This window comes from Nonomuraea insulae (assembly GCF_042656245.1).
The window spans coordinates 59627-116746 of sequence record NZ_JBHSPA010000025.1 but is presented as its reverse complement, the minus strand read 5'-3'; the positions used below and the strand labels follow the sequence as shown (position 1 = coordinate 116746).

49 protein-coding genes (1 of these 49 running past the window's edge) are annotated in these 57120 nt (G+C 71.3%); 21 read left to right on the top strand and 28 right to left on the bottom strand.

The genetic code is table 11. The features are described 5' to 3' along the window. Nucleotides 1–1830: the 3' portion of a DUF4118 domain-containing protein gene (locus ACFPZ3_RS21560; protein WP_379515977.1), read on the top strand. Its footprint begins 717 nt before the window's first position; only the last 1830 of its 2547 coding nucleotides appear in the window; the start codon falls outside the window, past its left edge; the stop codon is at nt 1828–1830. After that, a complete protein-coding gene (locus tag ACFPZ3_RS21555) occupies nt 1827–2495 on the top strand; it encodes a response regulator (RefSeq protein ID WP_379515976.1) in 669 nt (222 codons plus the stop codon). Before ACFPZ3_RS21560 ends, ACFPZ3_RS21555 begins: the two co-directional genes overlap by 4 nt. On the opposite strand, the gene ACFPZ3_RS21550 is transcribed toward ACFPZ3_RS21555, so the two are convergent. The 9 genes from ACFPZ3_RS21550 to ACFPZ3_RS21510 form a co-directional block, all read right to left on the bottom strand. Beyond that, nucleotides 2496–3509, bottom strand: coding sequence for a DUF2804 domain-containing protein (locus ACFPZ3_RS21550; protein ID WP_379515975.1), 1014 nt, complete (start codon nt 3507–3509; stop codon nt 2496–2498). It lies immediately after the preceding gene. An 11-nt stretch (nt 3510–3520) separates the two neighbouring features. Further along, on the bottom strand, nt 3521–4939 hold the full coding sequence (locus ACFPZ3_RS21545) for an NAD-dependent succinate-semialdehyde dehydrogenase (RefSeq protein WP_379515974.1): 1419 nt from the start codon (nt 4937–4939) through the stop codon (nt 3521–3523). Further along, the gene (locus ACFPZ3_RS21540) at nt 4926–5597 is read right to left on the bottom strand and encodes a GntR family transcriptional regulator (protein ID WP_379515973.1); all 672 of its coding nucleotides are present in this window, start codon (nt 5595–5597) and stop codon (nt 4926–4928) included. Before ACFPZ3_RS21540 ends, ACFPZ3_RS21545 begins: the two co-directional genes overlap by 14 nt. A 14-nt stretch (nt 5598–5611) precedes the next feature. After that, complete coding sequence (locus ACFPZ3_RS21535; RefSeq protein ID WP_379515972.1) at nt 5612–6772, bottom strand: mandelate racemase/muconate lactonizing enzyme family protein; 1161 nt, start codon at nt 6770–6772, stop codon at nt 5612–5614. Between the two features lie 7 nt (nt 6773–6779). Next, entirely contained in the window at nt 6780–7610 is an 831-nt protein-coding gene (locus ACFPZ3_RS21530) for a carbohydrate ABC transporter permease (protein WP_379515971.1), read from the bottom strand. Next, nucleotides 7604–8488, bottom strand: coding sequence for a carbohydrate ABC transporter permease (locus tag ACFPZ3_RS21525; protein WP_379515970.1), 885 nt, complete (start codon nt 8486–8488; stop codon nt 7604–7606). Before ACFPZ3_RS21525 ends, ACFPZ3_RS21530 begins: the two co-directional genes overlap by 7 nt. After that, on the bottom strand, nt 8485–9846 hold the full coding sequence (locus ACFPZ3_RS21520; protein WP_379515969.1) for an ABC transporter substrate-binding protein: 1362 nt from the start codon (nt 9844–9846) through the stop codon (nt 8485–8487). The genes ACFPZ3_RS21525 and ACFPZ3_RS21520 overlap by 4 nt, the downstream gene beginning before the upstream one ends. 35 nt (nt 9847–9881) lie before the next feature. Then, nucleotides 9882–11051, bottom strand: a complete 1170-nt coding sequence (locus ACFPZ3_RS21515) for a zinc-binding dehydrogenase (RefSeq protein WP_379515968.1) — start codon at nt 11049–11051, stop codon at nt 9882–9884. 99 nt (nt 11052–11150) lie between these two features. Beyond that, nucleotides 11151–12002 (bottom strand): helix-turn-helix transcriptional regulator, encoded by an 852-nt coding sequence (locus ACFPZ3_RS21510; protein ID WP_379515967.1) that lies wholly within the window; start codon nt 12000–12002, stop codon nt 11151–11153. Between the two features lie 238 nt (nt 12003–12240). Here ACFPZ3_RS21510 and ACFPZ3_RS21505 point away from each other — a divergent pair, with 238 nt between their 5' ends. From ACFPZ3_RS21505 to ACFPZ3_RS21490, 4 genes are all read left to right on the top strand, one after another. After that, nucleotides 12241–12831, top strand: a complete 591-nt coding sequence (locus ACFPZ3_RS21505) for an RNA polymerase sigma factor (RefSeq protein ID WP_379515966.1) — start codon at nt 12241–12243, stop codon at nt 12829–12831. Further along, the gene (locus tag ACFPZ3_RS21500) at nt 12824–13804 is read left to right on the top strand and encodes a CU044_5270 family protein (protein WP_379515965.1); all 981 of its coding nucleotides are present in this window, start codon (nt 12824–12826) and stop codon (nt 13802–13804) included. The genes ACFPZ3_RS21505 and ACFPZ3_RS21500 overlap by 8 nt, the downstream gene beginning before the upstream one ends. Before the next feature lie 463 nt (nt 13805–14267). Continuing rightward, nucleotides 14268–16550: an FdhF/YdeP family oxidoreductase gene (locus tag ACFPZ3_RS21495; protein WP_379515964.1), complete on the top strand. Its 2283-nt coding sequence runs from the start codon at nt 14268–14270 to the stop codon at nt 16548–16550. A gap of 81 nt (nt 16551–16631) precedes the next feature. Next, complete coding sequence (locus tag ACFPZ3_RS21490; RefSeq protein ID WP_379515963.1) at nt 16632–17264, top strand: GntR family transcriptional regulator; 633 nt, start codon at nt 16632–16634, stop codon at nt 17262–17264. 116 nt (nt 17265–17380) lie between these two features. Here ACFPZ3_RS21490 and ACFPZ3_RS21485 read toward each other — a convergent pair whose 3' ends face one another. The 6 genes from ACFPZ3_RS21485 to ACFPZ3_RS21460 are packed head-to-tail and all read right to left on the bottom strand — an operon-like array spanning nt 17381 to nt 27463. Beyond that, nucleotides 17381–20881, bottom strand: coding sequence for a LamG-like jellyroll fold domain-containing protein (locus ACFPZ3_RS21485; protein WP_379515962.1), 3501 nt, complete (start codon nt 20879–20881; stop codon nt 17381–17383). 2 nt (nt 20882–20883) lie between these two features. Beyond that, entirely contained in the window at nt 20884–21690 is an 807-nt protein-coding gene (locus tag ACFPZ3_RS21480) for a carbohydrate ABC transporter permease (protein ID WP_379515961.1), read from the bottom strand. After that, nucleotides 21687–22628, bottom strand: a complete 942-nt coding sequence (locus tag ACFPZ3_RS21475) for a carbohydrate ABC transporter permease (protein WP_379515960.1) — start codon at nt 22626–22628, stop codon at nt 21687–21689. Before ACFPZ3_RS21475 ends, ACFPZ3_RS21480 begins: the two co-directional genes overlap by 4 nt. Next, nucleotides 22625–23869: a sugar ABC transporter substrate-binding protein gene (locus ACFPZ3_RS21470; protein ID WP_379515959.1), complete on the bottom strand. Its 1245-nt coding sequence runs from the start codon at nt 23867–23869 to the stop codon at nt 22625–22627. Before ACFPZ3_RS21470 ends, ACFPZ3_RS21475 begins: the two co-directional genes overlap by 4 nt. A 23-nt stretch (nt 23870–23892) precedes the next feature. Then, nucleotides 23893–25587 (bottom strand): hypothetical protein, encoded by a 1695-nt coding sequence (locus ACFPZ3_RS21465; RefSeq protein ID WP_379515958.1) that lies wholly within the window; start codon nt 25585–25587, stop codon nt 23893–23895. A 28-nt stretch (nt 25588–25615) separates the two neighbouring features. Continuing rightward, nucleotides 25616–27463 (bottom strand): glycoside hydrolase family 127 protein, encoded by a 1848-nt coding sequence (locus ACFPZ3_RS21460; RefSeq protein WP_379515957.1) that lies wholly within the window; start codon nt 27461–27463, stop codon nt 25616–25618. A gap of 158 nt (nt 27464–27621) precedes the next feature. Between ACFPZ3_RS21460 and ACFPZ3_RS21455 the strand changes: the two genes are divergently transcribed. Next, nucleotides 27622–28647: a LacI family DNA-binding transcriptional regulator gene (locus tag ACFPZ3_RS21455; protein ID WP_379515956.1), complete on the top strand. Its 1026-nt coding sequence runs from the start codon at nt 27622–27624 to the stop codon at nt 28645–28647. A gap of 16 nt (nt 28648–28663) precedes the next feature. On the opposite strand, the gene ACFPZ3_RS21450 is transcribed toward ACFPZ3_RS21455, so the two are convergent. After that, the gene (locus ACFPZ3_RS21450) at nt 28664–29734 is read right to left on the bottom strand and encodes a PP2C family protein-serine/threonine phosphatase (RefSeq protein ID WP_379515955.1); all 1071 of its coding nucleotides are present in this window, start codon (nt 29732–29734) and stop codon (nt 28664–28666) included. A 256-nt stretch (nt 29735–29990) separates the two neighbouring features. On the opposite strand from ACFPZ3_RS21450, the gene ACFPZ3_RS21445 reads away from it, so the two are divergent. From ACFPZ3_RS21445 to ACFPZ3_RS21420, 6 genes are all read left to right on the top strand, one after another. Then, a complete protein-coding gene (locus ACFPZ3_RS21445; RefSeq protein WP_379515954.1) occupies nt 29991–31211 on the top strand; it encodes a hypothetical protein in 1221 nt (406 codons plus the stop codon). Further along, nucleotides 31208–32773 carry a hypothetical protein gene (locus ACFPZ3_RS21440; protein WP_379515953.1) on the top strand — a complete coding sequence of 522 codons (1566 nt, stop codon included), beginning with the start codon at nt 31208–31210 and terminating at the stop codon, nt 32771–32773. The genes ACFPZ3_RS21445 and ACFPZ3_RS21440 overlap by 4 nt, the downstream gene beginning before the upstream one ends. Further along, entirely contained in the window at nt 32770–33165 is a 396-nt protein-coding gene (locus ACFPZ3_RS21435; RefSeq protein WP_379515952.1) for a hypothetical protein, read from the top strand. The genes ACFPZ3_RS21440 and ACFPZ3_RS21435 overlap by 4 nt, the downstream gene beginning before the upstream one ends. A gap of 484 nt (nt 33166–33649) precedes the next feature. Further along, nucleotides 33650–34591, top strand: coding sequence for a sulfite exporter TauE/SafE family protein (locus ACFPZ3_RS21430; protein WP_379515951.1), 942 nt, complete (start codon nt 33650–33652; stop codon nt 34589–34591). A gap of 8 nt (nt 34592–34599) precedes the next feature. Beyond that, a complete protein-coding gene (locus tag ACFPZ3_RS21425; RefSeq protein ID WP_379515950.1) occupies nt 34600–34998 on the top strand; it encodes an RrF2 family transcriptional regulator in 399 nt (132 codons plus the stop codon). A 15-nt stretch (nt 34999–35013) separates the two neighbouring features. Further along, the gene (locus ACFPZ3_RS21420; protein ID WP_379515949.1) at nt 35014–35574 is read left to right on the top strand and encodes a hypothetical protein; all 561 of its coding nucleotides are present in this window, start codon (nt 35014–35016) and stop codon (nt 35572–35574) included. Here the strand turns inward: ACFPZ3_RS21420 and ACFPZ3_RS21415 are convergent. From ACFPZ3_RS21415 to ACFPZ3_RS21395, 5 genes are all read right to left on the bottom strand, one after another. Next, nucleotides 35540–36283 (bottom strand): thioesterase II family protein, encoded by a 744-nt coding sequence (locus tag ACFPZ3_RS21415; RefSeq protein ID WP_379515948.1) that lies wholly within the window; start codon nt 36281–36283, stop codon nt 35540–35542. The genes ACFPZ3_RS21420 and ACFPZ3_RS21415 overlap by 35 nt on opposite strands. Nucleotides 36284–36473: 190 nt before the next feature. Further along, nucleotides 36474–37514, bottom strand: a complete 1041-nt coding sequence (locus tag ACFPZ3_RS21410; protein WP_379515947.1) for an endo-1,4-beta-xylanase — start codon at nt 37512–37514, stop codon at nt 36474–36476. Between the two features lie 144 nt (nt 37515–37658). Further along, nucleotides 37659–38228 (bottom strand): hypothetical protein, encoded by a 570-nt coding sequence (locus tag ACFPZ3_RS21405; RefSeq protein ID WP_379515946.1) that lies wholly within the window; start codon nt 38226–38228, stop codon nt 37659–37661. Between the two features lie 120 nt (nt 38229–38348). Further along, on the bottom strand, nt 38349–39404 hold the full coding sequence (locus ACFPZ3_RS21400) for a hypothetical protein (protein ID WP_379515945.1): 1056 nt from the start codon (nt 39402–39404) through the stop codon (nt 38349–38351). 96 nt (nt 39405–39500) lie between these two features. Next, entirely contained in the window at nt 39501–40331 is an 831-nt protein-coding gene (locus ACFPZ3_RS21395) for an NAD(P)H-binding protein (RefSeq protein ID WP_379515944.1), read from the bottom strand. Nucleotides 40332–40497: 166 nt separating this feature from the next. On the opposite strand from ACFPZ3_RS21395, the gene ACFPZ3_RS21390 reads away from it, so the two are divergent. Then, entirely contained in the window at nt 40498–41304 is an 807-nt protein-coding gene (locus ACFPZ3_RS21390; protein WP_379515943.1) for a helix-turn-helix transcriptional regulator, read from the top strand. Nucleotides 41305–41377: 73 nt separating this feature from the next. Here the strand turns inward: ACFPZ3_RS21390 and ACFPZ3_RS21385 are convergent, their stop codons facing one another. The 6 genes from ACFPZ3_RS21385 to ACFPZ3_RS21360 form a co-directional block, all read right to left on the bottom strand. Continuing rightward, on the bottom strand, nt 41378–42340 hold the full coding sequence (locus ACFPZ3_RS21385) for a TauD/TfdA dioxygenase family protein (protein ID WP_379515942.1): 963 nt from the start codon (nt 42338–42340) through the stop codon (nt 41378–41380). Nucleotides 42341–42402: 62 nt separating this feature from the next. Then, nucleotides 42403–42483 (bottom strand): putative leader peptide, encoded by an 81-nt coding sequence (locus ACFPZ3_RS21380; protein ID WP_379516058.1) that lies wholly within the window; start codon nt 42481–42483, stop codon nt 42403–42405. Between the two features lie 152 nt (nt 42484–42635). Further along, the gene (locus ACFPZ3_RS21375; protein ID WP_379515941.1) at nt 42636–42977 is read right to left on the bottom strand and encodes a hypothetical protein; all 342 of its coding nucleotides are present in this window, start codon (nt 42975–42977) and stop codon (nt 42636–42638) included. A 197-nt stretch (nt 42978–43174) separates the two neighbouring features. After that, nucleotides 43175–44326: an acyl-CoA dehydrogenase family protein gene (locus ACFPZ3_RS21370; RefSeq protein ID WP_379515940.1), complete on the bottom strand. Its 1152-nt coding sequence runs from the start codon at nt 44324–44326 to the stop codon at nt 43175–43177. Next, nucleotides 44323–45477, bottom strand: coding sequence for an LLM class flavin-dependent oxidoreductase (locus ACFPZ3_RS21365; RefSeq protein WP_379515939.1), 1155 nt, complete (start codon nt 45475–45477; stop codon nt 44323–44325). Before ACFPZ3_RS21365 ends, ACFPZ3_RS21370 begins: the two co-directional genes overlap by 4 nt. Nucleotides 45478–45488: 11 nt before the next feature. Further along, nucleotides 45489–46682 (bottom strand): SfnB family sulfur acquisition oxidoreductase, encoded by a 1194-nt coding sequence (locus tag ACFPZ3_RS21360; RefSeq protein WP_379515938.1) that lies wholly within the window; start codon nt 46680–46682, stop codon nt 45489–45491. An 83-nt stretch (nt 46683–46765) separates the two neighbouring features. On the opposite strand from ACFPZ3_RS21360, the gene ACFPZ3_RS21355 reads away from it, so the two are divergent. Genes ACFPZ3_RS21355 through ACFPZ3_RS21325 form a run of 7 tightly spaced genes read left to right on the top strand, consistent with a single transcriptional unit; the run spans nt 46766 to nt 55871 of the window. Next, nucleotides 46766–48388, top strand: coding sequence for an ABC transporter substrate-binding protein (locus ACFPZ3_RS21355; protein WP_379515937.1), 1623 nt, complete (start codon nt 46766–46768; stop codon nt 48386–48388). Between the two features lies 1 nt (nt 48389). Then, nucleotides 48390–50027: an ABC transporter substrate-binding protein gene (locus ACFPZ3_RS21350; RefSeq protein ID WP_379515936.1), complete on the top strand. Its 1638-nt coding sequence runs from the start codon at nt 48390–48392 to the stop codon at nt 50025–50027. Next, nucleotides 50024–50959 (top strand): ABC transporter permease, encoded by a 936-nt coding sequence (locus ACFPZ3_RS21345; RefSeq protein ID WP_379515935.1) that lies wholly within the window; start codon nt 50024–50026, stop codon nt 50957–50959. Before ACFPZ3_RS21350 ends, ACFPZ3_RS21345 begins: the two co-directional genes overlap by 4 nt. Further along, entirely contained in the window at nt 50956–51759 is an 804-nt protein-coding gene (locus ACFPZ3_RS21340) for an ABC transporter permease (RefSeq protein ID WP_379515934.1), read from the top strand. Before ACFPZ3_RS21345 ends, ACFPZ3_RS21340 begins: the two co-directional genes overlap by 4 nt. After that, the gene (locus ACFPZ3_RS21335) at nt 51756–53324 is read left to right on the top strand and encodes a dipeptide ABC transporter ATP-binding protein (protein WP_379515933.1); all 1569 of its coding nucleotides are present in this window, start codon (nt 51756–51758) and stop codon (nt 53322–53324) included. Before ACFPZ3_RS21340 ends, ACFPZ3_RS21335 begins: the two co-directional genes overlap by 4 nt. Before the next feature lies 1 nt (nt 53325). Further along, nucleotides 53326–54513 (top strand): SfnB family sulfur acquisition oxidoreductase, encoded by a 1188-nt coding sequence (locus ACFPZ3_RS21330; protein ID WP_379515932.1) that lies wholly within the window; start codon nt 53326–53328, stop codon nt 54511–54513. Then, nucleotides 54510–55871, top strand: coding sequence for an LLM class flavin-dependent oxidoreductase (locus ACFPZ3_RS21325; RefSeq protein WP_379515931.1), 1362 nt, complete (start codon nt 54510–54512; stop codon nt 55869–55871). The genes ACFPZ3_RS21330 and ACFPZ3_RS21325 overlap by 4 nt, the downstream gene beginning before the upstream one ends. On the opposite strand, the gene ACFPZ3_RS21320 is transcribed toward ACFPZ3_RS21325, so the two are convergent. Continuing rightward, nucleotides 55856–57010, bottom strand: a complete 1155-nt coding sequence (locus ACFPZ3_RS21320) for a DUF418 domain-containing protein (RefSeq protein WP_379515930.1) — start codon at nt 57008–57010, stop codon at nt 55856–55858. The two genes, ACFPZ3_RS21325 and ACFPZ3_RS21320, sit on opposite strands and share 16 nt — an antisense overlap. Nucleotides 57011–57120: the final 110 nt, after the last annotated feature.

Here is a 57120-nt window from a genome sequence, read left to right as displayed (position 1 = left end):
GGCGGCCCGGAGGGCGACACCCTGGTGCGCAGGGCCGCCCGCATCGCCGCCCGAACCAAGGGCGCCGACCTGCTGGCCGTCCACGTGACCAGCGCGGACGGGCTGGCCGGAGCCGACCCCGCCAGCTTGACCCGTCAGCGCACGCTGGTCGAGGACATGGGCGGCACCTACCACCAGGTCGTCGGCGACGACATTCCGCGCGCGCTGCTGGACTTCGCGCGCGGGGTCAACGCCACCCAGCTCGTCCTCGGCGCCTCACGCAGAGGCCGCTTCGCGCAGGTCTTCTCGCGCGGCGTCGGAGTGGAGACCACGGCCCGATCGGGCTCCATCGACGTGCACATGATCACGCACGAGGAGGCCAAGAAGGGCCGCGGCAGGCCGGGGCGGTCGCGGGCCGCGCTCACCCGCACGCGCCGGCTGAGCGGCTGGGCGCTGGCGGTGGCCGGGATGCCGCTGCTGACCGCCGTGCTGACGCCGTTCAGGGATCTGCTGTCGCTGCCCAGCGAGATCCTGTTCTTCCTCTGCCTGACCGTCGGCGTCGCGCTGGCGGGCGGCATGTGGCCGGCCATCACGGCCGCGGTCGGCGGGTCGCTGCTGCTCAACTGGTACTTCACGCCGCCGATCGGCGAGTTCACCATCAGCGACCCGGAGAACCTGTTCGCGCTGCTGGTGTTCGTGCTGGTGGCGGCGGCGGTGAGCACGATCGTGGACATCGCCGCCCGGCGGACGAGGGAGGCCGCCCGCGCGAGCGCGGACGCCGAACTGCTGTCCACCCTGGCCGGGCACGTGCTGCGCGGCCAGGCCGCCGTGCCCTCCCTGCTGGAACGCATGCGCGAGACGTTCGGCCTGAGCTCGGTCACCCTGCTGGAACGGCGGCCCGAGGCCGCCCGCACCCCCGACGACCAGTCGGACCCGGACGTCTGGCGGATCGTGGCCACCTCGGGCGGCGCCCCGTCCACCTGCCCCGGCCAGTCCGACACCGACGTGGTCATCGACGAGGACATGATGCTGGCCGCCAAGGGAGGGCCGCTGGAGGCCGCCGACCGTACGGTGCTGGAGGCGTTCGCCGCCGAGGCCGCCGTCGCGCTGCGCCAGGAACGCCTGCAGGAGGCGGCCGAGCAGGCCCGCCCGCTGGCCGAGGCCGACAAGATGCGCACCGCGCTGCTCGCCGCCGTCAGCCACGACCTGCGCACCCCGCTCGCCTCCGCCAAGGCCGCCGTCGAGAGCCTGGCCGGCACCGAGATCGCCTGGTCGCGCGAGGATCGGGACGAACTGCTGGCCACCGCCGATGAGTCCCTGGACAAACTGGCCCGGCTGGTGGCCAACCTGCTCGACATGAGCCGCCTGCAGGCCGGCGTGCTCGGCGCGAACCCGCAGCCGATCGCCCTGGAGGAGATCATCCCGCGCGCCATCGACGACCTTGGCCCGCTACGCGACCGGATCGAGGGCGACGTCTCCATCGAGCTGCCCGAGATCCTCGCCGACCCCGCCCTGCTGGAACGCGTCCTGGTCAACCTCATGTCCAACGCGGTGCGCTACAGCCCGCCGGACAAGACGGTGCTCATCACCGCGAGCTGGCACGGCGAGCACGTCGAGATCCGCGTGATGGATCGCGGACCGGGCATCCCGCCGGAGGCGCACGACCGGGTCTTCCAGCCGTTCCAGCGGCTCGGCGACCGTGACAACCACTCGGGTGTCGGGCTCGGCCTGGCCCTGTCTCGCGGCCTGACCGAGGCGATGGGCGGGACCCTCGTACCAGAAGAGACCCCAGGGGGAGGCCTCACCATGATTCTCACGCTGCCCATCTCCAGCCGGGCGGTGACGCCGTGACCCGCATCCTCGTCGTCGACGACGAGCCGCAGATCCTGCGCGCCCTGCGCATCAACCTGGCCGCCCGGCACTACGAGGTCACGGTCGCCGCCGACGGGGCCTCGGCCCTGCGCGCGGCCGTGGACGGTACGCCCGACCTGGTCATCCTCGACCTCGGGCTGCCCGACATCGACGGAGTGGACGTCATCCACGGCCTGCGCGGCTGGACCACCATCCCGATCATCGTGCTGTCCGGCCGGGCCGGCAACCAGGACAAGATCGAGGCCCTGGACGCCGGCGCCGACGACTACGTCACCAAGCCGTTCGGCATCGACGAGCTGCTCGCCCGGGTGCGGGCCGTCGCCCGGCGCACCGCCATCCAGGAGGCCGAGCTGGCCAGCATCCAGCTCGGCGACCACGTCATCGACCTGGCCGGCAAGACCGTCTCCGGCGAGATCCGGCTGACGCCGACCGAGTGGCACATCCTGGAGCTGCTGCTGCGCCACCCGGGCAAGCTGATCAGCCAGCGGCAGATCCTGACCGAGGTGTGGGGTTCCCGTTTCGTCAAGGAGACCCACTACCTGCGGCAGTACATGGCCCAGCTGCGCCGCAAGCTCGAACGCGACCCGGCCCACCCCGCGCACCTGATCACCGAACCCGGCATGGGCTACCGCTTCACGCCGTGATCACCAGCGGCGGTAGACCTCCTCGGCCCAGCCGTACAGGCCGTCGATCTCCACCGCCTCCCCGTCGTCGGCCACGACCGTGCCCCGGTAGTGGCCGAACGCCTGGGCCTCCCTGCTGCGCATGTACAGCGCCCGGCGCACGTCGCCCAGCCTGACGTGCTCGGGGACGAACTCCAGGTCCACCCGCTCGCCGGTGATCCGCCAGGGGGCGTGCCAGTCGGAGGTGTCGTACCGCCAGACCAGCTCCTCGCTGATCTTGTGCAGGCGGCCGTCCAGGAGGAGCGCGTTCTCGACGCTGCCGGTGCCGTCGGTCCACTTGCCGCCGACCTGCACGGCCACGTCCCGGCCGCCGGGGCGGCCGGCCGCGGCGCCCCAGTTCCACAGGATGGGGGAGCGCCAGCGGCCCCGGCCGAGGTCGAGCGTGGCCAGCGCGTCATCGGCGGTGAACGTCCGCGTCCTGCCGTTGACGCGTACGGTGCCCTCGGCGGGCCGCCCGACATCCTTGAGCGTGTACTGGAAACGCCGCGAGGACCACGGCACCACCAGCGACAGGCTCTCCCTGCCCGGCACCCGGCGCACGAGCAGGTCCGCCTCCAGTTCGGCCGACCTCACCCGCAACCGGGAGCCCTCGGCAGTCTCGTCCACGCTGATCCGCAGCTCGCCCGCGCCGATCCGCACGCTGCCCTCGCCGCCGCGCTCGGAGAAGGACACGTGCCGGGCGGGCACGAGCAGCCCCCGGCTCGACACCTGCTCGCCGGTGCGCCGGTCCAGGAACCAGGCCGACTCGCCCGCCAGGTAGTCGAGGCTGCTCGCGCTGAACGCGAACACCATCTCCTGGCTGGTCACACACCAGTAGTCCCAGCGCATCGTGCGGCCCCAGCCGCGGATGTTGGCCCGCTGCAACGGGACCCGGCTCCAGCCGACGGCCGCGGGGTTGAGCCGCCCGTCGGGCAGGCACAGGTCCACCCTCGCGGTGATCTCCCGTTCTCGTACGGCGTGCGGACTGCTCTGCATGGCGCTCCCCGTCATCGCCCCAGCCCCACGCTGAGGTACTTGTACTCCAGGTAGTCGGACACGCCGAGGCTCCCGCCCTCCCGGCCGTACCCGCTGTGCTTGATCCCGCCGAAGGGCGCCTGCGGCGGCGCCAGCGGCCCGCCGTTCACGGTGACCATGCCGAACTCCAGCTCCTCCGCCACCCGCAGGGTCCTGGTCAGGTCGGAGGTCCACACGTACGCGGTCAGCCCGTAAGGGGTCGCGTTGGCCCTGGCCACCACGCCCTCCACGTCGTCGAACTCGATCACCGGCGCGACCGGCCCGAACGTCTCCTCCCGGCAGACCAGCATGTCCTCGGTGACCCCGGCCAGCACGGTCGGCGGGTAGAAGGTGCCGGGGCCGTCGAGCCGCGCGCCGCCGGTGAGTGCCGTGGCGCCGCCCTTGAGCGCGTCCTCGACGTGCCGCTCCACCTTGGCCAGCGCGGCGGCGTCGATCAGCGGCCCCATGTCCACGCCGGGCGTGATCGCCTGGGCGTGCCCTGCCAGCGCGGCGGTGAAGCGGGCGGCCACGTCGCGGTGCGCGAAGATGCGGTTGGGTGACGTGCACGCCTGGCCGGCGTTGAGGAACTTGCTCCTGGCCACGGCCGCCGCGGCGGCCTCAGGGTCGGCGTCGGGGAAGACGAGCACGGGCGCGTGGCCGCCGAGCTCCACGCTCAGCCGCTTGACGTCCTGGGCGCTCTGCCTGATCAGCTCCCTGCCGACCTCGGTCGAGCCGGTGAAGGACACCTTGCGCACGCGCCTGTCGGCCATCACCACCTCGGCGAACCGCTCCGGCCGCGAGGTGGGCACAAGGTTGAACACCCCGGGCGGCAGGCCGGCCGCGGTGAACGCCTCGGCCACGGCGATCGCCGACAGCGGGGTCTGCTCGGCGGGCTTGAGCACCACCGTGCAACCGGCGGCCAGCGCGGGGCCGAGCTTGCGGGTGATCATCGAGACCGGGAAGTTCCACGGCGTGATGCCCGCCACCACCCCCACGGGCTCGGGCAACATCCAGATCCGGTTGTCCGCGGTGGCGCCCGGCGCCGTCTGCCCGTACAGGCGCCGGGTCTCCTCCGCGGCCCAGAGCAGGTGGTCGGCGCCCGAGACCACCTCGGCGGTGGCCTCGGCGAGCGGTTTGCCCTGCTCTGAGGTCATCGTCGCGCCGATCGAGGCGGCCCGCTCGACGAGCTCGGCCGCGGCGCGGCGCATGAGGCCGGCCCGCTCGTGCGCGGGCATCGCGCGCCAGCTGGGCAACGCTCGCGCCGCGGCGTCGATCGCCCGTCCCGTCAGCTCGGCGCCGCAGTCGGCGACCTCGGCGACGGCCGCGCCCGTGGCCGGATCGTACACGGCGAACGTGCGCCCGCCCGGCTCCTGGTGCCACTCGCCGCCGATCAGCGCTTCAGCCTTGTCCATCGTTCTCCCGGATCCCGTCGATCAGTGCGTGCATGGCGGCCATCTCGTGCGCGTGTTGCAACTCGCCGGCCCGCGCGATGTCGCCCGCCACCAGTGCGTCCCTTATGGCGATGTGCTCGGCGTGCGACTCGGGCAGCCGCCAGGGCACCAGGCGGAAGCCGCGCTGCGCGGTCTCCGTGCGCGCCCACAACGCCTGCAACATGCGGTGGGTCATCCTGCTGTGCTCGGTGTCGCACAGCAGCGAGTGGAAACGCCGGTTGAGCGTGGCGAACGCCGCCACGTCGCCGTCGCGTACCGCGACCTCGCTGCGGGCCAGCACCTCGTCCACCGCCGCCAGCCGTTCGCCGGTCAGCGGCTCGCCGCCCAGGTGCAGCGCGAGTGACGTCAGCGCGGCCCGCACGCTGTACAGCTCGCGCACGTTCGACACCGTGAACGCCGCCACCACCGCGCCCACGTGCGGGCGCTCGACCAGCCACTCCTCCGAGCAGAGTTGCTTGATGGCCTCGCGTACCGGCGTCTCGCTGATGCCGACGGCCTCGGCCACCACCCGAGTGATGATCTTCGTGCCGGGAGGGGCCTCACCCGTCATGATCAGATGCTTGATGTGCTCCGCGGCCAGATCGGCCTTGGTGCGGAATGGGGGGCGCGGTTCGGCCATGGTTGGGCAGCCCTTCAGACCTGCTGGACGGTGAGCGACTCGATCGTCGCGTAGTCCAGCTCTACACCGAGTCCCGGACCCTCCGGAACGCCTACCATTCCGGAGGAATCGGGCAGCAGCGGCTTGGTCAGCATGGAGTGGAAAACCTCCGGGACGATCACCGGGGGATCGTAGGGATATTCCAGCCAGTCGCAGTTCGGCAACGACGCGCAGAGCTGCAGGTTGCCCGCCACGCCCAGCCCGGTGGCCCAGGCGTGCGGGATCACCCGGCGCTGCCTGGCCGCGGCCATCGCGCCGAAGTCGCGCAGCGCGCCGATCTCCTCGCTCTCGTTGGCGTCCGGCTGGAAGATGTCGAAGCAGCCGTCCTCCAGCATCCGTACGAGCTGGCCGATGCCCCGGTTGTGCTCGCATCCCGCGATCGGGATCGGCGAGGCGGTGGTCAGCTCGCACAACGCCCGGTAGTCGTGCCGGGGCAGCGGCTCCTCCAGCCAGGCCACGCCGAGCCCGGCCAGTTCCCTGGCCGTGGCGAGCGCCCGGTCGTAGTCCCAGATCAGCCGGCTGCCGTCAGGGGCGTAGCGCCAGCGGGCGGCGGCCTGGTTGGCGTCCACCATGATCGCCACGCCGGGGCCGACCGCCTCGCGCACGGCCGCGACCTGCGCCACGTCCTCGTCGATGGTGGCGGAGTGCACGCGCAGCTTGATGCCCTGGAAGCCCTCCTCGACCACCCGCAGGCTGTCCTCGGCCCGCTGCGCCGGGCTGCGGACCTCGCCGAAGCTGGCGTAGGCGCGCACCGATCCCGCGTGCCCGCCCCACAGCTTGTACAAGGGCCGGCCGCACGCCTTGCCGACCGCGTCCCACACGGCCACGCCGACCACCCAGGGACGGGGGAAGACGTACTCGGCGACGTAGCGCAGCCGGTTGGCCACGTGCGTGGTCGCGAAGGCGTCGAGCCCGACGAGCTGCGGCCTGATCCAGTCCTTGACGGCCGCCAGCAACATCGGCCCCGTGCCGTGGCCCATGTCGCCGCCGGCCACGCCGACGACGCCCTCGTCGGTCTCGACCTCGACGATGACCGCCGACATCGCGCGATGCGCGCCCTCCGGCGCCCAGGAGGGGACGAACGGCCTCGGGTAGGGCATCTCGATGACCCGCCCGCGCACGTCTGTGATCCTCATCTGCCTCTCACCCCTTGGTCGCGCCGTCGGCGAGACCCTTGATCAGATACTTCTGCACGCCCAGCGCGAAGATCACCACGGGCAGCACGGTGAGCACGCCCACCGCCGCCAGCGGTCCCCACAGCCCGCCCTTCTCCGTGTCGGCGGCGATGCCCGCGATCGCGACCGGGATGGTCACCGCCTTGTCGTTGGTGAGGATCAGCGCAAACAGCAGCTCCTCCCAGGCCAGGATGATGCAGAAGATCAACGTCGAGATCAGCCCGGTCATGCTCGTGGGCACGATGATCCGGAAGAACGCGCCGAACCGGGTGCAGCCGTCGAGCATCGCCGCCTCCTCCAGCTCCGGCGGCAGGCTGCGGAAGAACGCCCGCATCAGCCACACCACGTACGGCACCAGGAAGGTCACGTACGCCAGGATCACGGTGATGTACTGGTCGGTCAGCCCCAGCTTCCGTGCCACCAGGAACAACGGCACCACCAGCGCGATCGGCGGGACCGCGCGGGAGGCCAGGATCAGCCCGCCCACCACGCCCGCGCCGCGCATCTTCATCCGCGACAACGCGTACCCGGCCATGGACCCGGCCACCATCGAGATGGCCGACGCGCCGACCGCCACGATCACCGTGTTGACCATGCGGGGCAGGATGCGGGCCTGCTCGAAGTAGCTGGTGTAGTTGTCGAAGGTCAGCTCGCTCAGCCAGCGCGGCGGGACGGTGAAGATGTCCTTGGGCAGCTTGAAGGAGATGTTGACCATGTACAGGACGGGGAGCAGGAAGAGGGCCGTCACCAGCACGGCCCCGGTGATCGCGGCGTAGCGCCCCGCCCTCGACCTCACCATCGGTTCTCCAGGTGGTGGCTGATGCGGAAGATGACGAACGTCAGAAGCATGGTGATCACCAGGACGATCGTGGCCATCGAGGAGGCCGAGCCGAACTCGAGGCTCCTGAAGCCCTTCTCGTAGATGTAGAGGTTGAGCACGTTCGTGGAGTTGCCCGGCCCGCCCTTGGTCGCGGCCAGCGCGATGTCGAACATCTTCACCGCGCCCAGCCAGCGCACGATGAACGCGGCGGCCATCACCGGCACCAGCAGCGGCAGCGTGATCCGGCGCAACGTCTGCCAGCGGCCCGCGCCGTCGGACCTGGCGGCCTCGTACACGTCGGCGGGCAGCGCCATGATCCCGGCCGCGGCGATCAGCACGACGAACGGCGTCCACCGCCACGTGTCGATGATGATCACGCTCGCCATGGCCAGCGCCGGGTCGCCGATCCACTCGATCGGGCCGATGCCGACCAGCCCGAGCAGATAGTTGACCACGCCCCACAGCGGGTCGAGCAACATCCGCCACACGCCGCCCGCCACGACCGGCGCGACGACCATGGGCACCAGGAACAACGCGCGCAGCACCCCGCGCCCCCGCCAGTCCACGTTGAGCAGGAACGCGATGGCGAACCCCAGCACCATCTGCAGCGGCAGCGCGATCACCAGGTAGATGCCGGTGACCTTGAGCGACTCCAGGAAGCCGGGGTCGTGCAGCACCGCCGTGTAGTTGCGCATCCCCACCCAGCCGGTCGGCTGGAAGGAGGCCAGGTCGAAGTCCGACACGCTCACCCAGAGCGTGTAGACGATCGGGTAGAGCAACATGCCGGCCAGCAACACCAGAGCGGGGGTCAGGAAGAGCCAGGCCGTGCCCCGCTCTCCCAGCCGCTTGGCGATCACTGCTCGTAGCCCTTGGACTTCAGCAGTTCGGTGATCTCGCTCGCGGCCTGCTGGACGGCCTGCTGCGAAGTGGCCTGACCGGACATGGCGCGGCTGGTCTGCAACGCCAGGATCTGCTGTACGGCGTCCGACTCGGGCAGGCGGGGCCGCCACATCTGGTTCTTGTTGACGACCTCGTAACCCTCCTTGAGCGCCTTGTACACGGGCTTGGCCCAGTCGTCGGCGGGGGTGCCGTCGAGGGTCGAGTTACGCGCCGGGAACGTTCCGAACGCCTTGGCGGTGAACTGCTCGCCCTGCTTGGAGGTCACCCACTGCAGCCACGTCCAGGCGGCGGCCGGGTGCTGGGACTTCTTGGAGATGCCCGCCGACCAGATGCCCCGGTGCGCCCCGGCCCCCGCGGTGCCCGCCGGCATGGTGGTCAGGCCGACCTCGTCGGGGGTGAGGGTGGTGGTGTCCTCGTCCACGGCGGTGCCCTTGTAGACGCTGCCCCACATGAACATGGTGGCCGTCTTGCCCTGGCGGAAGGCTTCGAGCGGCTCGTTGAACTGGTAGGTGCTCGCGCCCGGGGGAGCGTACTTGAGCAGGTCCACCTGCGTCTGCAGCGCCTTGACGCCGTTCGCGTCGTTGAAGGCGACCCGCATCTTGTCGTCGAGCAGCTTGCCGCCGTTGGAATTGAGGACCGTCTGCCAGATGGTGGGGGTCAGCGGGTCCTTGGTGAAGTAGGTCCCCACGGCCCACGAGTCGGGCTTGCCGTCGCCGTTGGTGTCCTGGACCAGCTTCTTGGCGTCCGCGAAGTACTGCTCCCAGGTCGTCTGCGCGGTCGGCTCCTCGACCCCGGCCTTCTTGTAGAGCGTCTTGTTGTAGAACATCAGCAGCAGGTTCGAGCGGACGGGCACGGCGTACTGCTTGCCGTCCCACTGCCCGGCGGCCAGCGGCGTCGGGTTGAAGTCGGCCCAGTCGTAGTCCGGGGCGCTCCACTTGGCCAGGTCCTGGCTCTTGAGGTCGTACAGCGCGCCGGTCTTGGCGAGCTGCGGCAGCCAGGGGTCGTCGGCGAGCACCGCGTCGTACGTGGCGGTCGTCCCCGTCAGCTCCAGCATCGTCTTGGCGAGCTGGTCGTTGTACGGGATGCCGTCAACGGTGACCTTGATGTTCGGATACTTCTTGTTGAACTCCGGGACGAGCTGGTCCTGCCACTGTTTGGCGAACGCGTCGTTCGCGATGACCCTGATCGACACCGGGCTGCCCGCGGCGCCGAGGCCACCGCCGTCGGCCGGGACCTCCTCGGTCGCCGAGCCGCAGGCGGCCAGCGCCAGTCCGATCGCGGACATCGCCGCGACGAGCCGGTAGTTCCTAGGCATGTGCCAGCTTCTCCTTCGGGGGGTGAGGGGATAGGTCAGGCGGTTGGGTCGATCGCCAGCTTCACGACGTCCCTGCCGTCGAGTGAGTAGCCGCCGCCGAGGGCCTCCAGGGCCTGCCTGGTTCTGTCCAGGGGCATGTGGTGGCTGACGAGCTGGTCGAAGGGCAGTCCGCCGCGCCGCAGGATGGTGAGCGCGTCGTGGTACCTGCGTTGCATCTCGGGGCCGGCCCCGTAGACGCCGGTGATCGTGATGTCCCGCTTGAGCAGGTCGGTGAAGGGGTTGAAGGGGATGGCGCCGCGGTCGGTGAAGTTGCCGAGCTCCGCGAGCACCCCGCCGTCGGCCACCAGCCCGACGCCCTCGATGAACGACTCCGGCGAGCCGGCCGTGCCGATCACCGCGTCGGCCCCGCGCCCGTCGCCGAGCGCGTCGAGGATCGCCTTCCTGCGGCCTCCCCCTTGGCCGGGAGCGCTATCGGCAGGGCCATCGGCAGGGCCGGGCTCGCGCCGCAGGTCCACGGTCGCGTCCGCGCCGAGCGCCGCCGCCAGCTCCAGCCTGGCCGCAGGTCCGCCCACGGCCACGATCCGCGCCGCGCCCGCCGCCCTGGCCGCCACCACCGCCATCAGGCCGATCGCGCCGACGCCCTGGACGACCACCGTGGAGCCGATCCGGACGCCTGCCCGCTCGGAGCCGTGCAGGGCCACCGACAGGGGCTCCTGGAGCACCGCCGTGCGCGGCGGCAGGTCGGTGCGGTAGAAGACGGTGCCGGGGTTCGAGGCGTACAGGTGGGTGGCGAAGCCGCCGGTGAGGTACGGCGGGCGGTCGGCGGGGGAGGCGAAGCCGTACGAGGGGCGGCGGTCGGGGCAGTTCCCCGGCCGCCTGCGTACCGTGCATTCGTAGCACCGCCCGCAGCTCAGCGCGGGGAAGACACCCACCCGGTCGCCGACCCGCACCGGGGTGCCCGCGTGGTCGGCGGTGACGCCGTCGCCGAGCGCCGCCAGCCGGCCGACGATCTCGTGCCCGAGCAGCGCCGGGAAGCTGATGCTGGCCAGCCGGCCCCGGTAGATGTGCGCGTCGGTGCCGCACATCCCGCACAGCTCGACCTCCAGCAGGAACTCGCCGGGGCTCGGATGGGGCAGGTCGTAGCGGCGGATCTCCACGGTGCCGGCGACGCTCGTGACGATCGCGGCACGCGCCGTCTCGCTCATCCTCGCCTCCGGGATTCTAGATTCTATAGAATGCAGTAGAAGCTAGTTTGTCCGTTTTGGCGCGGTCAAGTTCTGTTACCGGAATGTTTCTCGCGAACCTCAGGGGAGAAGGCCCGCGCGCCTGGCCGACACCACGGTCTCCATCCGGGTGTGCGTGCCGAGCTTGCGCATCGCGCTGCGCAGATAACTCTTGACCGTCTCAGGGCTCAGCCCCAGGCGCCGCGCGACCTCCGCGTTGCCGCAGCCCACGGCCACCAGGGACAACACGTCGAGTTCGCGGGGCGAGAGCGGGTTGTGCGGGACCGGGCCACCATCTGGCGAGGTCAGCCGGTCGCAGACGCTCTGGAGGCGGTCGCGCAACGCCGGATCGGTGATCTCCCGGGCGATCGAGCGCAGCTCGGCGTGCGCCTCGCGCAACTGCTCCCACTCCGGCTCCCGCCCCGGGCCCGGCGGCCGCCGGGCGGCACGGGTGATCGCGGCCGTCTCCAGCTCCGCCACGCGCCGCTCGACCTCCGCCCGCACGGCCAGCTCCACGCTCAGCCGGATGGCGATCGTGCCCATCCCGTCCAGGACCCGGGCGCCCAGCGAGAGCGGCTCGCGGATGCCGCCGTACAGGAGGCAGGAGACGGTCTCGCCCACCACCACGGGAGCGGCCGCGATCGCCCGCAGGCCCTCGGCGCTGACCGGCTTGTCGTATTCGTGGCTGATGCGGGCGTCGGCGGTGTAGTCGTCGACGCTGTCCGGCCTGGCGGTGACCAGCACCCGGCCGCCCAGGCCGTGGCCGGCCCGGATGGCCAGCCCGCGCAGCGCGTCGGTGCGGGTGCCGGACAGTTCGGTGAGCCGCACCGTGCCGTTCGTCGAGAGGGCGCCGGCGAACAGGACGGGCAGTCCGGTCGTGTGCCGCATCCGGCTGAGCGCGGCCCGCAGGAGCACCGCAGGTGTCACCGCCATGCCCACAGAATGTCACGACCGGTCGGGATCTCCCTCCCTTCCTTCTAGCGGTCGTCGCAACACCCCGTCTTGGGAAGTGGCGGTGTGCACGCCGTTGGCGCGCTCTGCCGTTCCCGGCATCCTGTGCCTGACCCGACCGAACGACGCTATGTGACACAGATCACATCTCATAACGTGAATTCGTGGCGGTCGTACGGGCGAAAGCTGACGAACCACTGCGCAAGGACGGGAGCACCATGTGATCGCCGAAGAATCCGGCAGGGCCGACGACGCCGAGTTGATCCGGCGCTCGGAACGCGCCCCGGAGGTCTTCGCCGACCTCTTTGACCGGCACGCGCCCGCATTGCGGCGCTATGTCGCCCGGCGGTTGGGGCCCTCGCTGGCCGACGATATCGTCTCCGACGCCTTCCTGGCCGCCTTCCGGCGCCGTCACCGCTACGACACGAGCCAACCCGACGCGCGGCCCTGGCTGTACGGCATCTCCGCCCGGCTCATCAGCCGGCATCGGCGGGTGGAGATCCGCCTCTACCGGGCGCTGGTCCGCAGCGGCGTCGACGAGATCGCCGCACCGTACACCGAACGCGTCGACGACCGGGTCGCCGCGCAACAGGCCGGGCTGGCGGCGGCGCTGGCGGAGCTGTCACCCGGTGACCGGGAGGTGCTGTTACTCGTGGCCTGGGCTGAGATGTCGTATCAGGACGTGGCCCGCGCGCTGGACATCCCGGTCGGCACCGTCGCATCCCGCCTGCACCGGGCCAGAGCCAAGACGCGCCAGGCCCTCGGCGGAACCAACTCCGCGACCACCCGAGAGGAGTCCTTCGATGGATGACGACCTGCGAGTGCTGCACGAGTGGCGCGCCGAGATCCCCAAGCCGGGCCAGGAATGGATCATCCCGCAGCGCCGTCGGATGCTGACGCGGATCCGGGGCCGCCGACGGGCGCTCGGACGCCGCCTGCTCGTGATCGGGGCGCTGGGGGCCGCCGCCGCGCTCGCCGTGGCCACCCTGCGGCCGCAACCGCCCGCCCCGGGCCCGGCGAGCAAGCCGTCGGTCGTCCGGCTCGACTCCAGCGTGGTGCTGGCCGGCGCCGCCGAGGTGGCGGGCAGGCGCAGGAGTGCCCAGGTGCCCCTGCCCACGCAGTGGCACTACACCAAGACCCTGGACAAGCAGCCGAACTCGGCCACGACCGAGACCCGCGAACACTGGACGCGCTACGACGGCATGCAGGCCGCCTCTTTCGGCGAGGACGGCGAACTGCACGTCGGCCCCGAAGGGAATCCACTGGATCCGGGCGATGACGACCTGTCGCCGCAGCAGTACGATGCCAAGCTCCGCGAGCTGCCGACCGACCCGAGGAAACTGCTGGACAAGATCACAGGTGATCGCCATTGGATCGAAGGGGCACGCGAGGAGGGTGTTCCCAAGCAGACCGTGCCCGCCAATACCCGCGCCTACCACGTGATCATGCTCTACCTGAGCCGCTACGGCACGATGCCGCCCAAGCTGGAGGCGGCCATGTTCCGCACCCTGATGCTCATTCCCGGCGTCCGGATCGATCAGGGCGTGCGCGACGCCGCAGGCCGCACCGGCCTGGGTGTCTGGCTGGAGGGAGCCGGCGACGTGCCCTTCCGTCGCTACGACATCCTTGATCCGGACACCTACCGCTACCTTGGCCGCCAGACGCTCTGGTCGCGCGACCAGTTCCTGGGCGGCAACTCCGAGCCCGCCTTCCGCAAGGGCGCGGTGTGGAGCACGGCCCTGCTGTCATCAGTGATCGTCGACCGTCCCGGCCAGCGAGGCTGACGCTCACCGCATCGACGGGAAGCCTGCGAAACCAGGATTGAGTGGCAGGGTTCCGGTAGTAGTCGCCGAAGATCCATCTGCAGGAGGCGCCATGCTCTCGGCGTTCTCCCACCGGAACCTCCACCAGCGAACCCTAAGATCGTCACAATGCATTCCGTGTTGCGACGATCCCTGGAATCCGCCGCCTTTGGGGATGACGCCGGAGCGATGAGCGAGGACCGCCCGGGGCGGGGTCCCAACGGCCCACTGAGTTAATAAGGCCCGGGCGGGTGCTGGGCGAGCGCAGCGAGCGTGGTTGCCGGGGGTTCGAAAGGGGGCGTCAGCCCCCTTGGGAGGCGCTGTCTGGAATCCTGTGGCGCGCAGCGCCCCTTGTGGAAGGCCTTGCAGTTGGGGTGCGGTGGCCGGGGGAGCTGAGTGGCGGCGGTAACCTCCGCTAAGCGTGTGCCGTCACGAAAGGACATAGATGAGTGGGTCCGAAGGCAGTCAGGATGAGAAGTCTCTTTCCGTCACCCCGCCCAAGACGTGGGCGGCGGGACTGCCCGGTGTGGCGCATGCCCTCGAATACTCCCTGGGCCAGACCTCGGTCCGCCGCACGGCGCTGACGCTGCTGAACGTCAACCAGACCAGAGGCCTGGACTGCCCCGGTTGCGCCTGGCCGGAGCCGGGGCGCAGGCACCGCAACGAATACTGCGAGAACGGCGCCAAGCACGTCACCGACGAGGCCACCACGCGCCGGGTGAGCCGGGACTTCTTCCGGCGGCACCCGATCTCCGAGCTGGCCGGCCGGACGGACCAGTGGCTGAACGAGCAGGGCAGGCTCACCGAGCCCATGGTCAAGCGGCCGGGCTCCGACCACTACGAGCCGATCGCCTGGGACGAGGCGCTCGGCGTGCTCGCCGGCGAGCTGCGCGGCCTGGACGACCCCGACCAGGCGCTGTTCTACACCTCCGGCCGCCTGGGCAACGAGGCGGCGTTCCTGCTGCAGCTCTTCGCCCGCGCCTACGGCACCAACAACCTGCCCGACTGCTCCAACATGTGCCACGAGTCCAGCGGCTACGCGCTCAACGAGACCCTGGGCATCGGCAAGGGCAGCGTGAGCCTGGAGGACATCCACGACGCCGACCTGGTGTTCGTCGTCGGCCAGAACCCGGGCACCAACCACCCCCGGATGCTCTCGGCCCTGGAGCAGACCAAGCGCTCGGGCGGCCAGGTCATCGCGGTGAACCCGCTGCCCGAGGCCGGGCTGATGCGCTTCAAGCACCCGCAGAAGGCGCGCGGGCTGGTGGGGCGCGGCACCCGGATCGCCGACGAGTTCCTGCAGATCCGCCCCGGCGGCGACCTGGCCCTGTTCCAGGCGCTCAACCTGCTGCTCCTGCAGGCCGAGGACGAGCGTCCTGGCACGGTGCTGGACCAGGCGTTCATCGAGGAGCACACCACCGGGTTCGCCGATCTCGCCGCCCACCTCCGTGAGCTGTCCTGGCCCGACGTGCTGGCCGCCACCGGCCTGGACCGCGAGCAGATCGAGCGCGTGCACGCCCGCGTCCAGGCCAGCGAGAAGGTCATCGTGTGCTGGGCGATGGGCCTGACCCAGCACAAGCACGGCGTGCCCACCATCAGGGAGATCGTCAACTTCCTGCTGCTGCGCGGGAACATCGGCAGACCGGGCGCGGGCGTGTGCCCGGTGCGCGGGCACAGCAACGTGCAGGGCGATCGCACCATGGGCATCTGGGAGCGTGCGCCGCAGGCATTCCTCGACGCCCTGGAGCGCGAGTTCGGCTTCACCCCGCCCGCCGAGCACGGACTGGACACCGTCGGCGCCATCCAGGCGATGCTGGACGGCCGGGCCAGGGTGTTCCTCGGCGTCGGGGGCAACTTCGTCCGGGCCACCCCGGACAGCGACGTCACCGAGCGCGCCATGCGTACCTGCCGGGTGACCGCGCACATCTCGACCAAGCTCAACCGCTCCCACACCGTCTGCGGCGAGACCGCGCTGATCCTGCCCACTCTCGGGCGCAGCGACCGCGACGTCCAGGCCGGCGGCGAGCAGTTCGTCACGGTCGAGGACTCGATGAGCCAGGTGCACACCTCCAGGGGACGGCTCGCCCCGGCCTCCGAGCACCTGCTCAGCGAGGTCGCCATCATCGGCCGGCTGGCCCGCCGCACGCTCGGCGACCGGCCGGAGCTGCCGTGGGAGAGGTTCGAGGCCGACTACGGCTCCGTGCGCGACCGCATCGCGCGCGTCGTGCCCGGCTTCGAGGACTTCGACGCCCGGGTACGCGAGCCCGGCGGCTTCCGCCTGCCCAACCCGGTCAACGAGCGGGTCTTCCGCACCCCGAGCGGCCGGGCCGTCTTCACGTGCAACGCCTTCGCCATGCTGGAGGCGCCCCAGGGGCACCTGATCCTGCAGACCCTGCGCTCCCACGACCAGTGGAACACCGTCCCCTACTCCGGCGACGACCGCTACCGGGGGATCCGCCACGGACGCCGTGTCGTGCTCGTCAACCCCGACGACCTGGCCGAGTTGGGCCTGGCGGACCGGGACGTGGTGGACCTGGTCAGCGTCTGGCACGACGGGGTGGAACGCCGCGCCCGCGACTTCACGGTGGTCGGCTACCCGGCGACGCGCGGCTCGGCCGCCGCGTACTACCCGGAGACGAACGTCCTCGTCCCGCTGGACAGCGTCGCCGACCACAGCAACACGCCCACCTCCAAGGGGATCGTGGTCCGCCTGGAGGCCAAGGACTGAGACCGGCCGGCTCTCCGTGCATGCGACCGATCGTGGATACGATATGCGCTACATGATTGTTGACAATCAGAGCGAGGGAACGTGTCCACAGACTCGGGAACGGTGCTCGACGCGATCCGTGACGGGATCATGCGTGGTGAGTTCGTGCCTGACCAGCGGCTCGTCGAAGCCGATCTGTCGGAGCGCTTCTCCGCGAGCCGCAGCTCCGTACGCTCGGCGCTCCTGCAGCTGGCCAACGAGGGCCTGGTGGAGCGGGTCATGAACAGGGGCGCGCGGGTGCGGGCGGTCTCCCTGGCGGAGGCCGTCGAGATCACCGAGGTGCGCATGGTGGTCGAGGGCCTGTGCGCGGCCAAGGCCGCCGGGCGGGTGACCCCGGCCGAGGCGGGCGAGCTGCGCGAGATCGGCGCCCGGATGTCGGAGGCGGTCGGGTCGGGCGACGTGCTGGGCTATTCCGAGCTCAACCAGCTCCTGCACCGACGGATCCGGGAGCTGAGCGGCCAGTCCACGGCGGGCGGCGTGCTGGAGCGGTTACGCGGCCAGATCGTCCGCCACCAGTTCCGGCTGTCCATGCAGCGCGGCCGGCCCGCCGTGTCGCTGGGCCAGCACCTGGCCATCATCGAGGCCATCTGCGCCGGCGACCCGGACGCGGCCGAGCGGGCCTCGCGCGACCATCTGCGCAGCGTGATCGAGGCGCTGCGGGCCCACCACGACTGACCGCCCAGAAAGACCGCCTAGAAAGACCGCCTAGAAAGACCGCCTAGAAAGACCGCCTAGAAAGGCCGCCCGGACGGATCGTGCCGCCCGGGTCGCGGGCGGCACGATCCGAGCGCTCAGCGGCTGTACGGAGCGACGGCGATCCGGTCGATCACCGGGGCGAACCGCGAGCGGAGGAGCACGCCGGGGAAGGTGTCCGAGGCGTAGGTTCTGCCGTCGAAGTTCGGCAGCTCCTCGGAGGAGAACCGCAGCGTGTTGTCCCCCTTGCGGAGTTTCACCGGCACGGTCAGCTCCCAGAAGTTGTTCTCGTGGAAGGTGTGCGGGAAGGACACCCGCTGCGCGGCGGCGCCGTTGACCGAGAGGTCGGCGTGCCTGGCCAGCGGGTCGGGGTTGTAGTGCGTGGCCGGCGACTGCTCCGGGTTGGAATAACGCACGCGCATGGCGTACGTGCCCGCCGCCGCTGCCTTCACCGTGAAGGTGAGCGTGTTGCCGTTCCCCGGCTCGCCGCCGACGCCGGTCACCGCGGCCTTCCCCGTGGCCAGGGAGAGCGGGGACACCTTGGCGGTGCCGGCGAGGCGGGCGGACTCGGCCTCGTACACCGTGGCCGGCAACGCGGCCGCCGGCGCCTGCCGCACCGTGAGGCGGTCGATGAGCGCGGTGCCGGTGACCTTCACCTTGTTGACGCCGCCCGACAACGACACGTCCACGGGCAGGGTGTCCCGCACGTCCACGCCGTTGACGGACACCGACGCCCGGCCGCGCAGCTTCAGGTCCAGCGTGGCCGCGGCGTCGGCGGGGGAGTAGACCCAGAACGTGACCGACTGGCCGCGTTCGACCGCCACCAGGCCGTCCTTCGCCGGGCGGGCGCCGTCGAGGTCGGCCAGCTCCGCCTCGTAGACCGAGGTCGCCGCGGCCGGGTTCGGCAGCGAGAGCTGGAGGCGGTCCACGATCGCGTCGCCCTTCGTGGCCTTCGTCCCGTCCAGGCTCCGGGCCGCGAGCGAGATCACGTGCTTGCCCGCGGTGAGCGGGACGGTGGTGTCGGCGTGGTCCCAGACCACCCATTTGTAGCCGAGGGGCAGGAACAGCTCCTGCTCGGCGGCGCCGTCCACGCGGAGGAAGACGTTGGTGGGGCCCTGCTCGCGTACCAGGTCGTAGGTGTTGAGTGAGTTGGCGAAGACGCTCAGGTCGTAGCGGCCTGTCTTCGGCACCTCGACGGTGAAGTCGAGCACGCCGTCGGAGCCGGTGCGCAGCCCGCCCACGTCGTACCGGCCGGAGGTGTAGAACTTGGACACGTCGGACGGGGAGCCTTCGGGGCCGTTGCGGCTGTAGCCGGTTCCGGTGTAGGTGGCGTCCTCGGCCTCGTACGAGTGCTCCCACAGGTCGGGGACGGCCGCGGCGCCCCGGCCGGCGCCGGGGGCCAGGACGATCTCGTACGCCGACGACTCCTTCAGCCCGCTCAGGTCGAGGACGACGGCGCCGTCCTTGACCGCGACGTCCCGCTCGGACACGAGCTCAGGCTGCGCGGAGTCGCCGATCTGGCCCGTCCACGGGATCTCCCTGATCCAGGCGTGCACCGTGCGGCCGAACGTGGCGGCGGGCACGTTCTCGAACCGGATGTGCCCGGCGCCGCCGGAGCCGCCGAAGATCGCGCGGGCCTGCCGCTTCTTCGCGTCGAGTGTGGCGACGGCCTGCATCGTGTAGTTCTGGCCCGGGTACGGCGGCTCGGCCCGCACGGTGTGGCCGCTCATGCTCCCGTAGGCGTTGAACAGCCACCACTGCCCGTTGCCCCGGTTCGCCTGCACGGCGGAGTCGCTGAGGTTGCCGTCGATGTTCCAGTACGCGATGTCGGCGTCCACCTTCGACTCCTCGATGGCCGAGATCCACTGGACCATCTGGCCGGGCACCGAGGTGTGGTAGTTGAAGGCGTACTCGTTGATGTTGATCGGCAGCCGCTTGCCCGGCAGGACCTCGGCCTCCATCTCGCGGTACCGCTTGACGCTGGCCCGCACCTGCTCGGGGTGGCTGAGCTCGTGCCAGGTCATCACGTCTGGCACGGTGCCGGCCGCCACCGCGTGCTCCAGGAAGCCCTTGACCTGGGCGTACAGCACGCTGGTGTTGGGCCCGGCGATCCGGGCGGCGGGCATCCTGTCTTTGATGAGCGCGTAGACGTCGTCCCAGGCGCGGAAGTAGTCGCGGGGGTCGCTGAGCCAGCTCACGCCGTTGTAGCTCCACTCGCCCGTGCCGAACATGTTGCCCTCGGGCTCGTTGAACGGCACGAAGACCACGTTGTCCTGATATTTCGGGTCGAGCTGGAGGACCTGGTCGACCTGCTTGGCGATCTTCTCCTTGAACAGGCCGAGCTTCTCCTCCGGCGTGCTCCCCGGCCACTGGTAGGGGAAGCCGCGGTGGATGTCGGTCATGTAGATGTACACGTCACCGTCGGTGCTGTCGGCCAGCGGCTTGACCACCTCCAGCGCGTCCGCGCCCGGGTGTTGCGGGCCGTCCTGGGCCTTGGTGGACACCGTGCGCAGCCGCATGCCCTCGATCAGGTTGTTCGTCGGCACCCCGGGCCCATAGAGACCGTAGAGCGTGCCGGACGCGCCGCCGTGGAAGGCGCCGGTGTCCTCGGCGAGGTCGATGACGAGTTGCCCCTCGCGGATCACCGTCACCCGCGCGGTGACCGGGTGGCCCCCGGCCGTGCCGCTCACGGTGAACGTGCCCGCCTGGGCGTAGTCCCCGGGATCCACGGGCGACCAGGTGATGGGCAGGTCGCGGTCGTAGCCGTCGGAGAACGTGGCGCGGACCGCGGCGGGCAGCGGCGGCGCGGTGCCGATGATCGTACGGACGGCGAACTCGTCCTGGGTGAGACCCGTCGGCGCGGGCGGGTCGGCCCCGATCTCGGCGGCCACCTCCTCGGCCGACAGCGCGGCGGCGTACACGCGGAAGTCGTCGATCGCGCCGTCGAACAGCGGGTCCTGGTAGAACGAGCGCCCGATGAAGCCCGCCGACGTCGTGGCGGCGTCGATGAGCTGCGCGGCGGTGACGGTGGTCGTCGCGGAGGCCACGGCGGCCCCGTCGAGGTAGGCGGTGACCCGGTCGGCGGCGGTGTCGAGGGTGACGGTCAGCGTCTTCCAGGCGTTGGCCGGCAGCGCGGCCGAGCCGGTGACCTGGGCCTCGCCGCCCCCGCCCGACGTGGTGACCGCCGTGCGCAGGCGGCCGTCGCCGTTGTACGGGGTGCTGAACAGGTAGCGGGTGGTGTCCTTGCCGAGCGCGTAGATCCACTGCCAGGGCGCGGTCGTCCCGTCCCAGCGCACCCGCGCCGACACCGTCAGATCGCTCCTGCCCTGGAGCACGGCCAGGGGCAGGCGTACGTAGGCGCCGTCAGAGTTGGCGGCGCCACCGGGCAGGCTCAGGGCGTGGCCGCCGCCGGAGCCCTCGACGAGCTCGGCGGTGGAGGCGTTGACCAGCGTCCCGTCCAGCCCGTTGCCGGAGGAGTCGGTGATCGAGAGGTCGTCGAACGCGTACACCAGGATGGGCGCGGGCGGCGCGGCGGCGGAGGCGGGCGTGCATAAGGCGAGGACGAGAGCGGCGGAGAGTGCGGCTGGGACGATGCGCATGACTAGTCCTTCACGGCTCCGGCGGTGACGCCGGCGGCGACGTAGCGCTGGGCGATGATGAGCAGGATGGTGGCGGGGATGGAGGCGATCACGGCGGTGGCCATGATGGCGTTCCACTCCTGGTTGTTGTTGCCGATGTAGTGGTAGATGCCGAGGGTGATGGGCTGGTGGTCGCCGCCCTGGTCGAGGGTGGAGGCGAAGATGAAGTCCGACCACGCCCACAGGAACGCGAACAACGACACGGTGATGATCGCGTTGCGGGAGACGGGCAGCACGATCGAGACGAACGTACGCACCACCCCCGCCCCGTCGGTCCGGGCGGCCTGCAGGAGTTCTTCGGGGATGCCGGACATGAACGTGGTGAAGATGAGCACCGCGAACGGCACGGCGAGGGTGGAGTCGGCGACGATGAGTCCTGGGACGGTGTTGAGCACGCCGGTGGTCAGGAAGATGGCGTAGAAGCCCATCGCCATGATGATGCCAGGGATCATCTGCGCGACCAGCAGCACGAACCCGAGGAGCCCGCCGCCCCTGGGCCGTAGTTTGGCCAGCGAGTAGCCGGCCGGCGCCGCGACCGCCAGGGTGAGCGCCACGGTGCCGAGCCCGACGAGCAGGCTGGTGCCGAGGTAGGGGAGTTGCTGGTCGAGCACGGCGCGGTAGCCGTCGAGGGTGCCGTTGACCGGGAACCAGTTGGGCGGGCTCTTGCGCATGTCGCCGTCCTGGGTGAACGACACGTTGATCATCCAGTAGATCGGGAACAGCATGACGGCGGTCAGTACCAGCCCGATCGCGGTCTTGAGGGGTTTCATGACACCGCCTGCCGGCGGATGTAGATCAGCCCGAAGATCAGCGCGATCACGATCAGCAGGTTGCCGACGGCCGCGCCGGGCCCGAAGGAGGGCACCAGGTTGCCGAAGCCGAGCCGGTAGGACCAGGTGGCGAACGTGGTCGAGGCCCCGCTGGGCCCGCCCTTGGTCATGATCCAGATGATGTCGAACACCTTCAGCGTGTAGACCAGGCCGAGCAGCAGCGTGATCGCCGACACCGGCCGCAGCAGCGGGAACGTCACCCGCCAGAAGCGTTGCCAGCCGCCGGCCCCGTCGAGTGCGGCGGCCTCGTGGATGTCGGGGCTGATGGCCTGCAGCCCGGAGTAGAGGACGACGAGATTGAACGGGATGCCGATCCAGATGTTGGCGATGATCACCGACCAGAGCGCCCAGTCCGGCGAGGTCAGCCAGTTGACCGGCCCGATCCCGAGCCAGCCCAGCACCGCGTTGATGACGCCGGAGTCGCTGTTGAGCATCCACGACCAGGTCGAGGCCGACACGATCAGCGGCAGCAGCCACGGCACCAGGAACAACGCCCGCAACGTCGCCGACAGCCGGAAGTTCCTGCTGAAGAACAGCGCCAGCGCCAGCCCGATGCTGAACTGGAAGGCCAGCGACACCACCGTGAACACCACCGTGTGCCACAGGGCCGGCCAGAACGTGGCGTCGGCGAACACCTTGGCATAGTTGGCGAACCCGGCGAACGGCGCATCACCCTGCACGAACGAGCGCACCGTGTAATTACGCAGACTCAACTCCACGTTGCGGAACAACGGATAGGCGTAGAACACCAGCAGATAGAGCACGACCGGGACGAGGAACGCCCACGCCGCCCACTGATCCGACCTGCGGCGTGCGGCCCGATGGCCCCGGGCCGGCGTGCGGTCCAGGGCCATCGGGGTCTGTGTCGCCTGACTCATTGGATGGCGCTCGCCGCCGCCGTCTGCGCCGCGGCCATCGCCTCCTGTGGCGGCTTCGACCCGCTCAGCGCCGCCTGCACCGCGCCCCACATCGGCTCGGAGATCTTCGGGTACTTGGTGCCCAGGTCGTCGCTGGTGCGCCCCTTGGCCGCCTTGACCGCCTCCACCCAGACCGTCAGCTCCTTGTTCTGGGCGACCTGCTTGGCCTGCACCGCCTCGGTCGCGGCGATGTAGGACAACGTGGTGTCGGTGGTGTAGGCGTTGTCGGCGCTGGTCAGGCAGGCGACCAGCTTCTGCGAGGCGGCGTAACGGCCGGTGTCGGACTGCACCGGCACGCTGACGAACTCCCCGCCCGTCGGCGCGGGCGCGGTGCCGCCCGTCTTGCCGGGGATCGGGATGATGCCGTACTCGAAGCCGGTCTTCTTGGCGTTGGCCAGCTGCCAGGTGCCGTTCTCGCCGAAGGCGAAGTCGCCGGTGGCGAACTCCTGCCAGCTGGTGGTCTGGGTGTTGTTGATGACGGAGTTGGGGGCGTACCCCTTCTTCACCCAGTCGGCCCACAGCGCCACGGCTGAGACGCCCTCGGGGGAGTCGAGCTTGGTCAGGTTCGCGCCCGCGCCCCAGAACCAGGGCAGGAACTGGAAGCTGCCCTCCTCGGTGCCGATCGCCGAGAACGTGATGCCCTTCCTCCCCGACGCCTTCACCTTCTCCAGCGCGGCCGTCAGCGTCGCCCAGTCCTTGATCGACTCGGCGTCCACGCCGGCCTTGTCCAGCACCGCCTTGTTGTAGTAGAGCGCCAGGGTGTTGGCGCCGATCGGGACGCCGTAGGTCTTGCCTCCGGTCTGACCGGCGGCCAGCAGGTTGGGCGCGACCGAGGAGGTGTCGGTCCTGGTCTCCTCGGTGGTGGTGAGCACCCCGGCCTCGGCCAGCGTCGAGACCACCGGATTGTCCACGATCAGCACGTCCGGCGGGTTGCCCTGCTGGGCGGCCAGCAGCGCCTTGTTCGTCAGGTCCGTCGTGTCATAACCGGTGCGCCGCACCGTCACCCCGGCCTGACCACCGCACGTGTCCAGCAGCTTCACCCAGTCCGAGGTCTTGTCGAACTGGGGGTAGGGATCCCAGACGGTGTACGCGCCGGCGGACGGCTCCGGGCTCGCGCTGTTCTGGGACGACCCGCAGGCCGCCAGTGTGACGGCGGCCAGGGCCAGGCATGCCGCCCGCCGGGCGGGGACGAAGCTTGCCATGTCGGTTGGTTTCCTCTCGACGTTCAGGTGAGCTGGATGTAGTCCAGCTCGGCGTATCCGGTGCCGCCGGCGAAGTACGGCGAGCCCTTGGCCAGGCGGATCACGTTGTAACCCGCCTTGAGGGTGAGGGTGGCGCTGATCGTCGCGCCGAACTGGCCCCACCCGGCGGTCGGCGGGTAGCTGACCGTGCTCCAGGCGCCGCCGTTGTAGGCCAGCCCCTGCGTGGCGGTGGCGCCGGTGCCGTTGGCGTAGCCGACGGTCATCGTGTACGCGCGGGCGGTGGGCACGTTGACGACGAAGTCCACGTAGCTGTCGGTCCGCGGCGTGCCCGTGTTGTCGATGCGGCCGACGTACCCGCCGCCCGACGCGCTCGTGGCGCTCAGCCGCGCGGCGCGGAACACCGAGGCGTTCTCGGCCTCGTAGCGCTGCTGGTAGGCGGGCACCCCGCTCGCCGGTTCGACGAGGAGTTGGTAGGCGCTGGTGGCCGACATGTTCGGCACCGAGACGCTGAGCTGCCCGTTGCCGACCGTCCTGGTGGTGGCGGAGACCGTGGTGGGCGCGGTCACGGCGGTGAAGCGGCCGTTGGACGGGGTGGACAGCAGCGTGACGCGGACGCTGGCGCCGAGCGCCTGCAGGCCGGTCAGGTTGACGGTGTTGGTGCCCGCCTCGTTTCCGAACACCACGTTGACGATCTTGCGGGTGCCGTCGTAGGAGGCGAAGCCGTCCAGGCCCGTCGTGGTGGTCGTGCTGGTGGTGAGCATGTTGCCGGCCATGTCGCCGTACCACTTGTACAACCACCACGTGCCGGTCGGCTGGGAGTTGTTGACGACCAGGCCGTTCATGGTGCCGTACTCGTACCAGAAGGCGCGGTGCGCCGACTCGACGCCGCCGCGTTCCAGCTTGGCGACGTAGCTGGCGATCCGGCCGGGGACGTCGACCTCGGAGGTGGCGGCGTACTCGTTGATGGAGATGCGGCGCGGGCTGATGCCGAGCGAGGACTCCAGGTTGCGGTAGTCGGCGATGTCGGCGGCGATCCTGGTGGGGTTGCTCAGTTCGTGCCAGCAGATGATGTCCGGCAGGGTGCCGGTGTTCCTGGCGGTGGTGAGGAACGACTGCATCCAGGAGCGGTTGTAGACGGCCGTGCTCGGGCCGACGATCGGGGTCAGGGTGTCGAGCGCGCGCACCGCCTGGAACGTACGCACCCAGCCGTCGTTGAAGTTGCCCGCCGCCGCGGTGTTCCAGGTGTAGTCGGGCTCGTTCCAGAGCTCCCAGCCGATCACGTTGCTGACCGCGGTGGCCGACAGCCTGGCGTTGACCATGGTGTTGACCTTGGCCAGCCAGTCGTTCCAGCTCACCCACCGGTAGGGGAAGTCGGGGTAGATGTCGGGCATCCGGATGAACTCTCCGGCGCCCACCCGGGTGGCCTGCGGGGAGACCAGCAGCGAGTCGCCGCCGGGAGGCTGGCCGTTGGGCCGCTGGCCGACTCCGGGGGCGGGCTGGGTCAGTGAGTTGACCTTGATGGGGAGCAGGGTGGAGTCGGCCGGCCTGGAGTTCTCCGCCAGGCCGTACAGGCCGCCCGAGGCGGCATGCGTGACCGGACGGAACGGCTGGGCGATGTTGACGGTCAGCGTGGCGCCGGCCGCGTGGGCGGGTGCCGCCAGGCCGCAGACGAGCATGGCGGCGGTTGTTAAGACGGCGATGGTTCGGGGGGTGGACACGTACGCACCTCGCTCTGGATGAGGGGGGTTATCCCGCGTCGGCCACCGGGATCCAGACCCGCATCGGGCCCTGGCTCCGGTTGCCCCACAGGAAATACGGGACAGCGGTGAGTTCCAGCGGGTCACTGGTGTCGTTGTCGAGGTCGAGCACCGATCCGGCGGCCGTGATCACTCTGTCGCCGGCCTCGAACGGGCCGGCGGGGTGCAGGCGCACGTCCTCCAGCACGGTGCCCTCGGGCAGGTCGTGCTGCTCCAGGCAGTAGACGAGCGGGCCGCGCGCCAGGGTGAGGCAGCCGCGGGCCGCGTCCACCCGGGGGTGCGGGCGGATCTGCCTGACGGGCATGCCGAGGTCGAGCACCACCGTGGTGTCGTCCCGCCACGCCCTGGTCAGGCGCAGGTAGCCCGCGTCGGGCTCGGCCTCGACGGGTTCTCCGTCGATCAGCACGCCGAACGTCGCGCACCAGGACGGCACGCGCAGCGCCAGCGTCCACGGCTCGCCGGTCCGGGCGGAGACGGTCAGCTCGACCCGGCCCTGCCAGGGGTAGGCGGTGCGCATCTCGACCCTGGCCGGGCCCGTGTCGATCGTCGCCGTGGCGTACAGGTGCACCTGCACGCCGTTCGCGTCGCCGGTGGCCAGGTAGGCGGGCAGGGAGGCCATCAGGCGGGCGATGTTGGGCGGGCAGCAGGCGCACGAGTACCACGGCAGGCGGTGGCCGGCCGCCTCCTCGCCCGCGTTGGCGTGGCCGGTGCGCAGGTGCAGCGGGTTGGAGTAGAAGAAGTGCCTGCCGTCCTGGGAGACGGCCGCGGCGACGGCGTTGAGCAGGACGCGTTCCATCTCGTCGGCGTAGCGGGCCTGGCCGGTGGCCAGCAGCAGGCGCCAGCTCACGTGGAAGCTCGCGATCGAGGCGCACGTCTCGGCGTACGCGCGGTCGGGCGGCAGTTCGTACGGGTCGCCGTACGCCTCGTCGCGGTGACGCGACCCGTGCGCGCCCGTCACATACGTCCTGGTACGGAAGGCGTCGTCCCACAGCCGCTCCGACGCCTCCAGCAACGCCCGGTCACCGCTCTCCACGGCCACGTCCACCATGCCCGCCAGCAGGTAGAGCTGGCGCACCGAGTGCCCTGCCACCTCCTGGGCCGCGCGCAGCGGCACGTGGTCCTGGTGGTAGCGGGGCCCGAACCGGCCGTGTTCCAGCAGGCCGTGGCCGCGCAGGTCGAGGAAGCGCAGGGCCAGGTCGAGATAGGGCCGGTGCCCGGTGAGGCGGTAGAGCTCGGCCAGCGCCGTCTCGATCTCCGGGTGCCCGCACACCTCCTCCACCCGCGAGAACCGCTCGACCAGCAGGTCGGCGTAGCGCCTGGCCACCTCGACCAGCTCGGGGCACCTCCCGGTCCGCCCGGCCGCGACGGCGGCCTGGATCAGGTGTCCCGCGCAGTAGAGCTCGTGGCTCCAGACCGGCTTGAGCCAGCGCTGGTCCGGCTCGGCGATGGTGAAGTGGGAGTTGAGGTAGCCGTCGGCCTGCTGGGCCCGCGCCAGCAGCCCGGTCGTTTCCTCGGCGAACTCCCGCAGGCGCGGGTCGGCGCCGGGCGCGGCCAGCTCCCACAGCGCCGCCTCCAGCGTCTTGTACACGTCGGAGTCGGCGAACCACATGCCCGTGAACTCGTGCCCGGTCAGCTCGCCGGCCGCGGCGCGCAGGTTGTCGAGGTTGCCGCTGCTCTCCAGCCTCTCCAGGCAGTGCGGCAACGTGTGCTCGGCGTTGCGCCGCCGCCACTGCCCGAGCAGCCCGCCGTCGTCCAGGAGCACCTGGTCCAGCCCCAGGGGGCGGAGCTTCGCGATGGCGCCGGGGCCGGGGGCGGCCGGGGGGCTGACTGTGGCCACAGGGTTGCCAGAGGGTTTCTGCGAAGTCATCCAGCTCTCTCAACATGGGATATCAGGAAAGTTAGGAAATCGTTTGCCTTAAGCTAGCAACGCTCTGGAGCTGGAGTCAACGGGCGCTACAGTTGAGACAGCAAGGCGTTAGGAAAGCGGAGGAAAGTATGGGGAAATTGGAGCGGCACGCCACCATCGCCGACGTCGCGGCGCTGGCCGGGGTGTCGGTGGGCACGGCCTCCAAAGCCCTCAACGGCCGCGGATCCCTGCGCGAGGAGACCCGGATGCGGGTCAGGGAGGCGGCCAGGCAGCTCAGCTTCGAGGTGAACGCGGGGGCGCGGAATCTGCACTCGGGGCGGACGTACACCGTGGGGATGATCACCACCGACACCATCGGGCGGTTCAGCATTCCGGTGCTGATGGGGGCCGAGGACGCGCTCGGGGCCGGTCAGATGTCGGTGTTCCTGTGCGACGGGCGCGACGATCCGATCCGGGAGCAGTACCACGTCAAGACGCTGCTCAGCCGGCGTGTGGACGGCATCATCGTCACCGGCCGGCGCACGCAGGCCCGCGCCCCGATCAGTGTCGGGCTGCCCGTCGTGTACGCCTTCATCAGCTCCACCGACCCCGACGACTGCTCGGTGGTGCCCGACGAGACCGGTGGAGCGCGTAAGGCCGTGGAGCATCTGATGGCGATCGGTCGGACCAGGATCGCGCACGTCACCGGGCCGGAACACCACCATTCCGCGCGGGTACGGGCACAGGCCGTGGCGGACCGGCTGGCCGAGGCGGGGCTCTCCGTGGCGGGGCCGCCGCTGTTCGGGGCGTGGAGCGAGATCTGGGGGCGGCAGGCCGTGGGGATGTTGCTGGCCGGGGGTACGTCGTTCGACGCGGTGTTCTGCGGCAGCGACCAGATCGCGCGGGGAGTGGCGGACGCGCTGCGGGCTGTCGGGCGGCGGGTGCCGGAGGACGTGGCGCTGGTCGGGTTCGACAACTGGGACGTCATGACCCGGGGCTGCCAGCCGCCGCTGACCAGCGTCGACATGAACCTGGAAGGGCTCGGCCGGACGGCAGCCGAGATGTTGCTGGCCGCCATCAACGGCACACCCTCACCGGGACGGCACGCCCGCCCGTGCCACCTGGTGGTCCGCGAGTCCAGCACCGTCCCGCTGGGCCCGGAAGCGCGCGTCTGATCGGTCACGGAACGGATCAGGGGGGCGCCATGACCTGGTGCGTCTCATCGGTCACGGGGCGGTGGAGCAGCAACATCGCGGCGTCGTCCAGGAGCGGGCCGCCCGCGTGCTCGACCAGGTCCGCGCGCAGCGCGTCGAGCGCCGTCTGCGGGTCGTCGCGGTGCAGCAGCCACGCCCGCTCCGTCAGCGGGTAGAACTCGCCCGCCGCGTTCCTGGCCTCGATGACCCCGTCGGTGAAGAACAGGATGCGATCCCCGCCCCCGAACGGGATCCGGTGCGCCTTCGGCGTCGAGGAGTCGAACATGCCGAGGCCCAGCGGCAGCCACTGCTCGGGCGCCTCGGCCGTGCGGAGTTCGCCGCCGGCCAGGACGAGCAGCGGCGCGGGATGGCCGAAGTTCACCAGCGACATCTCCGCCTCATGGATCTCGGCGATGATCGCGGTCACGAACTGCTCGCCACCCAGATGCCTGGCCAGGCTCGCCTCAAGCCGGTCGCCGATGTCGGCCAGGTCGGCCTCGTCGTAGGCGGCCTCCCTGAAAGCGCCCAGCACCCAGGCCGCCGTCTCGACCGCCGCCAGGCCCTTGCCCTGGACGTCGCCGATCAGCAGCCGTACGCCGTGCGGGGTCGTGACGACCTCGTACAGGTCGCCGCCGATCCGCGCCTCTGCCGCGGCGGAGGTGTAGGAGAGCGCCACCCGCAGATCGCCCGCCCGCCGGGGCACCGGCCGCAGCAGGACACGCTGGGCCGCCTCGGCGACCTGCCGGACGCTGGCCAGTTCGCGCTCGCGCTCCAGGCGCAGGCGGCTGGCCAGCATGCTCGCCCCCGTCACGCCGACGATGCCGATGACGGTGAGGTTGTTCTCCCAGGTGAACAGCAGGTCGTTGTAGATCGCCATGGGCACGCAGATGGCCAGCGCCACCGCCCCGACGGCCGCGGTCCTGCGCACGCCGCCCGACACCGACGCGAAGGCCGGGCCCAGCGTGAGCAGCGGCAGGAAGACCAGGGACTCGCCGGCGAGCAGATCGGTCAGGGCGACGCCCAGCATGACGATGAAGGGCAGCCAGCGCAGGACCTGCAACGACCTCATCCGACCCCCCGTATGATCAACAACGCGCTGACGTCCAGCATCGCGCAGGGCACGTGCCATTCTCAAGCGTGCCGCCGGACGTCAGTCGAAGCGTGTCCGAACTGGCACGCACCGTGAAATTCACAGGAGATTTTCAGGCCCGTGTATTTCGCCGAATCTGGATAGATTCGAGCTGAGCGAAAGGAGTCATGTGGTGGCATTGGCTAACGCCGGTATACGGCGATTACTGGCTGATTCGGGGGAGCCGCGCGGATGGGTGTCCCCCAGGACGGACCTGGTGACGGCGTTGCTGGGCGTCTGGTTCGGCGTCGGACTGATGATCGACGCGTGGGCGCACACCAATCTCGCGGAGCTGGAGACGTTCTTCACTCCCTGGCACGCGGTGTTCTACTCCGGGTTCGCCGTGGTGTCCTGCTGGATTCTCTGGCAGGTGTGGCGCAATGTGCGCACCGGGCGGCAGGGATTGGCCGCCGTTCCGACCGGATATCTGGCCGGGCTGGTGGCGATTCCCGCATTCGCCTTCTTCGGGTTCATCGACATGATGTGGCACACCCTGCTCGGCATCGAAACGACCATCGACATTCTCTTCAGCCCCTCGCATCTGGGGCTCATCGTGACGATGCTCCTCATCCTCACCACACCGCTCCGTTCCGCCTGGAACGCCCCCGACGTGGGCGCGCGGCCGACGCTGGGGCGCCTGCTCCCGGCGCTGATCGGGTTCGCGTTCGCGACCACGCTGGTGTCGTTGTTCCTCTCGTACGGCGACGCCCTGCAGTACCGCCAGACGCGCATCGTCGAGGCGTTCTCCAACCTGGAGGAGCCGGGGGCCGGTGGGCTCGCCACCGCCATGGTCCTCACCAACGTCATCCTGCTCGCCCCGGTGCTGCTGCTGGCCCGTCGCTGGCGGCTGCCGTTCGGCTCCGTGACCGTCATGTACACGCTGGCCGCGCTCATGCCGGGCGCGCAGACCGAGTTCACGAACGTGCCGGTCCTGCTGTCCATCGTGACCGGCGGGCTGGTGAGTGACCTGCTGATCCGGTGGTTGCGGCCGTCGGCGGCGCGGCGGACCGCCTACTGGGCCTTCGCCGGGCTGTCGGGCCTGGCCACGTGGTCGCTCTACATCGCCTTCGCCTCGGCGACGGGAGGCGGTCTGCCCGCCGTGCCCGAGTTGTGGACCGGTTCGCCGATCATCGCCGGGCTGATCGGGCTGGCGCTCGGGGCACTGTTCCTGCCCAACGCGATCGGCGTCGAGCCTGCGGTGACCGAACGTGACGCAGCTTCCCATGACGCGTCGGCTTCCCGTGACGCGGTCTCCCGTGACGTGGCTTCGCGTGACGCGGTCTCCGGTGACGTGACCTCGCGGGATGTGGCCTCGCGGGACGTGGCCGAGGCCGCCGTGGTCGGCGCGAAGTCTGATGCGGTCGAGACCGCCAAAGCCGGCGCGAAGCCTGATGCGGTCGACGTCGAGCGGGCATGATCCGAGTCCTGTGTCTCGTCGCCGCCCTGATCCTGGCGACCGCCACTCCCGCCGCGGCGCACAACGTCACGGCGGGAGCGGATCTGCGGATCGCCCAGACGATCGCCGGCGCCGAGATCACAGTGGTGATCAAAGGCACGTCCCGGGTGCCGGGGCCGCTGCGGATCGGCGTGATCGCCTACCAGCCGGTCACCCCGCTGCCCGTCCATCTTGAGGTCCGCTCGGTCGAGGACGGTCACACCGTGACAGGCACGGCCACGGCGGTGCCGCGCGCGGAGCAGTACGCGCAGCTCAGGGTGGAGCGGACCGGCCCGCACGAGCTGAAACTGAGCGCCGGGAACGAGGTCGCCGTGATCCCGTTCCGCGTCCTCGTCGACCGTGGGTCGGCGGGGGACTTCCTGATCTACGGCGGCCTGTTCGTGGCGGGGCTGCTGCTGGTGGGCGGCCTGCTCACCGGGGCCCTGGCGCGGCGCGGCGCGGCGATGCTGCTGGCCGCCGGCGCCGCGGCCGGGGTGACGGTCGCGGCCATGGTCGTCGTGTTCGAACCGCAGATGCCGCCCGCCGCGCCCTCCGGCGCCGCGCCTACGGCCGCTACACCGGCGGCAGGGCGTCCGTACGCGCAGGCGCGGATGGAGACGGTGCCGGCCCGCCCGGCCGCGGGGGAGGAGTTCACGTTGCGGATCGACCTCGTCGACGGCTCGACCGGGCGGCCCGTCGACGATCTCACCGCCCATCACGAGGCCCTCGCCCACCTGGTCGTCACCAGCGAGGACGGGCACTTCTTCCGCCACCTTCACCCTCTCCGCACGGCACCTGGCCGCCTGGAGGTCCGTCTCCGCACCGACTGCCCCGGACGATACCTGGCGCACACGGAGCTGGAACGCGAAGACTCAGGCGGCCAACTCACCGCCACACACTTCGACATCGGCGGCGACACAGCGACATCGGACACGGCAGCGTCAGACACAACAGCGCCAGACACGGCGACATCGGACACGGCAGCGTCAGACACAACAGCGCCAGACACAGCGACATCGGACACGGCAGCGCCGGACACAGCGACATCGGAGACGGCAGCGTCAGACACGGCGGCGCCGGACACGGCGACTGGCACGGCGACTGGCACGGCGGCGCCGGACACGGCGACATCGGACACGGCGACATCGGACACGGCGACATCGGACACAGCGACATCGGACACAGCGCCGGAGACGGGGGCTGGCGCGGTGGCGTCGAGTACGGCTGACCTTGGCGGTCAGGCTGTGGAGCCGCGGTTGCAGCCGGCCGTTCCGGTCGCGGGGCGCCCGGCGACGATCGAGCTGGCCACCCCGGAGGGCGTGCGGCCGTGGCTGGGCATGACCGGCCACCTGCTCGTACGCAGCCAGGACGGCACGTTCTTCGGCCACCTCCACGAGATGGGCACCCCGGGCCCCCGGCTGCGCTTCACCTTCAGCTTCCCCGAGCCCGGCCGCTACCTCGCCTGGGCCCAGTACGCCACCGGCGACCGCATCGTGACCGTGCCCTTCACCGTGAACGTGACGGCGCGGGAGGCCACACGATGACCAGGAAACGGGCACTGATCGCGATGGCGGCGCTCGTGGCCGCCGCCGTCGCGCTGTTCGTCGTGGGCAGGAGCGTGGTGGCCGAACCGCTCCGCCTGACCACCACGGGCACCCGCTACGCCGCCACCGTACTGATCGAGGACCCCGCCCCAGGACGCGTCACCGTGGAGGTAGTGATGAAGTCGGGCGACCCCGACACCGTCGCCCTGTCCTCGGTGATGGCCGACATGGGACACTCCACGGCCGAGTTCACTGCCACAGAACGGCAACCCGGCCACTTCCAGGCCGAGGCCGAACTCTTCCCGATGACCGGCGTCTGGGAACTGTCGATCCGCCTCGACGGACCTGCGGGCGAGGAGCAACTAGCCGTCAAGGCCCTCATCACCGACTAGCGAAGACGACCCCACCAGCAGGTGGTCGTGGGGCCCGCCAAGCGGCCCTCGCCAAGCGACCCCGCCGCGCGACCCCGCCGCGCGCCCTCGCCGGGCGGGCTGACCGGGCGGGCTGGCCGGGCGGCCCTTGCCGAGCGCCCTCGCCGAGCGGCTCCCGCCAAGCGACCTCGCCGGGCGGGCCGGCCGAATGGGCTGGCCGAGCGAGCAGAGCCGGTTGAGCCGGACGGGGCGGTCGGGCGGCGCGGTCGGGCGGCGCGGTCGGGATGGGCAGTCGAGATGGGCAGTCGAGATGGGCGGCGCAGCCGGGCAGGGCGGTCCGGCAGGGCGGTCCGGTCGGTCGTGCCGGTCGGTCGTGCCGGTCGGTCGTGCCGGTCGGGTGGGGTGACGTCATTCATCCGTGTCCATACCAGGGCTTGACAGAACCTCCCGCTCCCTAAAGTATTATTCCGACTTGTATAGTAGGAATGGTAGGAAAGGGGAGATCGTGCGGGCACTGATCCTGCTCGGGCTGGTCGGCCTCGCGGCCCAGCTCGTCGATGGCAGCCTGGGTATGGCGTACGGCGTCACGTCGACCACGCTGCTGCTGGCCATCGGCACCAACGCGGCGGCCGCCTCGGCCACCGTCCACCTCGCCGAGATCGGCACCACGCTCGCCTCGGGCATCTCCCACTGGCGCTTCGGGAACGTGGACTGGAAGGTCGTCGCCAAGATCGGCATCCCGGGAGCGGTCGGCGCCTTCGCCGGCGCGACGTTCCTGTCCAGCCTGTCCACCGAGATCGCGGCCCCCGTCATGTCGCTGATCCTGCTGGCCCTCGGCGTCTACATCCTCATCCGCTTCACCGCGTTCGGACTGCCCCGCGGCAACCTGGGCAAGCCGCTGCGCAGGCGTTTCCTGGCGCCGCTCGGCCTGGTGGCCGGCTTCGTGGACGCCACGGGTGGCGGCGGCTGGGGCCCGGTCGGCACGCCGGCCATCCTGGCCAGCGGGCGCATGGCTCCGCGCAAGGTGATCGGCTCCATCGACGCCAGTGAGTTCCTCGTCGCCATCGCCGCCAGCATCGGCTTCTTCTTCGGCATCGGCTCGGAGAACATCAACTTCTCCTGGGTCGCGGTGCTGCTGCTCGGTGGCGTCATCGCCGCGCCGATCGCCGCCTGGCTCGTACGGCACATCCCGCCCCGCATCCTGGGCTCGGCCGTGGGCGGCGTCATCGTCCTGACCAACGTACGCACGCTGCTCCGCAGCGACTGGATCGACGCCTCCGGCGGCGTCCAGACCATCGCCTACATCGTCATCGCCGCCATCTGGGCCGCCGCCATCGCCTACTCCGTACGCGAATACCGGCGCGACAAGGCCAATGAGTCCGTCGAGGCGGTGGACAGCCAACTACGCCCGTCGTCGAGCACGGAGGAGGAGACGGCCTCCGCCTGAGCCGGCCCATGAGAATCTCTGCCCGCACCCAGTACGCACTCGGCGCCATGCTCGCCCTGGCCGTGGCCGACGCCCCGGTGCACGCCGAGCGGATCGCCGTCACCCAGGAGATCCCGCGCCGCTTCTGTGACAACATCCTGCTTCAACTTCGCCGGGCGGGCCTCGTACGGAGCCGGCGCGGCCCCGACGGGGGCTACTGGCTCGCCCGCCCGGCAGGGGAGATCGCCCTCGCTGACGTCATCCGCGTCACCGAGGGCGTCGAGCCGGCGGCCCGCCCCTTCTCCGCGGCCGCCGCACCCCTGACCGCGATCTGGGACAGGCTGCGCAACCATGAGACCACGCTGCTGAGCGAGATCACCCTCGCCGACGTCGTGGCCAACGGCCGGACCGAGCAGGAGGTTCGGTAGGGCAAGCTGGTGGACGTGGCTTTCGGAGTACGCGAGTTCGAGCTGGCGTTGATGCACCGCATGCGTGATCTCAACGCCGGGAAGGTGGAGGAGGCGCTGCACGGCATGGGCGCCTCCCGCGCCGAACTACGCGAGGCCCACACCCACTGGACGAGACTGGCCCACGCCCCGAGAGGGCCCAAGGGCGCCGCCGCGGTGCGGATGGCCCTGGGGCCGGCCCCCTACCGTGGCAAGAGGCCCGCAGGCAGCCTGACCTGCGATGTTCTACGCTGGCCGCTGCCCTCATGGCCGGGCCTGGAGTTCGAGTTGCTGGTCGGCCCCGGCGGTGAGGCGTGGAACCAGTGGTTCGTCCGCCCCTCCGGCGGGGCCGCGCTCGCCTTCACGGATCTGCTCCCGTGGACGTGCGTGGTGGCCGACCTCGGCGCGAGCTTTCCCAGGGCGGCGCAGCTCGAGGGCGGCGCGCCGCACCACTGGACGGTCGACTTCCCCCACGGCGGCGCGACCTACCGGGCGCGTTTCGTGTACGGCCTCCTTCAGTGCCTCAACGACGCGCCTCAGGGCGCAGCGCTGACCTGATGACCCCCGCGACCCCGTCCAGGTGGTCGTTGAGGTAGAAGTGGCCACCGGAGAACACGCGCAGCTCGAACGGCCCCCGCGTGTGCTCCTCCCACGAGCGGGCCGCGTCCAGGGTGGTGCTCTGGTCGCCGTCGCCCACCATGGCCGTCACCGGGCACTCGACCGGTCCTCCGGTGTGCCGGTAGGTCTCGATCGCCCGGTAGTCGCCGCGGATCGTGCCCAGGACGAGACGCATCAGGTCCTTGTCCCGCAGCAGCGCGGCGTCGGTGCCGCCCTGCCGGCGCACCTCGGCGAGGATCCCGTCGTCGTCCATGAGGTGCACCCGCTCGGTCCGCTCGCGGGCGGGCCCGCGCGCGGCCGAGACGAACAGGTGCGCGACCGCCATCCCGTCGTTCTCCAGTCGCCGCGCCACCTCGTACGCGACCGTGGCCCCCATGCTGTGCCCGAACAGCGCCGGCGGCCGGTCGGTCCACTTCCGCAGCCGCTGGAAGATCTCCTCGGCCAGCGTCAGCACGTTATCCACGCACGGCTCGCCGAAGCGGTCCTGCCGTCCCGGATACTGGATCCCCGACACCTCCAGCCCCGGCGACAGGGCCTGGGACAGAGGGAGGTAGTAACTGGCCGCGCCGCCGGCGTGCGGCAGGCACACCAGCCGTGGCACGCTCGCTTCCGCCTGGTGAAAACGGCGGATCCACGGGTCGGAGATCATCGGGGCTCCAGGACCCGGGTGGCGCCCTCCCGTACCAGCACGGACTTCTCGGCGATCACCACGCGCACGTTTTCTCCCCAAATGTCAGCACCACCCGCGACTCTATCCCGATCTGTCTTTACTCGGCGCCGCGCGCTGGGACGCCCGGGTCCGCACGAAGGTGTGAGAACCCGGGCGTTGCCGGGTGCTGTCAGCGAGGACTCTTGACCGCCAGCAGCGACTGGTACGCGGGCTTCGGCGCCAGGCTCTCATCGAGCAGGCACGCCGAGCCCTGCCCCTCGAACCACCCCGGCACCCACGAGTGCCGATCGGTGTAGCCCCAGACGGTCAGCTCGTGGCAGGCCTTGACGCTGAGGCAGTCGGTGAGCGCCCGGCTGTAGTACTGGGCCTGGGTGGCCAGCTTCTCCGGCGTCACGGGCAGCTCCATGCGCACGTCGAGTTCGGTGACCGCGACCTCCAGGCCCAGGCCGGCGAAGCGGCGCATGACGTTCGCCCAGTCGCCCGGGTAGTCGTACTGGATCCCGAGGTGGCCCTGGAACCCGGCCCCGTCGATCGGCACGCCCTGCGCCTGGAGGTCCTTGATCAGGGCCAGCGTGGTCTCGATCTTGGGCGCGTTCCATTCCAGGTTGTAGTCGTTGATGAAGAGCTTGGCGTGCGGGTCCGCGCGGCGCGCCCAGCGGAAGGCGTCGGCGATGTAACCGGGGCCGAGGTGGGTGAGCCAGATGCTCTGCCGCATCGTGCCGTCCTCCTCCACGACCTCGTTGACCACGTCCCAGGCCCTGATCTTGCCCTTGTAGCGGCGTACCTGGGTGGTGATGTGGTCGCGCAGGATGCTCCTCAGCTCGGCGTTGCCGATCGTGCCGTCCGCGACGCCAGTGGTCAGCCAGGCGGGGAGCTGGTTGTGCCAGACGAGGGTGTGGCCGCGTACCTGCTGGTGGTTGCGGCGGGCGTTGTCCACGAGCGTGTCGGCGTCGGCCCAGGTGAACGTGCCCCGCTGCGGCTCCACGGACTCCCACTTCATCGCGTTCTCCGCGGTGACGTGGCTGAACTCGCGGTTGAGCACCTTGCGGTAGTCGGACTCGGCGCGCAGGGCGGCGATGTCCACGGCCGAGCCGATCTTGATCCCGGTCTGCTGCGCCAGTTGCCGCAGGTCCCGCGGGGGGCGCGGGTGGGCGTACGCGGGCAGGGGGGTGGCGAGGATGAGCGCGAGGGCGATGATCAGTGGCTTCACCGAATGACCTCCGAAAGCCGTGGGGGGCGACGCTTCCGAAAATTTCGGAAATGTGTCGATAATTTCACCGGCTCCGGAACCGTAAGCGCTGGGCGTCCCTTCGTCAACCTTCCGGAGAGCGGTCTCCGGAGGCCCGCCCCTGGGTCAGATGAGCACCAGGATCGCCACGCCGAGCGTGAGGTCGAGCACCGCGCAGAACTCGGCCATCGACCGCGTCACCACCTTGTCCGCCCGCCACACGATGACGTCCAGCGTGGCGTGCCCGATCAGGGCGGCGGCGACGAGATAGCCGCCGACGGCGGGGGAGAGGGACACCGCGAGCAGCGCCGCGCCGCCGAACAGCACCATGGCGGGCAACTGCGCGGCGGTCAGCCGGGAGCGCTTCATCACCCCGTCGACCAGGGCGACGAGGGCAACTGAGACCGCGCCGCCCACCAGCCCAGGCCACGGATCCAGGTCGAACAACCGCAGCAGCGTCACCGCCACCACCGACGCGCCGAACAGCAGCCACACCACCCCCGGCCTGCCGACCACCGCCGTGGCGAGGTAGATGAGCGCCGCCAGGAACACGATGACCGCCTGCCCGCGGCCGTCCCCCAGGTCCAGGGCGCTCTGGGCGGCGACGGCCAGCCCGCACCAGGTGGGCCAGCGGTGGGCGACGGTGATCGGGAGGCGCCGTGCCAGGGACCGCGGGGCGGAAGAAATGTCAGCCATGACCCTGACTCTGGCCCGCCGCCCCGCCCGGCCCGAGGCCCTGCGCCCGGGAGGTCCAGAATCCTGGGCGCCCTGTCCGATCACACCGGATCGAGCGCCCGGCAGCGGGCCGCAAACCCTTCAGGCCGCGTGCGTCCGGACGGCGGACTTGCGCCAGACCTTGAACAGGCGTCTGGCGGAGCCGCCTACCGGGCCGACCGCCTCGTACAGGACCTTGCGTGAGACGGGCTCGGCCGTGTCCACGGCGGTGACGGCGTCGTCGGCGGAGGTGATCGTGTGCGTGCAGACGCTCAGCAGGTAGCCGGGGATCTGCAGGGCCGGGTCCGTGCAGCCCACCAGGGGGACGCCCACCGCGGCGACGACGGGGAAGACGGTCCCGGGGATGCCGATCGCGGCCTGCGCCCGAGCCGACGCCTGGACCGAGGCGACGGAGCTGATCTCGTACTGTTCCCAGAGGGCGCGGTTCTCGCGCGGGTGCAGCCCGACCAGGATGTGCTTGCCGGCCGCCGCGAGCCGTTCCGCCGCGGCGAGCAGCAGTTCGGTGCCGGGCGCCGACCCGCCGCTCTCGTCGGACTTGGTCACGCTGGTCAGCACCAGTACGGTGTCCGCCTCGGGAGCGCGCCTGGGCAGGTCGTCGGTCTGCGGCGTGCCCACGACCTCGATCCGCCGCCGGCCCGTGCCCAGGTAGTCGTCGAACACCGCGGCCTCGGCCGGCGACGACGCGGTGATCGCCCGCAACCTCCCCCTGAACTCCTTCGCCCGCGGCGCCTCGGAAGGCAACTGGTAGGCCAGCGAACTCGCCACCAGAGGCAGGCGGCGCAACCGCGCGGCGCACTCGGCTGGCCAGTCCCCGGCGCCCGTCACCACGAGCAGGTCGGCCTCCTTGATCTCGTCAAGGAGCGCGACCGGCACCGGATCGCCCGGCTTGATCCCCGACCGGTCGGGCACGAGCTGCACGACCTCCCAGCCCAGACGGCGCGCCTCGGGCAACAGCGGCGCGGCGTGGTAGGTGCCCCAAGGCTCGTTCGTGGCGATCAGCACGCGAGGCGTCCGCCTGCCCGCCCGCCTGCCCGTCTGTACGCCGGCCTGGGCAGGGGCGCCGCCGAGCACGGTGAGCCCGGCCCCGGCCAGCGCGCCGGTGAGCAGGGATCGCCGCGAAAAACCCTCAGTCCTCACAAGGGACCTGTCATTGAATGCCATGAGGTAGCAACCTATGGGGTCGTTTGGGCTTGATTGTGAACGTAGCCCGGCCTTCAGACGAACGAGCCCGCCTCAGGTGAAGTCCGGCGCATGATCGCGAGCCCACTGCCCGAAGGTGCGGGCGGGCTCGCCGGTGACCTTCTCGACGGTGTCCGTGAGCAGCGCGGGCCGGTCGGCGGAGGCGGCGGACTCGCGGATCACGGCCTCGGCGACCTCCGGCGAGGTCCAGGCGATGAGCTCCGCGCGATACTCCTCCAGGTCCTGCACAGCGACCCGCACCGGCCGGCGGACGGCCTGCCCGATCAGCTCGGCCTGCCGCCGACGGCTGATCGCCTCCGGCCCGGTCAGTACGTATCGCGCGCCCTCGTGCCCAGGCTCCGTCAGGGCGCGCAGGGCGACCGAAGCGATGTCGGCCTCGTGGACGGGCGCCGATCGCAGGTCGGGGAACGGATCCAGGACCACCCCCTCGGCCCGTACCGACGGCGCCCACTGCAGGCAGTTGGTGGCGAATCCGCCGGGCCGCAGGAACGTCCAGGCCAGGCCGGAACCCGCCACCGCCCGTTCGGCGGCGCCGTGCATGCGGGAGATCTCGTCGGCCGAGCCGGGATCGGCCGACAGGGCGGACAGCAGGACGACGTGCTCGACCCCGGCCGCCGCGGCGCTGGTGGCGAAGGCGTCGAGGCCGCGTGGTTCGGCGTACAGGAAGATCTTGGTGATGCCTTCGAGGGCCGCGCGGAACGTGGCGGGGTCGGCGAGGTCGCAGCGCACCGCCCGGACCCCGGCGGGCAGGCGGGCCGCGTCCGGGTTCCGGCCGGCGGCGCGTACGGGCGTGCCCGCGGCGAGGCACTGCTGGATGAGGCTGCGCGCGATGTGCCCCCGCGCGCCGGTGATCAGGATGGACATGTGACCAGGCTGGCCGTGCGCCGGGTGCGCCGGGTAGGCACCGCCCGGCCTGGGACTCGCAGTACCAGTCCCGGGAGCGGCCGTCCTGGAGGTGTCGAAGCGATACCCGGCGGTCCTGGAAGTGATGAAGCGGTACCAGTCCCGGGCGTCGGTCATCATGGAGGTGATGAACAGGCGGGAATTGGGCGGTTTTCTGCGGAGCAGGCGCGAGCGGGTGACGCCGGAGGAGGCGGGGCTGGCCCGGGGCGTGCGCCGCCAGACGCCGGGGTTGCGCCGCGAGGAGGTCGCGCTGCTGGCGGGGATCTCGGTCGACTACTACGTACGGCTGGAGCAGGGGCGCGGGCCGCAGCCGTCGCGGCAGGTGCTCGCGGCGCTGGCCCGTACGCTGCGGCTGACCGGCGACGAGCAGGACTACCTGCTGCGGGTCGGCGGCCAGCTCCCGGTGCGCACCGACCAATCACCCGAGGTGCCCGCGAACGCGCTGCGCCTCCTCGACCGCCTCGACGAGGCCCCGGCCATGGTCGTCAACGCCTGCTGGGACCTCCTGGCCTGGAACCGGATGCTGGTCGCCCTCATCGGCGACCCGGCGGCCAGGCCGGGCAAGGAGCGCAACACGTTGCGCTGGCTCTTCGGCGGCTCGCGCGGCCACCTGCCCGACAACCACGCCGAACTGGGCCGCCAGGCCGTCGCCGACCTCCGGGCCGCCGGCCGCTATCCGGACGACCCGCAGGTGCGCCGGATCGTGGAGGAGCTGACGGCGTCCAGCCCGCGCTTCGCCGAGCTGTGGGCGGCACGCGAGATCGAGGTCCAGCGGACGGTGACCAAGCGCATGGTGCACCCTGAGGTGGGCGAGATCGACCTCGACTGCGAGATCCTCTCCCTGCCCGGCGGCGGCCACCGTCTCATCCTCTACACCGCCGCCCCGGGAACCACCTCCCGCCACGCCCTCGACCGGCTGCGCGCCTTCGCCTGAACGCGCCCCGAGCCCGGTTGTGGCTGGTGTGCGGGCGGGTGCCCCCAGTTCCCGCCCGCACGATCGTGGGTCGTCAGGCGACGACGAGGGATTCGGCCCTGAACTCGCGACCGGCCACGATCTCGGAGACGAAACCGTCGGGGCCGACGGGGCGGTCGCCGATCAGGGTGACGCGGTGCAGGGTGCGCTGGACGTCGAGGTGGTCGAGGTCCAGCGGGGCCAGGTGGGCGGTGGCCCGGTTGTCCCAGAAGGCGATGCTGCCGGGCTGCCAGCGGAAGCGGACGGTGTACTCGGGGCGGGTGATCTGCTCGTACAGCAGGTCCAGGACGCGGCGGCTCTCGGGGGCGGAGAGCCCGACGATGTGGTCGGTGAAGCCGGGGTTGACGAACAGGGCGCGCTCGCCGGTCTCCGGGTGCACGCGCACCACCGGATGGACGGAGACCAGCAGGTTGTCGTTGATCCGCTTGACGAGCTTGCCGTCCTCCTCCTCGCCCGCGGCCTGGTAGCCGGCGAGGAAGCGGTGCTCGGCGCGCAGGCCGTCCACGAAGGCCCGCAGCGGCGCGGACAGGCCCTCGTACGCGGCGACGAGGTTGGTCCACTGGGTGTCGCCGCCGAACTCCGGCACGGTCTCGGCCCGCAGGATCGAGGCGGCCGGCGGGTTGACGGCGGCGGTGACGTCGGTGTGCCAGCCGGAGTTGTAGGAGTAGCGCCGCTTGCGCTGCCTGTCGCGGTAGCCGGAGCCGTAGCGCGCCTCGTATTTGCGCGGGTCGATGGTGAGGATCTGCGGGTGCTCCTCCGGCGGGGCGTCCTCGTGCGGGTGGGCGTGGGTGAGGTCGCCGAACTGGCGGGCGAAGGCGATCTGCCCGCCGTGGTCGAGGAGCTGGCCACGGAAGAAGACGACCTTGTGGGTGAGCAGGGCCTGGCGGATCTCGGCGACGGTGGAGGGGTCGAGGGGGTGGGCGAGGTCGATGCCGACGATCTCGGCGCCGATGTGCCCGGCGACGCGCTTGACGGTCAGAACGTTGTTCGTGGGCATGCTGAAGCGCTCCTGAGAAAGGTGGAGTGTGAGAAGGGGAGACGGGGAGCGGGACCCGGAGGTCACCGCTTGGCACAGAGCGCGCTCGCCTGCCGTCTGAGGTCGACGTGGAGGCGGGCCACCAGAAGCTCGCAGCTCTTCACAGCCCTGATCCTCCGCGAGATTCCCGACACATGCAATAGGGAATCGAGAAATACATGTATATCCAGTAGGAAATGTTGACTTTAGGGAGGGGCGCTCGTAGGTTCATGGTCATGGGCCACTATCTGACCCGCCGCCCGCACGTGGACCACGGTCACGTCGCCAGCGCGCAATGTCGCTGATCACGAAATCTCGCCGCCATCCGCTGCGGTGGCCGGCCGCGGTGGCGCGCCTCCAGCCCCACCGTCCCGGGATCGACGACGGCGCGGGCGCTCATCGAGGCGTCCCACCCCGGGCCGAGTGTCCGGGAGAGCGCCGACCCGCTGATCGCCGGGCTGTTCGCCAGGGGCGAGTGCCGGGAGGCGTACGGGCTGCTCGATGTCCACCTCCCTGACCGCCGGCTGGTCACCAGGACCGGCGCCGTGCACGCCCGCCGGTTCGCCCTGGGCCCCTGGACCACGGGGGGCGCGGCCGAGTTCGACGGTCCCGGCAGCACCGCGCCGCTGCTGCGGGAGGCCGACGCGCTGGCCCCGCATCGTGCTGCTCCAGGCCGCCGGCGCCCGGCTGCACGCCGCGGCGTGAACAGAACGCTGACGCCGATGGCCTGGCGGTCTCCCCGAGCGCGACCGCCAGGCCCGAGCCGTGCCTGCGAGCAGGTCAGGCGACCGCCCGCAGCGGAAAAGGGAGATCCCTTCAGAAGAGGCCGTTCAGCGGAGGTTGCGCGCCGGTGAGGTGGTAGGCGCCGACGACGGCGGCCTTCCAGGCGCGCGGGTTGTGGTTGGCGACGGTCCTGGCGTTGCGCCAGTGCCGGTCGAGGTTGTGCCGGCGGGCCACCGCGGAGCCGCCGCCCACGTCGAACAGCAGCTCGGCGGCCTTCAACGCCGCCTCGACGGCGACGAACTGCGCCTGGGCCGCCTCGACGGCCGCCTCGGTGAGCAGGCCGGGTGACAACTCCCCGGCCCAGGCCCGGTCGATGGCGGCGGCGGCGCGCAGCACGGCTGCCTCGGCCGCGTAGGCGCGGCTGGAGATCTCGCCGACCGCGTGCCGCACGTACGGATCGTCCACGGAGCGCTCGGCGCCGCTGTGCTCGATCGGGCGGGCCCGCTCACGGGTGAAGGCCACCGCGTCCGCGAGCGCCGCCCGGGCGATCCCGGCCTCGACGGCGCCCAGGTAGAGCTGCATGTACGCGCTGACAGGCGACCGTCCGGCAGCCGCCGGCCGCTTGACGTACTCCTCGGGCAGCACCTTGACACCGCTCAGCCGGGTCGTGCCGCTCGCGGTGAGCCGCTGCCCGATGCCGTCGAAGTCGTCGAGCAGCTCCAGCCCCTCGCGATCGCGTGGCAGGGTGAAGAACACCCGCTCGCCGTCGTCGTCCACGGCGACCGCGCTGACCCAGTCGGCGTAGAGGGCGCCGGTGCTGTAGTACTTGGTGCCGTTCACCGTGCCGTCCCGCCCGATGCGGGTGCGCACGGCGCCGCTCGGGCCGCCTCGCTCCCAGCCCGCGTTGCCGAAGACGTCCCCGGCCAGGTAGCGGGGGAACCAGCGTTCCCGCTCCGCCTCGGAGGCGTTGAGCAGGTGCTCGACCCTGCCGAAGCTGGGGCGTACCGCCTGGGCGATGTTGGAGTCGGCGGCGGCCAGGTCGATGAGGAAGGCGAAGACGTCCGCCACGCTGGAGCCCGCGCCGCCGTGCGCGGCGGGAATCCTGAAGGTGAACAGCCCCGCGGCGGCCAGGGCGCGGATCTGCGCCCGCGGGAGCTCGCGGACGAGCTCCCGCTCCGCAGCCCCGGCCGCCAGTTCTGGGAGGAGCTCGGCGGCACGCCGCCGCAGCTCCGTGAGGGTGGTCACTGGGCGCCCGCCGACGCGAACGGGATCGAGGCGGGCCCGGCCGCCGCGGGCTCGGCGGGGTGCTGCCACAGGCCCCGCTCCCGCAGGATGGGCAGGACGCCCTCGCCGAACCAGTACGCCTCCTCCAGGTGCGGATATCCGGACAGGACGAACTCGCTGAGCCCGAGCCGGTGGTACTCCTCGATGCGGTCGGCCACCTCGGCATGGCTGCCGACCAGCGCCGTGCCCGCCCCGCCGCGCACCAGCCCGACACCGGCCCACAGGTTGGGGTAGATCTCCAGGTCGTCGCTCTTGCCGCCGTGCAGGGCGAGCATGCGCTTCTGCCCCTCGGACTCGCTGCGCCCCAGCCCGGCCTGCACCTTCGAGACGGTGACCGGGTCGATGCCGTCGAGCAGCCTGCGCGCCTGGGCCCACGCCTGCTCGCTGGTGTCGCGGGAGATGACGTGCAGCCTGATGCCGTGCCTGAGCGTACGGCCCTCGGCGGCGGCCAGCCCGTTCACCCACGCGAGCTTCTCGGCCACCGCGTCCGGCGGCTCGCCCCACGTGAGGTAGGCGTCCACGTGCTTGGCCGCCACCCGTCCGGCGGCGGGGGAGGAGCCGCCGAAGTAGATGTCGGGCACCGGGTCCGGCAGCCGGTTGAGCCGGGCCTCCTCGACCTGGAGGTGCTCGCCGGTGAAGCTCACCGTCTTGCCCTCCCACAACGAGCGCACCACGTGCAGGAACTCGTCGGCACGCGCGTAACGGGCGTCCTTGTCCAGGAAGTCCCCGTACGCGCGCTGCTCGTGACTCTCACCCCCGGTCACCACGTTCAGCAGCAGCCGCTTGCGCGAGTGCCACTGGAACGTGGCCGCCATCTGCGCGGCCAGCATGGGGGAGAGCAGCCCGGGACGGAAGGCCACCAGGAACTTCAGCCGCTCGGTGGTGTCGGCCAGCATGGCGGTGGTCAGCCAGGCGTCCTCGCACCACGCGCCGGTGGGCGTCAGCGCGCCCTCGAAGCCGACCTGCTCGGCCGCCTGCACGATCTGCCGCAGGTAGGGCAGGGTGGCCGGGCGGGCCCCGCCGGCCGCGCCCGCGGGCAGCCCGTGCCCGCCGCCCACCACGTCACGGCTGTCGCCGTAGGTGGGCAGGAACCAGTGGAACGTCAGGGTCATCGTCGTCTCTCCTAGAGCAGGCCGTGCCGCGGCGGGAACTGGCCGTTGAGCACGTAGCGGCCGATGTGCTGGATCTTCCAGCGGGCCGGGTCGTGCAGGGTGTGGGTACGCGCGTTGCGCCAGTGGCGGTGCAGGTTGAGCCCGTGCAGGCTGGACCGGGTGCCGCCCAGCTCGAAGATCGCGTTGCCCAGCTCGACCGCCACGGGGTCGGCGAAGGCCTTGGCGGTGGCCACGGCGATCGAGGCGGCGGCGGCCGATTCGTCGGTCAGGTCGTCTCCAGTGGTGTGCAGGGCGGCGTCCACGGCGGTCGCCGCCGCGACGAGCAGCGCCTCGGCGGCCCGTACCTTGACGGCCAGCTCGCCGGCCCGCTGGATGACGAGCGGGTCGTCGCTCGCGCGCTCCTGACCGCTCTCGAACCAGGGCCTGGCCTTGGTCCGTACGAACGTGACGGCCTCCTCCAGGGCGCCCCCGGCGATGCCGACGTCGATGGCGGCGTGCAGGAGCTGCGCGAACGCGCCGTGGAGCTGCGGCCCGGTGAAGGTCAGGTGGTGCGGGACCACCCGGTCATCGGGCACGGCCACGTCCTCAAGCCGCACGGTGCCGCTGGCGGTGGTGCGCTGGCCCATGCCGTCCCAGTCGTCCTCGACGGTCACGCCGGGGGCGTCGCGCGGCACGTACGCCACGTGCAGCGTCTGGTCCTCCCGCCGCGCCAGGACGGGGATCCAGTGCGCGAACAGGGCGCCGGTGCTGTAGTGCTTGGTGCCGTTCAGCAGGAAGCCGCCTCCGGGGGCCGGGACCAGCGCGGTCCGGTAGTCCTGGACGTGCTTGGTGCCCGCCTCCGACTGCGCGTTGCCGAACCGCCTGCCGTTCAGGACCTCGCCGAAGAAGAACTTGTGCTGCTCGGGCGTGCCCTGCTGCTTGAGCACGTTGACGTAGACGAAGTGGCTCTGCGGGATCTGCGCGATGTTGGGGTCGGCGGCGGCCAGCAGCCTGAACACCTCGGCGACCGTGCGCGCGCTCACGTCCGCGCCTCCGTGCGCGCGTGGCACGGTGATCGCGAGCAGGCCGCGGGCGGAGAGCCGGTCCAGCTCCGGTTCCGGCAGGCGGCGCTCCGCGTCGCGGGCCGCCGCCTCCGCCGCGAATTCGCCGGCCAGCTCGCGGGCCGTCGCGAGCGCTTCGGCGTCGTCGGCGATCACGTGGGTCATGTTGTTTCGTCCGTTCTGCGTGTTACGTTATGGTTCACCGTAATCCCTGCAATGCAGGTAGGCAATACCTGTTAAGGACCCCCATGCTCACCCGCTCGAAACTGCTGCTGGTCACCGCCCTGATCGCGGCGACGCTGACCGCCTGCGGCTCGGACACCGCCGCCGCCCCCGCCGCCGGCAGTGGCACGCCCACGTCCGGAGGCACGCTCGTGCTCGGCGAGAACGGCGACGAGCCCACGTGCCTCGACCCTCACCAGCTGTCCACCACCAACACCACGGTCGTCGACCGGCCGATCTTCGACTCGCTGCTGTGGCAGGACGCCGAGGGCACGCTGAAGCCCTGGCTGGCCTCGGCCTGGAAGGTCTCGGACGACGGCCTGACCTACACCTTCACCCTGCGGGAGGGCGTGCGGTTCCACGACGGATCGGCCTGGAACGCCGAGGCGCTGAAGCTCAACCTCGAGCACATGCGCGACCCGGCCACCAAGTCGCCGCTGGCCGCCGCCTACATCGCCCCGTACAAGGACAGCGAGGTCGTGGACGAGCACACCCTTGAGGTGCGCCTGAGCTCGCCCTACTCGGCCTTCCTCAACGTGCTCGCGCAGTCGTACCTGGCCATGATCTCGCCCAAGCAGCTCGAGGAGGACCCCAAGAGCGTCTGCGAGCACCCGGTCGGCTCGGGGCCGTTCGTGTTCGGCACGTGGACCAAGGGCCAGAGCATCACCTACCGCAAGAACCCCGGCTACGCCTGGGGCCCGTCAGGGCGCGACGGGCCCGCGTACCTGGACGGCCTGGAGATCCGGTTCCTGCCCGAGGACGCGACCCGCTACAACGCGCTGCTCGCCGAGGAGGTGGACGTGATCGACAACACCCCGCCGGCCAGCGTCGAGGACGTCAAGGCCAACCCCGACCTCGCCTTCACCAGCGTCGACCGGCCGGGACACCCGTTCTCGGTGTGGCTCAACACCGGCCGCGCCCCCTTCGGCGACCAGAAGGTGCGCCAGGCGATCACGCTCGCCGTGGACCGCCAGGCGATCATCGACAGCGTCTCCTTCGGCCAGTGGAAGGTCGCCACCGGCTTCCTCACCCCCTCCACCCCCGACCACGCCCAGGGCGGCGGCATCGCCCACGACCCGGCCAAGGCGGCCACGCTGCTGGACGAGGCCGGCTGGACGGCCAAGGACAAGGACGGCATCCGCGTCAAGGACGGCAAGCGCCTGACCGCCGTCGCCCTGGACACGGGCGTGAACCCGCAGAACACGCAGATCCTGGTCCAGGCCCAGGCCGCCGCCGCCAAGGCCGGCATCGAGATCAAGATCGAGAACGTCACCGCGACGGTCTCCGCCGACCGCACGGCCAAGGGCGACTTCGACCTCTCCGTCGGCATCTGGACCACGAACACGGCGGACGTGCTCTGGATCCAGTACTCCTCCAAGAACATCACCACCGACGAACGGCGCGGCCAGAACTCCACCAGGCTCTCCGACGACCGGCTCGACAAGCTCTTCGAGCAGGCCAGGGCGACCACGGACGCCGCGGAACGCGCCGCGATCTACGGCAGGGCGCAGGCGCGGCTGATCGACCTCGCGCCCGCCATCCCGCTCTACGACCGGCCCAGCCTCGTCTCCGCCAAGACGAGCGTGCACGGGCTGACCTGGGACCACGCCTACGGCGCGGTCACCTTCCACGACACCTGGGTGAGCTGACATGACCAAGACACTCGCCATCCTCCCTGTCATCCTCACCGGCCTCCTCCTGCTCGCCGGCTGCGGTGGCACCGCCGCGGGCTCCGGCGGCGCCACCGGAGCCCCCAAGCGGGGCGGCACGCTGGTGCTGGGGGAGAACGGGCAGGAGCCGACCTGCCTCGACCCGCACGGCAACTCCAGCTCCGACGGCCCGGTGACGACGGTCCCGGTGTCCGACTCGCTGGTGTGGTTCGACGCGGACGGCACGATCAAGCCGTGGCTGGCCGACAGCTGGCAGGTCTCCGACGACGGGCTGACCTACACCTTCAAGCTCCGCCAGGGCGTGAAATTTCATGACGGGGCGGCCTGGAACGCCGAGGCGCTGAAGGTCAACTTCGAGCACATGAAGGACCCGGCGACCAAGTCGCCGCTGGCGGCGGCCTACATCGCGCCGTACAAGGACGCCAAGGTCATCGACGAGCACACGCTGGAAGTGCGCCTGTCGTCGCCGTACTCGCCCTTCCTCGACATCCTCGCCCAGGGCTACCTCGGCATGATCTCCCCCAAGCAGATCAAGGAGTCCCCGCAGAGCATCTGCGAGCACCCGATCGGCTCGGGCCCGTTCGTCCTGGACAAGTGGACCAAGGGACAGAGCGTCACCTACCACCGCAACCCCGACTACAACTGGGGCCCGGCGAGCGCCAAGCACACCGGCCCCGCCTACCTGGAGCGGCTGGAGATCCGCTTCCTCACCGAGGACGCCACCCGCTACAACGCCCTCGCCGCCGGCGAGGCAGACGCCATCGACTTCACCCCGCCGCAGAACGTCTCCGACGTCAAGGCCAACCCCGACCTCGGCTTCCTCACCGCGATCAGGCCGGGGCACCCGATGGCGTTCTGGCTGAACACCTCGCGGGCGCCCTTCGACGACGTCAAGGTACGCCGGGCGCTGCTGGCCGCCGTGGACCGCGACTCGATCATCAAGGGCATCTCCTTCGGCGAGTACCAGGTCGCCCAGGGCTTCGTCACCTCCTCCACCCCCGGCTACGCCAAGGGCCTGGCGGGCACCATCGCCCACGACCCGGCGGCGGCGGACAAGCTGCTGGACGAGGCCGGGTGGACGGCCAGGGACAAGGACGGCATCCGGCTCAAGGACGGCAGGCGGCTCACCGCGTACTTCCCGATCGCCGCGAACTTCCCCGCCCAGCGCATGCAGATCGCCGTGCAGACCCAGGCCGCCGCCAGGAAGATCGGCCTCGACATCCAGCTCCAGACCCCGCCCGAGCAGGAGCTCAGCGACCGCTCGATCAAGGGCGACTACGACCTGACCTCCGGCCTGTGGGCCACCAACACGGCCGACGTGTTGTGGATCCAGTACTCCTCCAAGAACATCACCACCGACGAACGACGCGGCCAGAACGTCGCCCGCCTGTCCGACGGCAAGCTCGACGACCTGCTGGAGAAGGCCAGGCGCTCCACCGGCCAGGCCGAGCGGACCGAGCTGTACAACCAGGCGCAGGCCAGGCTGCTGGAGCTGGTCCCCGCGATCCCCTTCTACGACGACCCGCGCCCGGTCGCCTACCAGAAGAAGGTCCGCGACCTGTCCTTCACCCCCGCCTACCCCTCGCCGTACTTCTACGACACCTGGCTGGACGAATGACGACGCTCAAGTTCATCGGATGGCGCCTGCTGGCCGGGGTCGGCGTGTTGTGGGGTGCGGCGACCCTGACCTTCCTGGTGGTGCACTTCACCCCCGGCGACCCGGCCGAGGCCGTCGTCGGGGGTGAGGGCGCCGCCCCAACCCCGGAGGTGCTCGCCCAGGTCAGAGCCGAGTACGGCCTCGACCAGCCCTGGTACGAGCAGTACGCCACCCACCTGTGGCGCATCGCCCACGGCGACTTCGGCACCTCCTACCGGCTGCACACCCCGGTCACCCAGGCCATCGGGGAGCAGGCCGCCGCCACGATCGAGCTGGCGCTGGCCGCCGCCGTCACGGGCCTGGCCCTGGCGATCGCCGTCGCGCTGGCCACCGCCAAACGCCGCCGCTGGCTGCGCGGCCTGGCCTCGGCGGCGGAGCTGGTGGCGGCCTCGACGCCGACGTTCTGGCTGGGCATCGTGCTGCTGACCGTCTTCTCCTTCGGGCTGCGGCTGTTCCCCGCGACCGGCAGCCACGGGCCCGCCTCGCTGGTGCTGCCCGCCCTCTGCCTGGCGCTGCCGATCGCGGGCGTGCTCGGCCACGTGCTGCGGGAGGCGCTGGAGGAGGTGCTGGACGAGCCGTTCATCGTCAGCGCCCGAGCCCGCGGCCTGGCCGACACGACCGTACGGCTGCGGCACGCGCTCAGGCACGCCCTGACCCCGCTCGTCACGATGACCGGCTTCTGGGTGGGCGCCCTGCTCGGCGGCGCCGTCGTCACCGAGACGCTCTTCACCCGCCAGGGCATCGGCCGCCTGCTGGTCTCGGCCGTCAACGCCAAGGACCTGCCGGTCGTGCTCGGCGTGGTCCTGCTGTCCGCCCTGGTCTACGTGCTGGTCAACCTCCTGGTGGACCTGCTCTACCTGGCCATCGACCCCCGGCTGAAGGAGGTCGTGTGAAGCGCCTCGGTCTCGTCCTCGCCGCCGCCGTCCTGGCGGCCCTGGTGCTGGCCGCGCTGGCGCCGCACCTGTTCGCCGGGCAGGACCCGCTGGCCGTGGACAGCGGGCAGACGCTGCGGCCGCCGAGCGCCGAGCACCTGCTGGGCACCGACGAGAACGGCAGGGACGTGCTGGCCCGCATCGTGCACGGCACCCGGACCTCGCTGCTGCTCGGCTTCGGCGCGATCGCCGTCGCGCTGGTCTGCGGCGGGCTGCTGGGCATCGCCGCCGGGCTGGGCAACCGGCTCGTCGAGAACGTCATCATGCGCCTGTCGGACATCGGGCTGGCCTTCCCCGAACTGCTGCTGGCCCTGGTGGTCATCACCGTCGCGGGCGGCGGCACCGGCAACGCCATGCTGGCCATCGGCGTGGCCAACATCCCGAACTACGCCCGCCTCGTACGCGCCCAGACCCTGGCCATCCGCAGGTCGAGCTACGTCGAGGCGGCGTACGCGCTGGGCCTGTCCGCGCCGCGCGTGATCCTGCGGCACGTGCTGCCGAACGCGGTCAAGCCGGTGCTCATCCTGGCCACCATCGGAGTCGGCACCGCCCTGGTGGCGGGCTCCGCGCTGAGCTTCCTCGGGCTCGGCACGCCGCCGCCGGAGCCCGAGTGGGGCTCCATGTTGTCCACCGCCCGCAACTTCATCTCGCGGGCCTGGTGGTACGGCGTCTTCCCGGGCGCCGCGATCACGCTGACGGTGATCAGCGTGACCGTGGTCGGCCGGGCGCTCAGATTGCGATCGGAAGGGAGGACCTGGTGAGCGTGGTGAAAGTGGACGATCTGCGCGTCGCCTTCGGCACGACGCAGGTCGTGCACGGGGTGTCGTTCGAGATCGGCGCGGGGGAGTGCCTGGCCCTGGTCGGGGAGTCGGGGTCGGGCAAGAGCGTCACCGCCCGCACCCTGGTCGGCCTCACCGGCGACGGCGCCCGCGTGCGCGCCGAGGGGCTGAGCTTCGCCGGGCAGGACCTGACCGCGCTGCGTGAGCGCGGCTGGCGGCGGCTGCGCGGCGGCCGGATCGGGTTCGTGCTCCAGGACGCCCTGGTGTCGCTGGACCCGCTGCGCAAGGTCGGCAAGGAGATCGAGGAGGTGCTGGCCGCCCACACCGGCCTGTCAGGATCGGCCCGCCGGGCCCGGGTGGCCGAGCTGCTCATCGCGGCCGGAGTGCCGGATCCCGAGCTGCGGGCCGGGCAGCTCCCGCACGAGCTGTCCGGCGGGCTGCGGCAGCGGGCGCTGATCGCCACCGCGCTGGCCGCCGACCCCGAGCTGGTCATCGCCGACGAGCCCACCACGGCCCTGGACGTCACGATCCAGGCGCAGGTCCTCGACCTGCTGGCCGGGATCAAGGAGCAGGGCCGGTCGCTGCTGGTGATCAGCCACGACCTGGCGGTGGTCGCCCGGCTGGCCGACCGGGTGGCGGTGATGAAGGACGGCAGGATCGTCGAGCAGGGCCCCACCGCGCGGGTGCTGAGCGAGCCTGCCCATGAGTACACCAAGCAGTTGCTCCGGGCGATCCCGGCCGAGCACACCAAGGGCACCCGCCTCTCGGACGCCCGGCCGGCCGGCCCCCGCCGCGAACCCGGCGAGGTCGTGGTCAGGGCCGAGGGGATCGGCAGGTCCTTCGGCGGGCGGGCCGCCGTCGAGGAGGTGTCGTTCACGCTGCGCGCGGCCGAGACGCTCGGGATCGTGGGTGAGTCCGGCTCGGGCAAGACCACGACGGCCAGGATCGCGCTCGGGCTGACCCGGCCCGACACCGGGACCGTGGAGGTGCACGGACGCGCCTGGACCGGGCGCGACCGGGACCTGCGGCGCGACGTCCAGGTGATCTACCAGGACACCCTGGCCTCCTTCGACCCCCGCTACACCGTGGCCAAGGTGCTCGCCGAGGCCCTCGCCGTGGCGGGCGTGCCCCGGCAGCGGCGACGGGAGCGCTCCGTCGAGCTGCTGGAACTGGTCGGGCTCGGGGCCGAGCACCTCGCCCGGCGCCCGCTGCGGTTGTCCGGCGGGCAGCGGCAGCGGGTGGCCATCGCGCGGGCGCTGGCCCCCGAGCCCTCGGTGATCGTGTGCGACGAGCCGGTGTCGGCGCTCGACGTGTCGGTCCAGGCGCAGGTGCTCGACCTGCTGGAGGACGTGCAGCGGGAGACAGGGGTGGCCTACCTGTTCATCTCGCACGACCTGGGCGTGGTGCACCACCTGTGCGATCGGGTCCTGGTGATGAAGGACGGACGCGTGGTCGAGGAGGGGCCGGTCGGGACCGTCTTCCTGGAGCCCGCGCATCCGTACACGAAGGAACTGGTGGCGGCGGTCCCGAGATTGGCGGCGGCGTGACATGGCGCATGTGATCAAGACCGATGAGGAGGCCGTCGAGGTCGCCCGCGAGCTGGCCCGCGGCTTCGCCGAGGGCGCGGCCCGCCGCGACGCCGAGCGGATCCTGCCGGTGGCCGAGATCGCGGCGCTGTCCGGGAGCGGGCTGCTCGGCATCACCGTCCCGGCCGCGCACGGCGGCGCGGGCGTGCGCACCGCGACGCTCGGCGCCGTCATCAGGGAGTTGTCGGCCGCCGACGGCAGCATCGGGCAGATCCCGCAGAACCACTTCTGGTACGTGGACTCCCTGCGCGAGCACGGCACCCCCGCCCAGCAGGAGTTCTTCTACGCCGAGGTGCTGGCGGGCAGGCAGCTCGGCAACGCCGCCGTGGACGCCCGCGGCCAGGACGGCGCCCGCGAGCGCGCCCGGCTGCGCCCGCACGAGGACGGCTACCTGATCTCGGGCCGCAAGGTCTACTCGACCGGCGCGCTGTTCGCCCATTGGATCCCCGTGACGGCCCTCGCAGACGAGGACGGTGACGCCTACCGGGTCGCGTTCGTGCCGAGACAGACCCCCGGCCTGACCGTCGTGGACGACTGGGACGGCTTCGGGCAGCGTACGACGGCCTCCGGCACCGTCCTGCTCGACGACGTGTTCGTGCCGGCCGGCCACGTGATGCCGGTCCGCCGCGACGACCTCAGCACCTTCCGCAGCTTCGGCCTGCTCATCCACGCCGCCATCGACACCGGCATCGCGGAGGGCGCCCTGGCCGAGGCCGCCGCCTTCCTGCGCGGCTACACCAAGGGCGGCTGGCCGGGCAACCAGCCAGAGAAGGTCGTCGAGGACCCCGTCGTCGTGCAGCGCTTCGGCGAGCTGGCCGTGCTGACCAGGGCCGCCAGGGCGCTGCTGGAGAGCGCGGGCGACGCCGTGGACCGGGCCCGCGCCGCCGCGCCGGAGGAGTTCGAGCGGCTCGCGGGCGAGGCGGCCGTCGCCATGGCCGCCGCCCGCGCCCAGGCCGACCGGGCCGCCAACCGGGTGAGCGGCGAATGGTTCGAGCTGGCCGGGGCCAGCGCCGTACGCGATCCGCTCGCCCTGGACCGGCACTGGCGCAACGCCCGCACCCACACCGTCCACGACCCGCGGCGGGCCAAGGTGCACGACGTCGGCAACTACCACCTCAACGGCATCGCCCCCAGGAGTTTCCCCCGATGAGCCGCATCATCCACTTCAACCTGTTCGAGATGAACTGCGTCGGCCACATCCAGCACGGCCTGTGGACCCATCCGGCCAACAACCGCCACCGCTACACCGACCTGGAGTACTGGACGGACCTGGCCAGGCTGCTGGAGCGCGGCCTGTTCGACGCCGTCTTCCTGGCCGACGTCGTCGGGGCCTACGACCGCTACCGGGGCGGGCCCGAGAGCGCGATCCGCGAGGCCGTGCAGATCCCCGCGAACGACCCGCTGCTCGTGGTGCCCGCCATGGCCGCCGTGACCAGGCATCTGGGCTTCGCGGTGACCTTCTCCACCACCTACGAGCCGCCGTTCGCGCACGCCCGCCGCATGTCCACCCTCGACCACCTGACCAAGGGCCGGGTGGCCTGGAACGTCGTCACCTCCTACCTGCGCAGCGCGGCCCGCAACTTCGGCCTGGACGACGAGATCGAGCACGACCTGCGTTACGAGATCGCCGAGGAGTACCTGGAGGTCCTGTACAAGTTGTGGGAGGGCAGCTGGGAGGACGGCGCCGTGCTGCGCGACCGCGAGCGCAACGTCTACACCGACCCGGCCAAGGTGCACGCCATCGACCACGTGGGCAAACACTTCAGGGTCGCCGGGCCGCACCTGTCGGAGCCGTCGCCGCAGCGCACCCCGGTCATCTACCAGGCGGGCAACTCCGAGCGCGGCAAGGACTTCGCGGCCAGGCACGCCGAGGCGGTCTTCACCGGGGGGTCGTCGCTGGAGGCGCTGCGCGAGGACATCGCCGACACCCGCCGCCGGGCCGCGGCGCACGGCCGCGACCCCGGGCACATCACGTTCTTCCCCGGCGCGTCCGTCATCGTCGCCCGCACCCAGCGGGAGGTGGCGGCCAAGGTCGCCGACCTGCAGGCGCACATCAGGCCGGAGGGCTTCCTGGCGCAGCGGGGCAGCGGCATCGACCTGGCCGCGTACGAGCCGGACGAGCTGATCGACGATATCGTGGCCCGCGGCGGCGACTTCACCGAGCGGGCCGTGCGCCCGCTGGTCGGCCGGGGCCTGCGGGTGCGCGACGTGCTCGACTCCATCGGCCGGATCGGGAAGGGCCCGTTCTTCGTGGCGGGCACGCCGGGGCACGTCGCGGACGAGATCGAGCGCTGGGCCGACGAGACCGGCGCGACGGGGTTCAACCTCATGCAGTACCTGTCGCCGGGCACGGCCGAGGACTTCATCGACCTGGTCGTGCCGGAGCTGCAACGGCGGGGCCGCTACCGCACCGAGTACGACGACACGACCCTGCGCGAGCGCCTGCTCGGCCCCGGCGTCAACCGCCTGCCCGCCACCCACCCCGGCGCCGCCTACCGCCGCACCTGATCGCGGGCCTGGTCACCGGCCTGGTCGCTGGCCTGGTCGCGGGCCTTCCACGGCGCCTGGTAGGCCCACTGCCAGGCCAGCTCCAGCGGCCCGCGATCGAAGCGGCGCAACCACAACGAGGACAACACCATGAACAGCAGGCAGATCCCGGCCCACGCCACCGGCACCCACCAGGGCCGCAGCCCGTCGAGCCGGCCGGCCAGCCCCAGGCCCCAGTCGTAACACAGCACGCTGGCGGCCAGGTTCTGGAAGACGTAGCAGGACAGCGCCGTGCGGCCGACGCCGGTGATCCCCCGGCGCAGCACGCCCGGCGCGCCCCGCATGCCGAGCACGACGGAGGTGACCAACGCCAGCAGCCCCAGCGCGACCAGCGGCGCCGCGAGGTAGCGGTCCACCATGAACCAGTCCGGGCCCGCGAAGGAGGTGGCCAGGTTCAGCGGCACGCCCAGGCCGAGCCCGGCGGCCATCAGCCGCCCCCGCAGCTTTGCGCCGCGTTCGTCGAAGACCCCGGCGCGCATCAGACGGGCGCCGAGCAGGAACAGCACGATGCCCATGGGCACGATGAAGACCAGTTCGCTGCGGAACAGCGCGACGTTCTCCAGGCGGAAGGCCACCTGGTCGAGCCAGCCCCGGGGCGGCGCGGGGAGCGCCGTGACGCCGCCCTGCCCGGTCGTGAGGGCCAGGGTGATCAGCCCCACCACGGCCAGGTGCAGGGTGCCCACCGCGATCATCCACGCGGTGGTCGCGCGTTCGCTCCTGCCTATCAGGTACGCCACGATCACGGAGGTGATCGCGTACCCCATCAGCACGTCGAACTCGAAGACCAGCACGTAGTGCAGGACGCCCTCCGCGAACAGCAGCGCCGCCCGCCACAGATAGCGTCCTGGCCAGCGCAGGCCCCTGCGCGCCGCGCTGCGGTACTGCAGTTCGAGCCCGACGCCGAACAGCAGCGTCAGCAGGCCGAGGAACTTACCGTTGGACAGGAACCGCAGGAAGGTCTCCACCCCGCCGGCGCCGTCACCGAACTGGAGGAACTCCAAGGCGCCGCCAGGGGAGGTGAAGATCCAGATGTTCGTGCCGAGCGTGCCCATGATGGCCACCCCGCGCAGCACGTCGAGTGCGTCGATACGTCTGCTCACACGTTCAACTCTGCTGGCGCGCGGGCCCGCCGGAATCGTCCCGCGGAGCGAAAAGCGCCGTACATCGATTGATGGATGGGCATACGTCTTTGGTCACGGCACTCATGGCG

Excerpts from the sequence above, each read along its gene's own strand:
- ACFPZ3_RS21550 (WP_379515975.1), bottom strand. The coding sequence starts at position 3,509 with ATGCAGAGCAGTCCGCACGCCGTACGAGAACGGGAGATCACCGCGAGG.
- ACFPZ3_RS21545 (WP_379515974.1), bottom strand. The coding sequence starts at position 4,939 with ATGGACAAGGCTGAAGCGCTGATCGGCGGCGAGTGGCACCAGGAGCCG.
- ACFPZ3_RS21540 (WP_379515973.1), bottom strand. The coding sequence starts at position 5,597 with ATGGCCGAACCGCGCCCCCCATTCCGCACCAAGGCCGATCTGGCCGCG.
- ACFPZ3_RS21535 (WP_379515972.1), bottom strand. The coding sequence starts at position 6,772 with ATGAGGATCACAGACGTGCGCGGGCGGGTCATCGAGATGCCCTACCCG.
- ACFPZ3_RS21530 (WP_379515971.1), bottom strand. The coding sequence starts at position 7,610 with ATGGTGAGGTCGAGGGCGGGGCGCTACGCCGCGATCACCGGGGCCGTG.
- ACFPZ3_RS21520 (WP_379515969.1), bottom strand. The coding sequence starts at position 9,846 with ATGCCTAGGAACTACCGGCTCGTCGCGGCGATGTCCGCGATCGGACTG.
- ACFPZ3_RS21515 (WP_379515968.1), bottom strand. The coding sequence starts at position 11,051 with ATGAGCGAGACGGCGCGTGCCGCGATCGTCACGAGCGTCGCCGGCACC.
- ACFPZ3_RS21510 (WP_379515967.1), bottom strand. The coding sequence starts at position 12,002 with ATGGCGGTGACACCTGCGGTGCTCCTGCGGGCCGCGCTCAGCCGGATG.
- ACFPZ3_RS21500 (WP_379515965.1), top strand. The coding sequence starts at position 12,824 with ATGGATGACGACCTGCGAGTGCTGCACGAGTGGCGCGCCGAGATCCCC.
- ACFPZ3_RS21495 (WP_379515964.1), top strand. The coding sequence starts at position 14,268 with ATGAGTGGGTCCGAAGGCAGTCAGGATGAGAAGTCTCTTTCCGTCACC.
- ACFPZ3_RS21485 (WP_379515962.1), bottom strand. The coding sequence starts at position 20,881 with ATGCGCATCGTCCCAGCCGCACTCTCCGCCGCTCTCGTCCTCGCCTTA.
- ACFPZ3_RS21480 (WP_379515961.1), bottom strand. The coding sequence starts at position 21,690 with ATGAAACCCCTCAAGACCGCGATCGGGCTGGTACTGACCGCCGTCATG.
- ACFPZ3_RS21475 (WP_379515960.1), bottom strand. The coding sequence starts at position 22,628 with ATGAGTCAGGCGACACAGACCCCGATGGCCCTGGACCGCACGCCGGCC.
- ACFPZ3_RS21470 (WP_379515959.1), bottom strand. The coding sequence starts at position 23,869 with ATGGCAAGCTTCGTCCCCGCCCGGCGGGCGGCATGCCTGGCCCTGGCC.
- ACFPZ3_RS21455 (WP_379515956.1), top strand. The coding sequence starts at position 27,622 with ATGGGGAAATTGGAGCGGCACGCCACCATCGCCGACGTCGCGGCGCTG.
- ACFPZ3_RS21450 (WP_379515955.1), bottom strand. The coding sequence starts at position 29,734 with ATGAGGTCGTTGCAGGTCCTGCGCTGGCTGCCCTTCATCGTCATGCTG.
- ACFPZ3_RS21440 (WP_379515953.1), top strand. The coding sequence starts at position 31,208 with ATGATCCGAGTCCTGTGTCTCGTCGCCGCCCTGATCCTGGCGACCGCC.
- ACFPZ3_RS21435 (WP_379515952.1), top strand. The coding sequence starts at position 32,770 with ATGACCAGGAAACGGGCACTGATCGCGATGGCGGCGCTCGTGGCCGCC.
- ACFPZ3_RS21425 (WP_379515950.1), top strand. The coding sequence starts at position 34,600 with ATGAGAATCTCTGCCCGCACCCAGTACGCACTCGGCGCCATGCTCGCC.
- ACFPZ3_RS21415 (WP_379515948.1), bottom strand. The coding sequence starts at position 36,283 with ATGATCTCCGACCCGTGGATCCGCCGTTTTCACCAGGCGGAAGCGAGC.
- ACFPZ3_RS21405 (WP_379515946.1), bottom strand. The coding sequence starts at position 38,228 with ATGGCTGACATTTCTTCCGCCCCGCGGTCCCTGGCACGGCGCCTCCCG.
- ACFPZ3_RS21395 (WP_379515944.1), bottom strand. The coding sequence starts at position 40,331 with ATGTCCATCCTGATCACCGGCGCGCGGGGGCACATCGCGCGCAGCCTC.
- ACFPZ3_RS21390 (WP_379515943.1), top strand. The coding sequence starts at position 40,498 with ATGAACAGGCGGGAATTGGGCGGTTTTCTGCGGAGCAGGCGCGAGCGG.
- ACFPZ3_RS21385 (WP_379515942.1), bottom strand. The coding sequence starts at position 42,340 with ATGCCCACGAACAACGTTCTGACCGTCAAGCGCGTCGCCGGGCACATC.
- ACFPZ3_RS21365 (WP_379515939.1), bottom strand. The coding sequence starts at position 45,477 with ATGACCCTGACGTTCCACTGGTTCCTGCCCACCTACGGCGACAGCCGT.
- ACFPZ3_RS21360 (WP_379515938.1), bottom strand. The coding sequence starts at position 46,682 with ATGACCCACGTGATCGCCGACGACGCCGAAGCGCTCGCGACGGCCCGC.
- ACFPZ3_RS21355 (WP_379515937.1), top strand. The coding sequence starts at position 46,766 with ATGCTCACCCGCTCGAAACTGCTGCTGGTCACCGCCCTGATCGCGGCG.
- ACFPZ3_RS21350 (WP_379515936.1), top strand. The coding sequence starts at position 48,390 with ATGACCAAGACACTCGCCATCCTCCCTGTCATCCTCACCGGCCTCCTC.
- ACFPZ3_RS21345 (WP_379515935.1), top strand. The coding sequence starts at position 50,024 with ATGACGACGCTCAAGTTCATCGGATGGCGCCTGCTGGCCGGGGTCGGC.
- ACFPZ3_RS21330 (WP_379515932.1), top strand. The coding sequence starts at position 53,326 with ATGGCGCATGTGATCAAGACCGATGAGGAGGCCGTCGAGGTCGCCCGC.
- ACFPZ3_RS21325 (WP_379515931.1), top strand. The coding sequence starts at position 54,510 with ATGAGCCGCATCATCCACTTCAACCTGTTCGAGATGAACTGCGTCGGC.